The organism is Fibrobacter succinogenes (genome assembly GCF_902779965.1).
GTDB lineage: Bacteria > Fibrobacterota > Fibrobacteria > Fibrobacterales > Fibrobacteraceae > Fibrobacter > Fibrobacter succinogenes_F.
The window spans coordinates 1-57671 of record NZ_CACZDK010000003.1 but is presented as its reverse complement, the minus strand read 5'-3'; the positions used below and the strand labels follow the sequence as shown (position 1 = coordinate 57671).

General features: G+C 47.5%; 34 protein-coding genes (1 of these 34 running past the window's edge). 23 read left to right on the top strand and 11 right to left on the bottom strand.

Features of this window, described 5'->3' with window-relative positions; genetic code table 11:
- The 4 genes from HUF13_RS01880 to HUF13_RS01865 form a co-directional block, all read left to right on the top strand.
- A protein-coding gene (locus tag HUF13_RS01880) for a glycoside hydrolase family 5 protein (protein WP_173473558.1) crosses the window boundary here: on the top strand, nucleotides 1-518 show its 3' portion. The gene continues 1036 nt to the left of window position 1, outside the view; 518 of the gene's 1554 nt are visible here — the last part of the coding sequence; its start codon lies beyond the left edge, outside the window; it ends in the stop codon at nucleotides 516-518.
- A 253-nt stretch (nucleotides 519-771) separates the two neighbouring features.
- Nucleotides 772-1605, top strand: a complete 834-nt coding sequence (locus HUF13_RS01875) for a TIGR02147 family protein (protein ID WP_173473557.1) — start codon at nucleotides 772-774, stop codon at nucleotides 1603-1605.
- Complete coding sequence (locus tag HUF13_RS01870; RefSeq protein WP_173473556.1) at nucleotides 1598-2254, top strand: hypothetical protein; 657 nt, start codon at nucleotides 1598-1600, stop codon at nucleotides 2252-2254. The genes HUF13_RS01875 and HUF13_RS01870 overlap by 8 nt, the downstream gene beginning before the upstream one ends.
- 107 nt (nucleotides 2255-2361) lie before the next feature.
- A complete protein-coding gene (locus HUF13_RS01865) occupies nucleotides 2362-5055 on the top strand; it encodes a beta-L-arabinofuranosidase domain-containing protein (RefSeq protein ID WP_173473555.1) in 2694 nt (897 codons plus the stop codon).
- A gap of 128 nt (nucleotides 5056-5183) precedes the next feature.
- On the opposite strand, the gene HUF13_RS17540 is transcribed toward HUF13_RS01865, so the two are convergent.
- Both HUF13_RS17540 and HUF13_RS17535 read right to left on the bottom strand, forming a co-directional pair.
- Nucleotides 5184-5522, bottom strand: a complete 339-nt coding sequence (locus tag HUF13_RS17540; RefSeq protein ID WP_173473554.1) for an FISUMP domain-containing protein — start codon at nucleotides 5520-5522, stop codon at nucleotides 5184-5186.
- Between the two features lie 3 nt (nucleotides 5523-5525).
- Nucleotides 5526-6059 (bottom strand): FISUMP domain-containing protein, encoded by a 534-nt coding sequence (locus HUF13_RS17535; protein ID WP_173473553.1) that lies wholly within the window; start codon nucleotides 6057-6059, stop codon nucleotides 5526-5528.
- A gap of 564 nt (nucleotides 6060-6623) precedes the next feature.
- Between HUF13_RS17535 and HUF13_RS01850 the strand changes: the two genes are divergently transcribed.
- From HUF13_RS01850 to HUF13_RS01800, 11 genes are all read left to right on the top strand, one after another.
- Complete coding sequence (locus HUF13_RS01850; protein ID WP_173473552.1) at nucleotides 6624-7307, top strand: DUF4956 domain-containing protein; 684 nt, start codon at nucleotides 6624-6626, stop codon at nucleotides 7305-7307.
- Between the two features lie 13 nt (nucleotides 7308-7320).
- The gene (locus tag HUF13_RS01845) at nucleotides 7321-8430 is read left to right on the top strand and encodes an HlyD family secretion protein (RefSeq protein ID WP_173473551.1); all 1110 of its coding nucleotides are present in this window, start codon (nucleotides 7321-7323) and stop codon (nucleotides 8428-8430) included.
- Nucleotides 8430-9848, top strand: a complete 1419-nt coding sequence (locus HUF13_RS01840; RefSeq protein WP_173473550.1) for a TolC family protein — start codon at nucleotides 8430-8432, stop codon at nucleotides 9846-9848. The genes HUF13_RS01845 and HUF13_RS01840 overlap by 1 nt, the downstream gene beginning before the upstream one ends.
- 3 nt (nucleotides 9849-9851) lie before the next feature.
- Nucleotides 9852-10670: a polyphosphate polymerase domain-containing protein gene (locus HUF13_RS01835; RefSeq protein WP_173473549.1), complete on the top strand. Its 819-nt coding sequence runs from the start codon at nucleotides 9852-9854 to the stop codon at nucleotides 10668-10670.
- A gap of 34 nt (nucleotides 10671-10704) precedes the next feature.
- Nucleotides 10705-12402 (top strand): lamin tail domain-containing protein, encoded by a 1698-nt coding sequence (locus HUF13_RS01830; protein WP_173473548.1) that lies wholly within the window; start codon nucleotides 10705-10707, stop codon nucleotides 12400-12402.
- A gap of 192 nt (nucleotides 12403-12594) precedes the next feature.
- The gene (locus HUF13_RS01825; protein WP_304038708.1) at nucleotides 12595-14211 is read left to right on the top strand and encodes a TolC family protein; all 1617 of its coding nucleotides are present in this window, start codon (nucleotides 12595-12597) and stop codon (nucleotides 14209-14211) included.
- Nucleotides 14211-15209 (top strand): HlyD family secretion protein, encoded by a 999-nt coding sequence (locus HUF13_RS01820; protein WP_173473547.1) that lies wholly within the window; start codon nucleotides 14211-14213, stop codon nucleotides 15207-15209. The genes HUF13_RS01825 and HUF13_RS01820 overlap by 1 nt, the downstream gene beginning before the upstream one ends.
- 82 nt (nucleotides 15210-15291) lie before the next feature.
- Nucleotides 15292-16446 carry an ABC transporter permease gene (locus tag HUF13_RS01815; protein WP_304038706.1) on the top strand — a complete coding sequence of 385 codons (1155 nt, stop codon included), beginning with the start codon at nucleotides 15292-15294 and terminating at the stop codon, nucleotides 16444-16446.
- The gene (locus tag HUF13_RS01810; protein ID WP_173473545.1) at nucleotides 16439-17620 is read left to right on the top strand and encodes an ABC transporter permease; all 1182 of its coding nucleotides are present in this window, start codon (nucleotides 16439-16441) and stop codon (nucleotides 17618-17620) included. The genes HUF13_RS01815 and HUF13_RS01810 overlap by 8 nt, the downstream gene beginning before the upstream one ends.
- A gap of 185 nt (nucleotides 17621-17805) precedes the next feature.
- Nucleotides 17806-18522, top strand: a complete 717-nt coding sequence (locus tag HUF13_RS01805; RefSeq protein ID WP_173473544.1) for a zinc metallopeptidase — start codon at nucleotides 17806-17808, stop codon at nucleotides 18520-18522.
- A gap of 40 nt (nucleotides 18523-18562) precedes the next feature.
- A complete protein-coding gene (locus HUF13_RS01800; protein ID WP_173473543.1) occupies nucleotides 18563-19195 on the top strand; it encodes an N-acetyltransferase in 633 nt (210 codons plus the stop codon).
- Between the two features lie 16 nt (nucleotides 19196-19211).
- Here HUF13_RS01800 and HUF13_RS01795 read toward each other — a convergent pair whose 3' ends face one another.
- From HUF13_RS01795 to glmS, 4 genes are all read right to left on the bottom strand, one after another.
- A complete protein-coding gene (locus tag HUF13_RS01795) occupies nucleotides 19212-21362 on the bottom strand; it encodes a segregation/condensation protein A (RefSeq protein ID WP_173473542.1) in 2151 nt (716 codons plus the stop codon).
- A gap of 310 nt (nucleotides 21363-21672) precedes the next feature.
- Nucleotides 21673-22662 carry an ORF6N domain-containing protein gene (locus HUF13_RS01790; RefSeq protein WP_173473541.1) on the bottom strand — a complete coding sequence of 330 codons (990 nt, stop codon included), beginning with the start codon at nucleotides 22660-22662 and terminating at the stop codon, nucleotides 21673-21675.
- A gap of 138 nt (nucleotides 22663-22800) precedes the next feature.
- On the bottom strand, nucleotides 22801-27765 hold the full coding sequence (locus HUF13_RS01785) for a RecQ family ATP-dependent DNA helicase (protein WP_173473540.1): 4965 nt from the start codon (nucleotides 27763-27765) through the stop codon (nucleotides 22801-22803).
- A gap of 432 nt (nucleotides 27766-28197) precedes the next feature.
- Entirely contained in the window at nucleotides 28198-30027 is a 1830-nt protein-coding gene (gene glmS / locus HUF13_RS01780; protein ID WP_173473539.1) for a glutamine--fructose-6-phosphate transaminase (isomerizing), read from the bottom strand.
- A 130-nt stretch (nucleotides 30028-30157) separates the two neighbouring features.
- Between glmS and HUF13_RS01775 the strand changes: the two genes are divergently transcribed.
- Both HUF13_RS01775 and HUF13_RS01770 read left to right on the top strand, forming a co-directional pair.
- Nucleotides 30158-30955, top strand: coding sequence for an FKBP-type peptidyl-prolyl cis-trans isomerase (locus HUF13_RS01775; protein WP_173473538.1), 798 nt, complete (start codon nucleotides 30158-30160; stop codon nucleotides 30953-30955).
- 296 nt (nucleotides 30956-31251) lie between these two features.
- Nucleotides 31252-32562 (top strand): M23 family metallopeptidase, encoded by a 1311-nt coding sequence (locus tag HUF13_RS01770; RefSeq protein WP_173473537.1) that lies wholly within the window; start codon nucleotides 31252-31254, stop codon nucleotides 32560-32562.
- A gap of 8 nt (nucleotides 32563-32570) precedes the next feature.
- Here the strand turns inward: HUF13_RS01770 and HUF13_RS01765 are convergent, their stop codons facing one another.
- From HUF13_RS01765 to HUF13_RS01755, 3 genes are all read right to left on the bottom strand, one after another.
- On the bottom strand, nucleotides 32571-33998 hold the full coding sequence (locus HUF13_RS01765) for a S41 family peptidase (protein WP_173473536.1): 1428 nt from the start codon (nucleotides 33996-33998) through the stop codon (nucleotides 32571-32573).
- Nucleotides 33947-35272 carry a S41 family peptidase gene (locus HUF13_RS01760; RefSeq protein ID WP_173473535.1) on the bottom strand — a complete coding sequence of 442 codons (1326 nt, stop codon included), beginning with the start codon at nucleotides 35270-35272 and terminating at the stop codon, nucleotides 33947-33949. The genes HUF13_RS01765 and HUF13_RS01760 overlap by 52 nt, the downstream gene beginning before the upstream one ends.
- Before the next feature lie 120 nt (nucleotides 35273-35392).
- The gene (locus HUF13_RS01755; RefSeq protein ID WP_173473534.1) at nucleotides 35393-36145 is read right to left on the bottom strand and encodes a leucine-rich repeat domain-containing protein; all 753 of its coding nucleotides are present in this window, start codon (nucleotides 36143-36145) and stop codon (nucleotides 35393-35395) included.
- 257 nt (nucleotides 36146-36402) lie between these two features.
- On the opposite strand from HUF13_RS01755, the gene HUF13_RS01750 reads away from it, so the two are divergent.
- The 3 genes from HUF13_RS01750 (at nucleotide 36403) to mnmA (ending at nucleotide 46948) form a co-directional block, all read left to right on the top strand.
- Nucleotides 36403-38295 carry an AIPR family protein gene (locus HUF13_RS01750; protein ID WP_173473533.1) on the top strand — a complete coding sequence of 631 codons (1893 nt, stop codon included), beginning with the start codon at nucleotides 36403-36405 and terminating at the stop codon, nucleotides 38293-38295.
- Between the two features lie 178 nt (nucleotides 38296-38473).
- Entirely contained in the window at nucleotides 38474-45667 is a 7194-nt protein-coding gene (gene sprA / locus HUF13_RS01745; protein ID WP_304038703.1) for a cell surface protein SprA, read from the top strand.
- A 213-nt stretch (nucleotides 45668-45880) separates the two neighbouring features.
- Entirely contained in the window at nucleotides 45881-46948 is a 1068-nt protein-coding gene (gene mnmA, locus HUF13_RS01740; protein ID WP_173473532.1) for a tRNA 2-thiouridine(34) synthase MnmA, read from the top strand.
- 57 nt (nucleotides 46949-47005) lie between these two features.
- Here the strand turns inward: mnmA and HUF13_RS01735 are convergent, their stop codons facing one another.
- A complete protein-coding gene (locus HUF13_RS01735) occupies nucleotides 47006-47776 on the bottom strand; it encodes a tetratricopeptide repeat protein (RefSeq protein ID WP_173473531.1) in 771 nt (256 codons plus the stop codon).
- 63 nt (nucleotides 47777-47839) lie between these two features.
- Nucleotides 47840-49657, bottom strand: coding sequence for a BatD family protein (locus HUF13_RS01730; RefSeq protein WP_173473530.1), 1818 nt, complete (start codon nucleotides 49655-49657; stop codon nucleotides 47840-47842).
- A 1118-nt stretch (nucleotides 49658-50775) separates the two neighbouring features.
- On the opposite strand from HUF13_RS01730, the gene HUF13_RS01725 reads away from it, so the two are divergent.
- From HUF13_RS01725 to secD, 3 genes are all read left to right on the top strand, one after another.
- Nucleotides 50776-52749, top strand: coding sequence for a 4-alpha-glucanotransferase (locus HUF13_RS01725; RefSeq protein WP_173473529.1), 1974 nt, complete (start codon nucleotides 50776-50778; stop codon nucleotides 52747-52749).
- Nucleotides 52750-53076: 327 nt separating this feature from the next.
- Nucleotides 53077-54336: a glycoside hydrolase family 13 protein gene (locus tag HUF13_RS01720; RefSeq protein WP_173473528.1), complete on the top strand. Its 1260-nt coding sequence runs from the start codon at nucleotides 53077-53079 to the stop codon at nucleotides 54334-54336.
- 514 nt (nucleotides 54337-54850) lie between these two features.
- Nucleotides 54851-57475, top strand: coding sequence for a protein translocase subunit SecD (gene secD / locus HUF13_RS01715; RefSeq protein ID WP_173473527.1), 2625 nt, complete (start codon nucleotides 54851-54853; stop codon nucleotides 57473-57475).
- The last annotated feature ends 196 nt before the right edge of the window (nucleotides 57476-57671 follow it).

Sequence of the window (57671 nt, the reverse complement as noted above, 5' to 3'; positions counted from 1 at the left end):
AATGGCACAAGGATGTTGTTTCTGCCGCCAAGCAGTATGGCCTCACCCCGATTCTTTGGGATATGGGCAACGAAAGCAATTCCGGCTATGACAACATGGCTTACATCCGTCGTCAATCTTCGCCGGTGGGCAAGGTTCTTGAAACTGACGTTATCAACGCTATGCGCGGTGTGTATGGTCTCGGCAATTACGTGAACAACGGCGTGACCCACGTCGAAGACTTTATCAATGGCGGCAACGACGCTCCCGCCTCCAGTTCTAGCGAAATTGCGCAGTCTAGCAGTTCGGCTACAATTGCTTTGCCGATCGTCCTTGCTGCAACTCAGGTGAATCTCCGTCGTGCAGGCAATATGCTTTACGGCTCCGGCAACATTATGCTGTTCGATATGAACGGAAATCTTGTTCGCAGTGTCGGAATGGCAACTTCGTCCAAGACCGAAATGCATTTGAACGGTCTTCGCCAAGGCAACTACATCGCAAAGTGCCAGGGCAAGGTGCTGCAAGTGCAAATCCGCTAGTTTGCGGCAGTCTCGTCTTGCGTTTGCAATGGATTCGTCATTCTCTGTTTGATTGGGAATCTCTCAGTTTCGTTTTAAAAAACAGTCTCCGTCACTCTGCTGGCGGGGCTGTTTCTCTATTATACAAGGTGTATTATATAGCTCTAAAAACGCTCGAATTTTTATAAAAATCCCCCTTTTATAGCTTAAAAATATACTTACGCGTATAATACAGATGTTGCATTTCCATTTGTAAAAATTTATTTTATGTATTATGAAGTCAATTTTTGAGTACCGCGATTACCACCTCTATTTGCAGGAATACTACGACGAACGCAAACGTCTTGGGTCGTTCTCGTGGCGCGAGTTTTGCCGAAATGCCGGATTTTCTTCGCCGAATTTCTTGAAGCTCGTTTGCATGGGGCAGAGCAAGCTCAGCAAAATTAAGGCTTGCCAAGTGGCTAAATCCATGGGACTCGTTGATTACGAAGAACAGTACTTCTATCAGCTCGTCGCTTATGGGAATGCCGAGAATAATGAATCTCAGCGTGCGGCGCTTCTTGAAATGCAGCGTATTGCATTGGAGCACGAAGTTCGCGTTGTCGATAAAGAGGCGTTCCAGTATTACGAATCTTGGAAATATCCGGTTATTCGAGAACTTGCTCCGCTCATGCCGGGGGCTTCCCCTCGCGACATTGCCGAAGAATGCAAGGAATACGTTTCTGCAGAAGAAGTGCGCGATGTGCTCAGTTTTCTCGTGAAGGCTGGCTTCTTGAAAAAAGAAGACGAAAAAGTCTACTCGCAGACCGCGCAAACTGTTATCGGTTCCAAGGAAGCACTCCCTATTGCGATCCGGGCTATGCACAAAGAGATGGCGATTATGGCTGCCCGAGCCGTGGACCGCTATTCTGTAAGCGAGCGCTTCTTTAACGGCATTACGCTTGGCGTAAATCAGGACGCTTATAAGAGAATTGTCGAAGAAATTAAGGCTTGTTGCAAAAAAGTAGTTGCAATTGCGAACGATTGTGGTAATTTTGATCAAGTGTGTAGAATTAATTTTCAATTTTTTCCCGTCACCAATAAAATAGTTGGGAAGAAACATGCTTAAAAAGAGTTTTTATTTAATTGGATTCGTATCGTGGCTTGCATTGGTTGCATGCTCTAGTGGAACTGTTGACCCAAACGCAAATCCGTTTGCAGGGGGGGGGGATAGTAGTTCTTTGGAAAGCAGCAGTTCTTCAGGTGATATTTGGGTTGGTCCGCCAGAGATTAGTGTAGATCCGGAAAGCAGTTCGTCGGCTGGCGAGGAAGGATTGTCAAAATCTGTTAAAATAGCATTCGATACGAAGGTTACTGAAGTTGTAGCTATTGAAATTAAGAGTGGCGCAGCTTCTAAATCAGATGGTCGAATTTATGTTTATGGTAACGAAAAAGGAGCGGCTGCTTCTTGTGCAAGCGATGCAAAAACGTATTCTACAAAGTTCAAGCTTGGACCGGGCAATCGTGTAGAACGGAGTATTGTGTTGAATAATTTCGGTGCTGAATGTGAAACTGTCTTTGAAAATTTCAAAAGTTTGTGTTTGATTAAAACCGCAGAGGACCTGTTTGTTGGATCATGCGATGATAAAGGAAATCTAGATGCTTATTGCGCATACACGGAAGGAAACGCCGCTTTTGATTCTGTCTTAGACGAATTTACCTTGGAATCGAAATCTGATTGCAGTGAGAGTGTTTCTATAAATTCCTTTGGTTTGTAAAACCCTTTTGTAGAATTGTCAAAACTATTTAAAGAGGCGCCTTAAGGGGCGCCTTTTTTTCTGTTTATTTTCTGGGTAAGGGTTAATAATCAAAAAAGGTGGAAACAATGAATTTCGGATGGTTTGGTAAACGTTTACGCACGACACTAGCGCTGATGGGAGTCGCTTGCAGTCTCGGATTTTCGCAGGATGTGCTCTACCCTGACATGTTCGCATTGTCGGATGTGCAACTTTTGGATGGCGTCTTGAAGGAACGTCAGGATTTGAACGTCGAAACGCTCCTTAGCTACGATGTGGACCGTTTGCTTGCTCCGTTCTACGAAGAAGCGGGAATGAGGCCCAAGGCTTCTAAGTTCCCGAACTGGGCAGGGCTTGACGGCCACGTGCTTGGGCATTACTTGAGTGCTTTGGCCATGCATTATGCCGATAACGATGACGTCCAAGTCAAGGAACGCCTCGAATACATCTTGAAAGAACTCAAGACAATCCAGGACCAGAATTCCAAGGACAACAATTTCAAGGGCTATATCAGTGGCGTTCCCAACGGCAAAAAGATGTGGCTCAGCATGAAGAGCGGCAATGCGGGCGCCCAGAACGGCTATTGGGTGCCGTGGTACAATATCCACAAGCTCTATGCGGGCCTCCGCGATGCTTACGTTTATGCGGGCTACGAGCAAGCAAAGACGATGTTCTTGGCGCTTTGCGACTGGGGCATTACGATTACGGACGGTCTCAACGATTCCAAAATGCAGCAGATGCTCGGCACGGAACATGGCGGTATGCCTGAAGTCTATGCGGACGCTTACTACCTCACGAAAAACGAGAAGTACCTGAACGCGGCAAAGAAGTGGTCGCACAAGTGGCTTTTGGACCCGATGTCGCAAGGGAACGACAACTTGACGAACGTGCATGCCAATACGCAGGTGCCTAAAGTTGTTGGTTTCGCACGCATCGCTGAACTTTCCGGCGATCAGAATTTCAAGAAGGGCTCCGATTTCTTCTGGCAGACAGTTGTGAATAAACGCAGTATCGCCATTGGCGGCAACAGCATTTCGGAACATTTCCCGGCGCTCAACAACCATAAAAAGTTCGTGGAAGAACGTGAAGGTCCTGAATCCTGCAATACGTACAACATGCTCAAGCTGACGGAGCGCCTTTTCAACATCAAGCATGATGCGCATTACACTGATTTCTATGAACGTGCGCTTTTCAACCATATCCTTTCGACAATCCACCCGACGCATGGCGGCTACGTTTACTTCACCCCGGCTCGTCCGCGCCATTACCGCGTGTATTCCAAGGTCAATGCGGGCATGTGGTGCTGCGTGGGTTCCGGCATGGAAAACCCGGCAAAGTACAACCAGTTTATTTATACGAAAGACAAGGATGCTCTCTACGTAAACCTCTTTGCGGCTTCCGTCTTGAACTGGAAAGACAAAAGCGTAAAAATCAAGCAAGAGACCGCCTTCCCGAAGGGTGAATCTTCCAAGTTTACGATTACGGGTAGCGGTGAATTTGACATGCAAATTCGCCATCCGTACTGGGTCAAGGAAGGTGAATTCAAGGTCATTGTCAATGGCGATACCGTTGTGAAAAAATCTACGCCGTCGAGCTATGTTTCAGCAGGGAAGGCCTGGAAGTCTGGTGATGTCGTCGAAGTGCTTTACCCGATGTACACGCATGTCGAGGATTTGCCGGGCGTGACCGATTACGTAGCGCTTTTGCATGGCCCGATTGTGCTTTCTGCAAAGACGGGTACTGCGAACTTGAACGGTCTTGTTGCTGATGATGGCCGCTGGAGCCATATCGCATCCGGAGCGTTGGAATCGTTGGATCAGGCGCCGATGCTTGCAAGCAAAAAAGAAGATATCCCGTCGAAGGTGGAACCCGTGAAGGGCGAGCCGATGCACTTCAAGGCGCCTTACCTCTTCGCAAAGCAAAAAGACGCAAACCTGCTTTTGCAGCCCTTCTACGAAGTTCACGATGCTCGTTACATGATGTACTGGATGGTGCTGACAGATCCCTCGATTCTTGACCGCTTGGAAAAAGAACAAAAAGAGGCCTTGGCGCTTGATGAAAAGACCGTTGACAAAGTCGCTCCCGGCGAGCAACAGCCAGAAGTTGATCACAAGATGAAAATCGAAAATTCCACTTCGGGCACGCACCAAGGCGAATTCTACCGCGACGCTGGCAAGTGCTCGGGCGGCGATGGCGGCCTCATCAGCTACGAATTCGAGACGAACAGCGAAGATTCCTTAAGCCTCATGGTGCGCTACTGGGGCAACGAAGGCTGCACTCGTGAATTCGACATCTCCATTGACGGAGAAAAGCTCGTGACCGAGAATATTTCGGGCAAGTGGAAAAAGGATGAATTTGTGAACGTGACGTACCCGATTCCGGACAAAATGGTGAAGAATAAAAAAATCGTGCGCATCTCGTTCTCGGCAAGCTCTGGAATGGTGGGCGGTATCTTTGGCGTGCGCCTCCTTCGCAACAAGCCAAAGCCGGTCGTTGTTGACCCGCCGACGGACATTGCGCCGGTCGCCAAAGTGAACCTGGGATTCCGCGTGCGAGCCACTTCGCAGACTCTCCAAATTGCATCGGACCTTCCGCTTGCAAAAACGACAAGCGTGAAAATCTATTCGATGGACGGGCGCCTAAAACTCTCGCAGATGCTTACCGCCGGCGCAAACAACTTCACGGTTGATATTGCGGGCCTCAAGAACGGTAACTACATTGTTCGTTTTTTCCAAGACGGTCTCGTGCGTGGCTACACGCTATTCAATAAAAACGGCTTGTAAATTAAACACTCCTCAACACCCCAAAAAGTCCTCACAATTGTGAGGACTTCTTTTGCTAAGTCATCCACGCGTGTCCCGTCATCCTCGCGAATCGAGGATCCATACATTCCATGTCGCAAGTACGGTGCTTAATTATCCTTCACGCAGCGGACGGAAAGAGCATAATCAAATTTATCGATTACTTCGTTAGAAATATCCTTGCTGTTTGCTGTAAGACAGAAAATGCTTGCCCAGAAATAATCGTTCCAAGTTTCTGGGGTAATATCATGTATGGTGCGGTCTATTTGTCTGGTTGTCCAAAAGCATGTTTTTTCTCTTATTCTAGTACATTCTCCTCCAGAATAAGCTTTGCATTCACCTGCAGGGAGGACGCTGAATCCCAGGATGTCACTACCGTTTCCGTCATCGCGCCAATCAACAGTCGATTTTAAATCCGTTGCAAAGTTGTTTGCTGTACTTTTCAGCAAAGGCTATTCGTCATGCGATGGAATATGCCAATTTTCAGGACAGGTTCCGCGATAGAAATTAAAAGATTCTTCTGTTTTGTAAACCTGTTCGGTGCAAAAAGAATCGTAATCATAGTAATTATCCGTGTATTCAAATGCGTTGCAGTCCATTGTTGCTTCCCACATGTATAGCCTGCCGTATTTTGCACAATTGTCGGGCTCGTTGTTGTAGCACCAGCTTGCCGAATCCAAATCGCGAATTTTATGTGGATAGGCATAATTCAAATTTTCTGCCATCCACGTCTGATCGCCAATTTTGATGGTCCTGTAAACTTGACCATCTCGCTTGTCAATTAATTCTCCGTAAGAGTATTGGGGCCAACTTGAAGAACTTATTTCGGAACTGCTGGAGAACATGTCGAATGAAGACGATGATAATCTAAATTCTTCTGAAGATGACGATTCTACAAAGATTGAACTAGATGATTCATCGTTTGATGAATTTGCGAAAATAGTAAAAGGATTCTCCTCGCTACAGCCAAAAAAATAAAATTCCACAAAGTAGACAAAATAACGTATTCCGCATAAACTTCTCCAACTATTACAAATAAATATATGAAATTAAAGGTTTGAGTGTATGTTTGAATGTGAACGTATTTGTTTTGGAAAATTTCGGAAGGCTCTTCGACATCCGAACTCTAAACTTCGAATTTTAAACTCCGAATCCCCCAATTGCTCCATTCGGTTCGCCGTTACTCCGCGGAGACTTCTTTGTAACTTTCTATTAACCAGACTTTGTAAACTGCTGGTATCAATCGTCTGCAAATCGTTGGTTTGTTTCCAAAAATAAACAGTTGTTGCGGTTTCCTCAATGCGTTGTTAGAGTAACCAACGTGTAATTATTTTTTTCAAGAACGAAAAATGTACTTTTATTATTTTTAGCGTGGGTTCTACAGCCTGGAATAAAAAAATTGGGTGAGATTCGCCCAAATCCGGAATAAAAAAGCGGATTGTAATTTTTTTGTTAGTCCATTATTTACAAAATTGCGAGTGTGAATTGCTTGTTTTTAAGTAGATTTTGGGGGAACAGGCTAAAAAAAAGAATTAATTAACGGAGTTACTATGCTTGACCTTCTTGCTGTCCAGTCCAGCACAACAAATGCAACGATCATTACGCTTGCTTACACCTTGATCCTTGCTTTCATCCTGTCTTCTACGATTGCATGGACGTACGAGAAGACTTTCCTTGGTCTTTCTTACTCGCGAAATTTTGTGCAGGGCATTGTGCTCAGTGCAGTGGTTGCCGCAATGGTGATGCAGGCCATCGGCGATAACGTTGGTCGTGGTCTTGGCATGATGGGTGCCCTCTCGGTGGTCCGCTTCCGTACGAGCTTCAAGGATCCTCGTGATATCATGTTCATCTTTGCCGCACTTGGCGCCGGTATCGGTTGCGGTGTTTACGCCTGGGGTGCCGCGGTCGGCGGTACGATTGCCTTTAGCTGTGTGGCGTTCCTCCTTTCTCGCACGGGTCTTGGTACCAAGCACTTCTTTGACGGTATGCTCCGCTTTGCTCTCCCGAACGAACCGAAGGTCCGTGGCCAGGTTGAAGATATCATGAAGGGTAATTTAAAGACTTTTATTTTGATTACGATGCGTGAAGTCGATGGCGGAGCCCGCTTGGACGTCGCTTACCAGATCCGCCTCCGTGCAACAAAGCCTGCTGCCGAAATCCTCACGCTTCTCTCGAAGGTCGAAGGTATTTCGGATGTCCAGTTCATGATGCAAGACGCAACGACGGAAATGTAAGGAGGTTTGAAAAATGAATAAACTTGAAGATCTTCTCGACAATTTCTGGAATACTCACAAGAACAATGCGGGTGTCGCTTACGTCTATACCCACAAGCTTTCTATTGCTTGGATTCTCTGTGTGCTCTTTGCCGTGATGCTTGGCTTTATCTACCAGGGCAAGGCGGCTATGTTCCGTGGCATTGCTGAATCTAGCGAAACGATTATCAGCCTCCCGTCTCCCACCGAAATCGTCAAGATTTACGTGGTTCCAGGTCAAGAGGTCAAGCCCGGCGATACGATTGTTGTCATCAACCGTCCGGACCTCACGCTCCGCGTTGCTGAACTCACCCGTGAACTTGATGCTCTCGAAGGCCGCAGCAACTTGAGTTCTGCCGAAATCGACCAGAAGGTGGCCGAAGTCAAGGCGAACCTCGAAACCCGCCGTCTCGCGCTCTCTGCCGAAATTCGCACGCTCGAATCGGAATACGAAAGCAACAAGGCTATTTCTGCCAAGCTTGCAAGTCTCAAGGGTTCGAAGTCCAAGGCCGATGGCAACGACGCCATGGCAATGCGCATCAAGAGTCTCAAGAACGAACTTGCTCTTGCAACCAAGAGCGCTAATGAACAGATTGCTCTCCTCCGTGGCAGCAACAAGCTCCAGAAGTCTAGCGGCAAGACCGAAGCGGCAAACATCCGCAAGGAACTGGCCGAACTTCGCAAGCAACAGAAGGAACTCACCCAGATTGCCAAGGAAAACTGGGTTGTCGGTGATGTGAACGTGCGCGATGGCGAAAAGGTCTCTAGCTTTGCTCCTATTGTGACGCTTGCTCACAAGTCCCCGACGCTTATCCGCGGCTATATCAACGAACAGATTTACGAAAACACGAACCTCGGCGAAGCCGTGAAGGTGACTTCCCTTACTGGTAAGGGCAAGGCTGTGATTGGCGAAGTGGTTGGCCTTTCGAGCCGCATCGTGCCGTTCCCGACCCGCATGTGGAAAATGCCCGAAATTCCAGTCTATGGTCGTGAAGTGACCATCAAGATCCCGGAAGAAAATCAGTTCTTGCTTGGCGAAATGGTGACCATCACCGAAACGAGCAAGCGCAACCTGGAAAAACAGCAACAGAAGGCTAAGAAGTAATGAAAAAAGTAACGTTAATAACACTGGCTCTTTCCGCAGCTGTTTTTGCACGCCCCCTCAATTGGGAGATGCTTATCGAATCCGCAAAAACGGACCCGAGATACCAGGCCGCGGAAAAACGCGCCGAGGCAACCTCTGCCGCTCGGAATCTCAAGCTTTGGGACAAGGTTGAGCTCCGCTACCAGATGGATGGTTTTAGCTTTGCCAAGCACGACTTTGAACTCCGCGTGACTCCGCAGGCTTTTGGCGAACGCGCTGCTGACAAGGCTCACTATGAGGCGGTTAAGAATTACCAGCAGGCCTCTTTTGCCGTTGAACGCTCGATCCTCCTTTACGACCGTTACGAACGCGGCGTGCGCTATGTGTTGCGCCAGAAAATTAACGAAATCAACAAGCAACTCTTGCAGGTTATTCAGGACCGTATCGAGGTGCTCCACCTTAAGTCGGGGTCCGCTTCGTTCAATGCCGAAGATTTGATGGCATCGCTCGAGAAGAACGCTTCGCTCAAGGCAAACTTGCTTTCGGACAGCACGGCGCTCCGCGATGCCGAACTTAAAATGCTGGCTTGGGCTCCTGAATATGACAATGTTAAATTGGATTCGGCCTTCCTCCCGACGATGGAAGAACTTGCCGAGTTTCTGAAGAATGGTGTGACTGTTGACGAAAGCTTCCCGCTTGTGGCTCTTGCCAAGGGCAAGCGCGATTCCGATATTTCCAAGGCAATGCAGGACGCCAGCAAGGACCGCAACTACATTTCTCATGTCGGTATCGGTTACTCGCTCCAGGTTGAATCCTTGATGGAAAAGTACAAGGACTTGGACTATAGTGATGTGAGTAAAGATAAATATGGCAAGTATTGGAATGAGTTTATGACAAAATCTGGAGCTTGTCCTGGCGAAATAATTGATGGTGATTGCAACGGCAAATGGGATAACGACAAGGCCTTGGGATATACCTTGAGAGCTATTGTCCCTGAAACGGATGACCGCAAGACTTCGGACAAGTTCTTCTTGAACCTCGCATTCCGCTTGCCGTTCTTCGACAGCAACAAGGATGCTTCTCTCCGTGAACAGATCGAAAAGCTCGATGCCGAAAGCAAGTACTTGGACGAAGTTCGCGAAGTGAACCAGAAGGTCGCTCGCCTCACTGAAGAAGTTCTCGCGCTTATCGATCAGTGGAAGGTCTTGAAGGATTATGCCGAACAGGTGAACGCCAGCGGCTTCATGGAACAGTTTGCTCACAAGGCCGGTTCCGATCCGCTCTTGCTCCTCCGCGCTCGTGAAAGCGCTCTCGAAAGCGATTTGAAGGCTGCAAAGCTTGAATACGATATTTTTGCACGTTACTTGGCTCTGCTTGATTACGCTGGTGGCCTTGCTCGTCAGGATGTTGCAAACCATCTTCGTGAAGGAATCAGGTAGTTTATGGCAGAAGCCCGCGGATTTAGTCTTCTCGAACGCTTCGAACTGAAGTACCATATCCCCGTCGAATGGGCGGACCGGATTGGTGCGTTCTTGGCGCCGTATTGCGAAGAAGACTACTATTCCAAGATTACTCCGGGTGGATTCTACTGGATTACGAACCTCTACCTGGACACACCGACGTGGACGTTCCTCGGCTGGAAAAAGAAACAGCTCCTGGACCGTTTCAACATGCGTATCCGCACGTACGGTGAACACCCCGCTCAGGATGGTACGTTCCATTTCGAAGTCAAGCGTAAGATTCGCAACATCTGCTACAAGAGCCGTGCAACGATCAAGGGTATCAACCCCGGTGAAGTCTGGCACATGAAGCCCGAGGAATGGCCGTGCAAGAGCGATAAAGACCGCATGTATCTCAAGGATTTCTTGTACAAGACTGAACTCCATGGCGCACACCCGCGTCTTTTGACGCAGTATAAGCGTCGTGCATGGTTCGGGCTCCGCGAAGAGTATTCACGTGTGACCATTGACACCGGCATGCGCTTCCGCGAAGAAAACGGCTTTGACTACACTGTGGACCCGCACTACATGCACTCCACGGGGCTCCCGCGATTCTTCCAGCCGGGGGCCGATGCCGTTCTTGAACTCAAGTGCCCGGCGGCCCAGATGCCGTACTGGATGTTCGACCTGATTCGTGCATTGAATTTAAAACACGGTGCATTCTCCAAGTTCGGAAATGCGGCTGCGGAATGGAAACGTGTTTACGAAAATCCGCGACGTTTCAAGAGCCCGTACTGGACTCGACTCGCGGGAAATTTCTAAAATGGATTTAATCTATAAAACAAGGAAGGCGCTCATGAATACAAAAAAATTGCTTGCCCTTGGCACCTGTGTCTCTGTAATCGGCATGTTCTCTGCATGCTCTGATGACAGCCCCTCTTCTCCGGTGGTGGATCCTGCTTCGAGCAGCTCAACAATTGTGCCGAATAGTAGCGGAGATGTCGGTCCGACTTCATCTGCAATAGAGGTTTCATCGTCTTCTGTTGATGGGCCGATGCTGTCGTCGAGCTCAAATTTTGAAGATGATACGGATTCCACGATTACGAACATGGGCGTTTCCGAAATTATGTACAACGCTCCGGGTGGTTCTGCGCTGGAATGGGTCGAAGTCTATATCAAGAAAGGCCCTGATATTAAAGATATGCTGGCGAATAACCTTCGCTTGGATGGCGCTGTTTCATTCTCGTTCCCTCCGGGTTCTTTGAAGAACAATGAGTACGTTATTGTAACGAACGATGTGGATTTGTTCAAGAAGACATATAGCAACTTGCCTGCTGGGTGCCGCGTCTTTGGTCCGTGGGATAATGATCCCAAGACGAACGCTGTTGCAAAGCTTGTCAATGAAGGCGATGTTGTCGAAGTCAAGCTCAAGGGCGAGGGCGACGTGAGTGCAGCATTTAGCAATCTGCCGCCATGGCCGAGCCTTGCCAATGGCAAGGGCCGTACGCTTGTGTATAGAGGCTCTGGTAACGAAGCCGACCCGTCTTCATGGGGACCAAGCGCTGTCGAAAATGGCAGCCCGTGTGCAGGTGGCGACAAAGTTCTCGATGCATCGACTGTCCGCGTGAACGAAATCAAACCGTTTGTGCTTAACGGGACTGAAGGATGGGTCGAACTTTACAACTATGGCGATGCCCCGGTTGATGTTAAAGGTTGGGAACTCGAATCTAAGCGTAAGGGCAAAAAGTGGACTGTGGGCGGAACTAATACGGTTGTTCCTGCCAAGGGATACTTGCTGCTTGAAGCGACTGCCGATGTGTTTGGCGAAGGCCTTTTCTTAAGCGACAATGGTGATGAAATTTATCTGTACGAAGTCGTTGCTGGTGCTCGCACTGGTAAGGAATCGAGCTTGATGATTTTTGCCGGTAAGCAGTCGAGCGGCATTGTCGAAGTGGCTGGTGGAACGGTTGCCCAGGGCGCCATGGCTACAGAAACTCCGGGCGCCGCAAACTCTGCTCTCAAGGCAGGCCCGATTTTCATCAGTGAAATCCATTATCATGAAAATGAAAATGATTTGAATGACGTGGAATTTCTTGAACTTGTGAATAAGGGAACGGAAGCTGTTAATTTGGTCGAAAGTGTGAACAATACACCGCATGGCTGGAAAATTGAAGGCGTGAATATGGAATTTGCTGCTGGCGATGTGATTCCTGCAGGTGGAAAAATGGTGCTGTTTAACGACTCCCTTAAGCCCAAGGAATCTCTGATTCGTACTCGCTTCTCGATCCCTGATGCTATTCCTGTGCGTTTCTATGCAGGTAAGCTCTCGAACCGTGGTGAAACTGTTGCCGTCAAGAAGCCGTATTCGTTTGTGGAAAATGGTGGTGATAAGCAGTGGTATTATGAAATTTCTGACGCGACGCTCTATAGTGACCGCTGGCCGGGCATGACCGATTCCGATGGCAAGGGCAAAAGCCTCAATCGTAAGGACTTTACCACGATGGGTTATGGCTATGCCAATTGGACTCTAGCGGATCCGACTCCGGGCAAGTAAAGTTACTCGTACAGTCATCCTCGACCAAGTGAAACGCGGGAGGGGATCCTGTCATTTCACAGCTACAATTATTCTTTTTGAGTTTTACGCCAAAAGTTCCGACATTTTGTCGGAACTTTTTTTATTACATGAGTGGATTGCGCCTTTTTGGAATTGCTACTGTTGACATCTTTTTGTATTATTAATGTAGCTATGAAACGGTACTTTGCTTTTATTCTCAGTAGTTGCGTGGCCTGTAATGCTGCAGCGCTTTCTTTGCAAGATGCGCTGGATATGGCCATGGCCAACAATTCCAAAATCAAGGCTGAAAAGGCGAAAGTGGACATTGCCGAAAGTGGCAAGGATGAAGCTTTTGCCCGTTTCCTCCCGACGGTAAGCCTCTCGGCGGGCATTACTAAAATCAATGACCCGATTTCGATAGATCTTGGCCGCATCCAGCAACCGCTTGGCGATATTGCTGGCGCTGCCGCTTATTCCAAGGCTTATATCGATGCCTATAACAAGGCTTCGGATGGCTACAAGCAGGCTTACGAGGGTGCTCTTGCTCAAAAATTGCCTGAAGCCCAGGCAAAGGCTTTTGCAGAAAAAACGCTTAAAGAAAAAATCGGCACAAGTTCTCCGGAAGCGTTTGCCCAGCAGACTGCAGAACAGTATGGTGCTGCAGCGACAAAGAATATCAACGATGCCGATTTCAACATGAAGGTGCAAGACGATTGGTTCTTTAACGCTCGCCTTACCGTTGTGTGGCCGATTTTTACAGGCCTCAAGATTTATTCCGCTTACGATGCCGCCAAGGAAAATGTGAACGCCCGCAAGGCTGAATTCGAAATGGCGCAGAACACGGTCCTCATGGATGTGGCGACAAAGTATTTTACGCTTCGCCTGTGCGAAGAGCTCGTAGGAATGCGCGAAACGACCAAGAAGGACCTTGCCGAACATCTGGAACGCTCCAAGAAACTTGAAGAAGGCGGCCAGATTAGCAAGACCGAACGCCTCCGTGCCGAAGTAGCCTTGGCCGAAGCTGAAAACGCATACGAAGATGCACTCCGTGACCAGTCCTTGGCCCGTATGGCGCTTGCAAGCCTCTTGCACACGGACACAAGCCTTACCGCAACGACGCCGGTGGAATCTCCGGAAGGTATCCGCACGATGGATGAATTCAAGGCGCTTGCCATTGACAAACATCCGGGGCTCCGTCAGTTGCGCATAGAACGCAAACGCAATCAGAATGCGATTAGAGCTGCTCGTGCCGACTATTTCCCGACTGTTGCGTTGTTTGGCTACAAGGAACTTTACACGAAGGATTTGACGCTTTTGGAACCGGAATGGGCGCTTGGCGCTAAGTTGCAGTGGGACATTTTCAAGGGTGGCGATACCCGCGCCAAGGTCAGTTCTGCAAAGGCCATGGACCGTTCCTTGGGTAGCCTCGAAGAAGAAACGATTGACAATTTGAAACTCCTGGTCGAAAAGCGTTGGCGCGAACTAGAACATGCAAAGGGTAGGCTTGCAAGCCTCGCCAAGACGCGCGAGCTTGCCGACGAAGCATTGCGCAGCCAGAACAAGGCCTACGAAGCTGGGCTTGCAACAGGCCTTGATGTGGTGGATGCGGAACTTGCGCTTTCCCGCTTGCAGGTGGCCGACCTCAAGGCTCATTACGATGCCGTTATTGCTTGGCTTGGGCTTCTCGAAGCAGCGGGCGAGGTCTCGACGGCAGGGACGGTTCTTGTTTCCAAGCAGCTTGTTGTAGAAAAACCGGTTGATGCTTCGACGAACGCTGCAACCGAAAATTTAGAAACGGAGAATAAATAATGAACGCGTTAAAGATGATTGGAAAAGTTATAGTTGTACTTGCTTTGATTGTGTTGGTTATTATGGGAATTTCCCAGCTCCAACAGTTTGCAACGCAACCGCGCGAACAGTTCTTGCAAGGCCAGATGGAAGCCCGCCGCGTGCTTGTGGCTGGCAAGGTTCCGGGCCGCATTGAAAAATTGCTAGTTCACGAAGGCGACATGGTTCGCAAGGATTCTTTGGTCGCTGTGATTAGCAGCCCGGAAATCGAAGCGAAAAAGATTCAGGCTCAGGGTGCTCTCGGTGCCGCCAAGGCTCAGGCTAGCAAGGCTCGCAATGGTGCCCGTAGCGAAGATATTACTGCACTCAAGGCAATGGCGGACCGCGCTCAAGAAGCTGCAACACTTGCAAAGAACACTTACAACCGTGTTCAAAAACTCTACAACGAAGGTGTGCTCCCGCTCCAGAAACGTGACGAAGCTGAAACGCAGATGAAGGCTTCTCAGTCTGCTGCCGATGCCGCCCGTGCCCAATACAATCAGGCTCTTGCCGGTGCCCGTAGCGAAGACAAGGCTGCCGCAAACGCTCTTGTGTTGCAGGCAAAAGGTGCCAATGCCGAAGTTGATGCCTACCTCGAAGAAACCAGGATCCGCACACCGATTTCTGGTGAAGTCTCGCTGAAACTTGCCGAAGAAGGCGAAGTCGTTGGCTCCGGCATGCCGATTATTGCGGTTACAGATTTGAACGATTCTTGGGCGGTTTTCCACCTCCGCGAAGATTACCTCAAGAATGTGTTCAAGGGCAAAAAGTTCTATCTCCAGGTTCCGGCTCTCGACAAGACGGTTGAAATGGTCGTAAGCTACATTGCTTCTGTCGGCGATTATGCCACATGGCGTAGCTCCAAGGAAAGCTCGGGCTTTGACCTCAAGACGTTCGAAGTCCGTATGCGTCCGACCCACAAGGTCCCGAACCTCCGCCCGGGCATGAGCGTTCTGTTCCCTGTTGACGACATTCAGTAAGCTTGGATAGAAGGTTATTGTGCTGAAAGGCCTTTTAAAGACAATTGGGAAGATTTATTTCGGCCACAAACTTGTTTTGTGGATGATTCTTGCTGTACTTCCCGTGGGCGTCTCCGTGTTCATGCTGGAGATGTTCTCTTCTCAAATTGTACAGCACATCCCGATTGGTATTGTCAAGCAAGATAATAGCCAGCTCGCTGATAGGCTGGAAATGGCTCTCCAGTCTAGCCCGGTGCTCGATGTGAAATTGTTGTGCCATGACATGAGCGAATGCGAACATGCGGTCATTCGCGGTGATTTGCAAACGTTTATCGTGTTCCCGAATGAATTGGAACGCCGTGCACTCCGCCTTGAAGCGCCTGTGATTCCCGTTTATTCCAGCGGTCAAAATTACCTCACGAACATGTTTGCAACAAAGGAAATTCGTGCAGTTCTTACCGATGTGGGTTCGGAACTTTTCACCGCTTCGTTTGAAGATCCTATAAAAACAGAAATCCATTCAGTCGGTAATATCGAAGGCAATTATCAGGGATTCTTGGCGCTTGGGCTTGTGTCTGCCATGTTCCACTTGGCGGCCATGCTTGTAGCGGTATATATCGCTTCGTTCCCGTTGCGTGACAAGCGCGTTCGTGAATTTTACCAGTATGCAGAACGTTCTTGGGTGACGCTTGGCGTTGCTTCATTTGTTCCTGCCGTTATCATTCTTTGGCTTGAATACATGGGCTGTTATGCGTACACGCACCGCATGCTCATGCCGATGGGCTTTGAAGAATTTGTGATGGTCTCCGTGGCGCAACTCTTGATGGTGATTTGCTGTGTGGGGGCGGGAATGGTATTTGTAGGTGTGACTGGCGTGATGCGTATTGCTACAGGCGTTTCGGGCGTGATTGGCGGCCCTGCGTTTGCATTTGCCGGTCAGACGTTCCCCGTGATGGCAATGCCATTTGCAGTGCGTTGCTTTGCGTTTGTGCTCCCGCTAACGCATGTGCTGCGTGTGCAGTCCATGATGCTCCTTGGCGATGTCGGTATGGCTGCATCTTGGGAGGTCATCAAGTTGATGGCTGGCATGGCGCTCTTCTGGACTCTATTTGGCTGTCTTACGATGGTGCTCCGCTGGCAGTACCGCTTGAAACACGATTCGCAAATGCCGGTCGTTGTCGAAGAAAATGGCGAGATTACCGTAGATGCGCTGTTTAAAAGTGTGCTAGAGAAAATCAGGAGGCGAAAAAATGATTAGTCGTCTTTTGAAAGTGACATTGACGGAATGGAAGTTGTTCTTCACTGATCCTGCGGCAGTGCTTTTGCTTGTTGTCGCTGGGGTCCTCTATGCGTTCTATTATCCGACGGCGTATATGAATCAGACTGTGACTCGTGTGCCGGTGGCGGTCGTAGATTTGGACCATTCCGCAAAGTCTAGGGAACTTACGCGAATGGCATCTGCAACGCAACAGGTCGAAGTCAAGGCTGTTTACAATGACATGCTCGAAGCGGAAACCGCTATGGCGAGCGAAGACATTTTTGGTTTCATGGTCATTCCAGAGAACATGGAAAAGGACTTGCTGAACAAGAAGCCGACAAAGATAAACATCTTTACGCATGGCGCCTACGTGATGCTCCATGGTACAATCGGTACCGCGTTCTCGACGTGTGCGTTGACGGTCGGTGCGGTCAGTAAAGTCAAGGCCATTGCGCTTGGCAAAAAAGTGCCCTCGGCAAAAGCGATGGCGATGCGCGACCCGATGCCGCTATCAATACAAACAATGTTCAACAATACAGGTAGCTACTCGAATTATGTTGTTCCTAGCGTACTCGTGGTGATATTGCAACAATCGTTGATTATCGGCATCTGCGTTATGGGCGGCGCTCGCGGTCATCGTCGTTTCCGCAGGAACCAGCGTTATTCCGAAGTCGAGAACGAAAGTTTGCCTTATCGTTACTTGGGGCGTTCGCTGGCGTATTTCTTGCATTATTGCGGGTTCATCCTCTTCTACCATTGCTTTATCTACAACCTCTTTGATTTTCCGCGTCGCGGTGAACTCTTGCCGATGATGGTATTTGCAATTGTGTTCCTTTCGTCGGTCATTAACTTCGGGATGTGTCTTTCACAGGTCTTTTTGCACCGTGAATCGAGCATGCAGCTTTTCTTGAACTTATCCATTCCGATACTGTTCCTCGCGAATTTCAGTTGGCCTGCTTATTTGATGCCGAACTGGATGGTGGCAATCTCGTACATCTTGCCGAGTACCTTTGCAGTGCCCGCCTGGCTTTCGATTGAGCAAATGGGCGGAGACATTTACGATGTGGCGCCAAAATTGTATTTGCTTGCTATTCAGTCAGTTATCTACTTGATTTTGGGAATGTTCCTCACACATTTGCGCGATAAAAGCCATTTTACCACCGGTGATATGTAAAAACGGATACTGTAAGCAAAAAAGAGTGACGTAGTCACAGACGCTTTTGCCATTCTTTTTGTAAATTACATTTGTGTAAACGTAATGATGAAAAGCTAGTTACTAGCCCGAAGGGCGGAGTAACTATTAACTAGTAACTAGAAACTAGTAACTAAAACCTATAACCTAAAACCTATTACCTAACTATGATGTTCGATCCTTTATACATGTTGATTCTTGTGGTAACGCTCGTTCTTTCGGGCGCCGTATCTTTGCTTGTCAAGACACGCTTTGCTGCAGGCCAAAAAGTCAATATTTCTAGCGGACTTTCGGGTGCAGATGTCGCCAAGGCAATCCTTATGGAAGCGGGCATTACCGATGTAAAAGTGCTCAAGCACCAGGGGTTCCTTTCGGACCATTACAATCCGTTGAACAAGACTCTCAACTTGTCACCCGAAGTTTATTCTGGTCGCAACGCAAGTGCCGCAGGTGTTGCCGCACACGAAGTCGGACATGCGATTCAACATGCTCAGGGATACTTCCCGCTGTGGCTCCGCTCGGCGATTGTTCCGGCTGCAAATATCGGTTCGAATCTTGGGCCGTGGCTTGTGATTATTGGCATTATGCTCATGGGCATGGGTAAGGCGCTTGGTCAATCTCTTGCTATCGTGGGCGTTGTGCTTTTTGGGCTTGCAACGCTTTTCTCGCTGGTGACGGTGCCTGTTGAATTTGATGCATCTGCTCGCGCTAAAAAAGCTCTTGCTCGCATGGAAGTCGTTGCTCCGGGGCGCGAATACAATACCGTTTCGGGCGTCCTCTTTGCTGCTGGTCTTACGTACGTCGCCGCTGCAATTTCTTCTATCTTGCAGTTGCTTTACTGGGCATATCGTGCGGGGCTTATTGGCGGCCGACGAGACGATTAAATAAAGTCTCTATTTTGTGTGAATGGAACGGAGCGATGTTATGGAAATCGAGTTTGGTATATTGAAACGTGAAGAACTGATGGAATCAGTAGAGCTCGCGACAAGAGCTTATATGACTTATGAGTACTTTACGAATTTTTTTCCTGATCCGGAAGAGCGTCGCAAAGCGCTTTTGTCCATGCAGTATAGGGCGGGGCTGACGAATTTTGGAAAGACTCATTTTTTGACTGCAAAAGTCGATGGAAAGATGGTGGCTTTTGCTCAAATCGACGATCCGAATTACAAGAGACCGTCTGTCCTACAGTTTTTGCTCCACGGTTGGCTACTGGTGTATTGGGGCGTGAAAATTAAGCGTGTGAATGCTTGGCTTGCTATGGATACATTGGCAAATAAGCCTTGTCACGATTACCAGCACGCCGGTTCGGACATTTGGTACACGAGCTCTGTCACGGTGGATCCGGAGTACCAGAGGATGGGAGTTGGTTCAAAGTTTATAGCTTTCTGGGAAGACTATATTCGCGAACATGGCGGCAAAGAATTGACTTTGTTTACAAACTCCGAGAAAAACCTTGCATTTTATAGGAAGAACGGTCTCGAAGTATTTGATGAACGAGACATTTTACTCCCTGATGGAAATAAAATGAGAAGTTGGAGCGTGAAAAAATTGCTCTAACGCTTTTAAAAAAAGATTATTCTTTTCCGGCTCCGTAAACAACGGGGCCTTCTTCGTCTTCATCATCGTCACCGTGTTCGGCGAGGTAGGCTTGGTATTCTTCGTCGGTCATGCCGCCTTCGTCATCTTCGGGCATAAATGATTTGCGTTCGGACTTTTTCGCGGGCTTGCTTTCGGCCGGCTTCTCGAGTGCTGCGCTTGATGTGGATGTCGCGGACTTTGGTTCTTCTTTGCGGCTTGCGCGGGCACTGCGATTCAAGTAGGCGATGTATTCCTCGTCTGTCATTTCGTTGCCGAAACTGTAAGAAGAATACTTGTCTTCTTCGGGCTCATCTTTTTGTACGGATTGAACTGCCGCGGACTTTGTATATGAGCTATAGGAATTGTGCGGCTTTTCGTCGGCAAAGTCGTAACTTGTAGACTTTGTAATCGTCGGCGTGTGAGAATCGTTATCGCTTGAAAAATGCGCGGATGTCGATTCCGGAGTTGATGAGTGCTGTGCAGAGTGAGTTGCTGATTGCGCGGAAGTTGTGCACTGTGCATCGCTAGACTGCGCGGTAGTTGCGGCGGTTGCAGAACTAGAGTTGTCGTAGAAAGCTTGGGCCTTTTGCATAAAGGCGGCAAACTCTTCGTCGCTCATCTGCTTGACAGCATCTTCGTTCAAGCCTTGTAAATCGTTTATGTTGCCTGCTACGATTGTGGGTTCGCTGATAGAATCGTCTGCGCTTTCGAAATCCGCGACTTCTTCGGGTTCGTCCACCGGTTCGAACGTGTGGGCGCGTTCCTCAAAATCAGTTTCTTTGTTTGTCCCGAATTCTGGAATCGAACCCTGCGTAAGCACGGGAGCTTCATCTTCGATGCTTGACGATTCGAAAGCTGGAATTGATTCTTCTTCGCTTGCGGTGTTCGTTGCTGATTGCGCGAAGTCTTGAACCGGAATTGCTGCGTTTTCGCTAGCGGATGCCTCTGCGGACTGCGCGAAATCTTGAACCGGACTTGTGTCGCTTGCATCTTGACTCGGTGCAGTTTCTGTGCTTTCTGCGGTCGCGAGTTGCGCGGGAACTTGATTCGTTGACTGCGCGGCATCTTGGCCAGGAACACTTGTGTCTCCAGCGAGGGCGCTTGCTGCCTGCATTGCACCTTCGGCGGCATCCGCTTCCGCAATCATGTCGGCAAACGGATTGTCCTGCACTTCGGAAATATCTTCGCGACCTTCCAACATTGCATTGAGGTCTTCGTCCGTAACGTTCCTGCCACGCTCCGTCCAAAGGACGGCCTCGCGCATCGTCGCGGCAAGGTCGCCCACGCTCTTTTCCTTGGAACGTGCAATTGCCTGGCTGCGGATGGTATCGACAAGGCCCGACTTGACTTCGGGATCCTTGCTGAAGAACACAGTCTCGTGCGCCATTTCGTCGGCATACTCGGGATTGTTCTTCTTGCGGTAAATCCAAATCGGTCCGAAAAGTTCGCTCTGACGGAAAACGATATCGTCCGTCTTGATCATTTCGAGCATAGCCATGAACGTCACCGCCGCGACAATCGGGTGTGAATCGTTGTCGAGCAAGTCTTCAAAAAGCGCACGTCCATGCACGTTCAAGAAGTTGTTGATCGCCTGCTGACGGTCCTGAATCGTCACATAGTCCAATTCAATATGGTGGATCGTCTCGGAAATCTTTGTCTTTAAGCTCTTTTGGTAAGCGCGGAAAAGCTGCCAAATGTTTGCATCGGCGAGCGTGTCATCATCGCTCTGCGTCTTTTCGAGGCGCCCACGGGAATACGTTCCGAAGTTCTTCGCTTCCATTTCCTGGAGACCGCTTGCGACCTGCTTGAAACGCTGGTATTCCAACATTTCCTTCATGAGCTTTTCGCGGTCTTCGTTGTATTCCTCTTCCATCTCCGGATCGCGTTCTTCGGCTGGGAGCAACTCCTGCACCTTGAGCGCCATCAAGCGGCTTGCCATAAACAAGAAGTCGCCCGCCTTGGAAAGGTCTGTTTCGGAATACTCGTTCACCCACTTGAGAAAGTCATCTGCGATTTCTGCAATGGGAATCTGGTCTAGCGTCATTTCCTTTTTCTGAACGAGATAGACAAGCAAATCCATCGGCCCATTAAACGAACCGATTTTAACCTCGTAGTCTTCTTGCTCAAGAACTTCGGAATCAACCATTGGGCGATAATATAGAAATTAGACGGGGGGAGTTTGGGGGAATTGTTGCCTGCTATTACGGAAATGAACCACAAATAGAAAGTTCATAGGAATGTTCACAGAAATGTCCAATAAAATTTCAATTCCTAAAAAATACATAATTCCCCAAATCTTGTTAAAAATATGAGATTTGGGGAATTATCCCTAGTTTTTAGCATATATTTTCCCAAAATCCTGTAAAAAAAATCACTTTTGGGGAAATATCCGGTTGTAATTTGAAAAGGTAATATGCAAAAATTGCATATTACGTTCTTGTATAATATCTGAACTGTCAAGTATTCTTTGACTGTTCGGTTGCTAAGTACTCTAGTAGTTGTCGTTTTTCTTCTGATTTTTTCAGCACTTCGTCTAGTGTGAAATCTTCTTTGCTAAAGAAAAATGTGTTTGTGCCTAAGTCTTTCAGGGATGCGCCAAAATGGTAAGCGGAGTCGTCAATAAATAAGAATCGGTCGTGCATGCCGTAACTCGGTAGTATTTTTATAGGACAATCGATGTACTGAGCATTATATGTTGCCAAATCAACTTCGAATACCTTGCTTTTGTTGTAGGTGTATATTGTTACCGACACTCCTTTGTTTCGCTTGAGCATCATAGCGAGCACTTTTTCGTCTACATAGCGGTCTACAAGGACAATTCGCTTTTTTGCTTGTCGGATCAATCCGCAAATGAATACATAGGCGTCGAACATTTGATTGTTGTAATATAACCCTTTTGTTTGGTGTTCTCCTCGGTCCATTGCTTCGAAAAGTTCGTCTAATTTACGGTCGTGGTCGCCAATTTTGGTGCCTTGGCTTAAAACCGTAGTCTCGAGATTGGAAAGGCGGTGGACCAAACCTCCATTTTGCATCAGAGTGTGTCGCATTTCGACAAATGCGTCCATAATTTGGAGGGATACACGAATGGCAGTATCGCTACGCAAAACAGATGCAAGCATTGCAACTCCCTGTTCTGTAAAGGCGTAGGGCATTTTCTTGATGTGTAAGCCTCGTTTGTTGCCGCTCTCGTTTAAAGTCACAAATTGTGACTTTAAAGATTCGGGAACTTCTTCTTTTTTTAACATAAAGCAGTTTCTTTCAGGAAAACGTTCTTGATTTCGCTTAACCGCTTGGTTTAGCGCTTTCGTTTCTACTCCGTAAAGCATCGCTAAATCGCGGTCTAGCAAAACTTGCTTGTCGCGAATGACTAGAATCATCTTTTCGACGGATGAATTGACGAGTGGTTTTTGTACGATGACATCTGTATTTTCGGTCTTTTTGTTCATTTTTTTCCTTATAACAAAAAAAAGCCGTATTCCTTAGATATAAGAAATACGGCTTGTCGCAGGCTTATCCTGCCACTATAGCTTGACTATTGGAGAATATATAAAATGCGATATGGAAAAACAAGTGGGGTGATTTAGCTATTTAATGATAGAATTTTTAGAAAATTCAACCCTAAATAGTGGCACCCAAGTTTCTTGCCCTTCATCGGATACCCAACGGACAACTTGAGAAAGAGTTGCTGTAGTAGGCTTGTATCCGTATCTTTGTAGGTATGCGATACATTTTTTTGAAAAGTCATTAGAAAATGCGGCAATCAGTCTTCCGTTCAGATTTGTGTTGTAACTGTGAAATTCTTGACTAAAATTCACGCTGACATCGCTTTGCAGGGGGGATGTTTCAAGTTTACTTTGAATATATCGAACTCGATTTCTGTTTTTTTCATTTTCAAGAAGATGCCCAAGATTTACATCACTGAGTCCTGTTTCAATATGCAAAACATTCGGAATTTTTACACTATTGACTTTACCTTGTTTTGCAAAGTGGCTAATCCATTCACGTGGTAGCATTTTATCATCGCCGATAATAGTTAGGCTTTTCTTTGCACGGGTGGCTGCAACATATAGCAGACGATAATTCTCCTGAGCTTTCTTTTCATCGGCATCTTTCAGTACCCAAGAGCCTAACGCGAGAATAACATTGTCCCATTCAAGTCCTTTTGCACTATGCATTGTTCCAATAGAAACTGTTCCCATATTTTTTGATGTAAAGTCGCTGTAAGAAACTTCGCTTAAATACTGATTGAAATCGCCTAGAGTAATGGAGTCTTCGCCACAAGCAGTTTCTGTTTCGATGAAATCATCTACTAACGCATCTAAAAACTCAAAAGAACTTTCTGCATGGTGACTTGCTTTATAGTCCTCGGCTATGTGCTTAAATTCTTTTGAGCTCCATGGAAAATTCCCTACTCTCGGATCTTCTTGAAGAATTGCGTAGAATCCTAAAATTTCTCGAGTTTTCTCAATGGGACATTTGTCTTTATCTCGGCCTTTTAGCTTTCGGTATGGAACTTGTTTTTCTTCAAGCTTTGCGGCTGCCAAGAACGCTTCTGCATTTTCTCGGGTTAAAATGCAGTAAGAGTCAGTTGGATTTGATTTGAATTTTTGTGCAAGAATTTCAGCTGCGCCGAATGCTGCAGTTGCCTTGTCGCCTTCTTCGTAAAATGCAAGTTCAGCTTGGCTTTGCTTTAAAGCGAGTTGTTGAGAACCTTCTTTTACGCGTTCTGTCATCAATTCGAGTAATTTTGCATTTGCTCGGACGAGACCCGCAACGGAACGGTAATTAGTTGTTAGATAGAATTTTTCTGTGTTAGGAAATTCGTCGGCAAATTTTTGGAAGTATTCAGATGAACTTCCTCGGAATGCGAAAATACTTTGATCGTCATCGCCGACTACGATAACGCGAGGATCTTTTTCTCCTAAATCGTATAGGGCTCGTAATAAGCGATATTCTCCTGCGGACAGGTCTTGAAATTCGTCGACCAAGATAACTGTGGGTGCTCCTACACCGGCTTCTTCTCCTGATTCTAAAAGCTCTGCTGCTTTGGATACAACGTCATCTGCATTTTCAAGAGCTTTCTTGTTTCCTTGCACTCCTAGAATTGAAAATGCTAGTGAATGGAATGTGGTGATATTTACTTTTGCGGCTAATGGACCTGCTAAATCGAATAAGCGCTTTTTCAGTTCACGACATGCTGCGCGAGTATATGTTAGGCACAAAATTGAATCTGGCTTTGCTTCTTCAATCCATAAAAGAGAGGCTACTTTATGGACGAGTAAGTGCGTTTTTCCCGAGCCTGGACCTGCACCTACGAGAATGTGCTTTTTACGGCTTTTGATAATCTTGCGCTGTTCGTCATTGACGCTTTCTATTTTCCGTTTTAATTCATCGGATACGGATTCCATCTGTTCTATGCCTTGCATATATTTTAGACGGAAATCGACAATATCCATGACGAAGTAATCGTCTAGCAATTGTTGTGCCGCTTTTTCATCAATAAGCATCATCTTAGCGTATTCGCCAACAATGTGAATAGCTTCAGCTTTGTGCTTATAATGGGTGTTGAGCATTTCAAAATCTTTTGCTGTGAAATTCCGTTGCTTTGCCTCTGGATTTAATTCCATGACAAGTCCGGTATAGAAAACAACAAGACCATGATCTAGCGTGATAGAACCAACAAGATGTAAGAAAAGAAGTGCATATTCAAGCTGCTTTTGCTTCTCAATGCGAGCGATAGCTATTTCACCTTTTTCCTTGTACATTCTTTTCATTAAGCCATTCAAAGAGAACCAGACAATATTTCCATTTTGGCGAGTCTGTTCCTTTTGCATTTCTATCAAGGTGTCAATGACTTTGTCAAATAATTTCCATTGTCTTCTAAGATTTTCTTTGACGGATTCTGGCGGAACAAGAAATTCGATTTGATAAACTTGATGGCCTGCTTCAACAAGATGAATTTCGGCGACACTTTCATGTGCCCAATAGCGTAAAATACCACGGAATATAAAAAGATTGCGACGTGATGTTGATGCACCAACTGCATCGCCTCTTTGGTTCAACAGGGAATTGAGTTTGGTCATGTCTAACACAAACCGATCGTTAATTCCCTTGCCTTCACAAGCTTTTAATAGTTCCTCTTGTAGTTCGTATGCCGCTTTTAAGAGTGAACGAGGTGTGTCGTTCCCTTTTCTTTGTAATCTTGCGCTCCAGTCATCGTCTTCATTAAGAAGGTGTAATGAACGCAGCAAACGTAAGCCGTCGTTGGCTTGCTCTCTTGTTAAGCCTAGATTGACAGTGAGCTCGTCAAGAGCGCATTCAGGAGATCGTGTCCAACGTTTGCTGATGATGTGGTGAATGATTCGGTATGCGATGTTTTCCGAAGAATTTGGAACTTCTATTTTTTCAGACCCAATGGCTTCTCGAGCCTGCTCTGCGGACTCTACTGTAATAGAAGATCCGTACATTTGAGTTCTATTACGTTTACGCTTCAAGAATCCTTGTTCTTCCAAAACGAGAATGGCAAGCTTGACTTTTGTGGTATTGACGCTAACATCTGTTTCTTTTTCTGTCCATCCGCATTGATCAGCAATTTCAAGTGCTGACATAATCAAGCGATTCTGATTGCCTGCGGCTTTTTTAAGAACTCGCCAAACTGCAGAAATTTCTTGAGCAGAAAGTTTTGATTGCTGAAGAATTTGAAAATTTGTGTCGAGATCTTTGGGATTGAATAGTGCAATACAGCTTGCTTGTAATTTAGGATCGCGACCTGCACGACCTGCTTCTTGAACGTAATTTTCTAGCGTACTTGAAATTTCGTAATGAGCGACCAACTCTACATTATCTTTGTCAACGCCCATTCCAAATGCGGTTGTTGCAACCATTGTATCGACTTCGCCATTTTGGAATTGGTCTTGAATGGTCATCTTCTTTTCGGATTCCATTTTGCCATTATAACAGGCGCTTGCAAAACCGCGATTGTGCAATTCTTCGGCTAGAGATTCTGTTGTCTTGACTTTGGAAGCGTAAATGATTTTAGGTCCGTCATAATCACGAAGAACGTTTACCAACTGTTTTCGACGTTCGTTAGGCGATTCCGAAGATTCGATAACTTTGTATGTCAGGTTTGTACGTTTGGCAGGGCTAATGAACTTGATCAAATCAAGATTTAGACGTTCCTTGAAATAGTTGCAAATGTCATCTACCACAGACTGCTTTGCAGTTGCCGTAAAACAACTTACAGGAATTGGAGTTTCAAGATTCTTTTCTTTTTGTAAATCTTTTAGAAAATCTGCTAAGTAGAGATAGTCTACTCTAAAATCGTGTCCCCAACCGCTAAAGCAGTGAGCCTCGTCAACAACTATTCGTTCTACGCGTCTATGCTTCAATAAATTGAATGTCGTGTTGGAACGCAGTGATTCTGGTGAAATGTAAAGAATATTCTTTTCGCCATTGTTGACTTTCTCAATGACATCTTTTCTTTCGGCTGGTGATAGCATTGAGTTTATGTAGGCCGCGTCTCCAATCTGTCTTCGTTTTTCGAGTACGTCAACTTGGTCTTTCATTAGTGCAACGATTGGAGATATTACAACTGTTAGCGCTCCTATTTGTGTTCCTGCTATTAATGCGGGTAACTGGAATGTCATAGACTTTCCGCCACCTGTCGGGAAGACCGCCAACAAAGATTCTCCTCGCATTGCCGATTCTACGACTTGTTGCTGTAGGGGAATTTGTTCTCCGTTAAAAGAACGGAAATTGTCAAAACCAAACCATTTCTTTAACTGTTTTGTGGAACTTAGTTGTTCGGAACAATAAGGACATTGTGGATTACCACAGGGAACAAGGCGCCTGCGATGCAATATGTTTTCAAGATGCGGATATTGATATCGCACCCAATGAGGAACGTAATCACTGGGGCCTTCTTCATGGAAAAGAGTTAAAAGAAAACACCACTCTGCTCGGTGAGTGACCCATTCGTTTTGAAAATTCTGATGCAAACAGATTATTTTCTCGTAATTTTCAGTAAACCATCTTTGAATTTCAGATGATTTTAAACGTAATTTTATTGGGTTTGGTGTTTCGACTAGTTCAAAAAAGGGTGCAAAGCCAGGCTCATTTTTTAGAAATTGAAATAGTAGATATTGAAGTTGCCATGGATAATTTTCCCATTTTTCAATACAGTCTCCTAATAGTTTTTTGCAGAGCTTAGCGTCTTCTAATGGGTTTGATGGATCATCTTCATTGTGCAGATATTCCTTGCGTAGTTTATGATATGGCTTGCGAGGAAACAATAACGATGATAACATCAAAGTGTCTAGTGCATGGACGTTTGGAAAGTCAATAGAAAAATATTGCCGGAGTATTGGGGCATCGTGACGAAGTACATTGTGTCCTACGATGAACTTTGCTTTTGATGCGGCTTGTTCTAGTTTTGCAGTATTTTTTTCACGTACTTCTTCTTCGCCTAGAATATAGCCGTATTCCCGAACCTTTTGCGTTTCGGGATTATATTCCAAATCAAAAAACAAGAATTTGCTAAAATCAGCCATTTTTTTGAAATATAAAAGAATTTAAAGATAAAGGAATTTCTTTTTGTAAAAACCTCTTTATAATTCTCTAAAAGTGCACTTTTTTCCCGAAAATACGCCCTCTTGACTACAAATTCGTCCTTATTGTATTTTATGGCATAAAAGGTATGTTATGACTGAGAATTTGATTAAAGACACTTTACACGCCATCGAAACGATGGATCACTCAAGGGAAGCGGCTCTTCGCCGGTTGCAAAAAGCGGGTATCGTTACAAAGACGGGCAGAATGACTGCTTTTTATCGTAGGTGTATCCAGGCTCAAACGCCTAAAGGATAGACCTTTTTATGAATTAAATTTCATGAGTTTGTGTGTAAATAACGAAACCCCTCCACATCGGGAGGGGTTTGCGCTTTGGTAATTCTTAATTCCGAATTCCTAATTCTGAATTAGCCTTATTCCACCGTCACGCTTTTGGCGAGGTTTCTCGGCTGGTCCACGTCGTTTCCGCGCAACACGGCGATGTGGTAGGCGAGCAACTGGAGCGGGATGCAGGTGAGAATTGGCATGAGCATCGGGCGGGTCTTCGGGACCGTGATGATGTGGTCTGCGATTTCGTCGAGCGGGTGGCAGTCTTCTGTCGTGACGGCGATAACTTTTCCGCCGCGAGCCTTGATTTCGCGGATGTTGCTGATAATTTTGTCGAACAGCGCATCCTTCGGGGCGATAACTACGACCGGCATGTTCTCGTCGATAAGGGCAATCGGGCCGTGCTTCATTTCGGCCGCGGGGTAGCCTTCAGCGTGGATGTAACTGATTTCCTTGAGTTTCAAGGCGCCTTCCATGGCGACCGGGTAGCAGAAGTGGCGACCGAGGTATAAGAAGTTGTTTGCCTTGCAAAGCGTCTTTGCAATTTCTGCAATGCTGTCGGAGAGCTTGAGTGTTTCTGAAACAAGATTTGGAAGTTCCAAAAGATCCTTGACGATTTCAGAACCGGCTTCAAAGCTGAGTCTGCGTTGGCGACCGAGCAAAAGCGCAATCATGGCAAGTACGGTAACTTGGCTTGTGAATGCCTTGGTGCTCGCAACACCGATTTCAGGGCCTGCATGCAGGTAAACTCCTCCATCGCTTGTTCGAGCTATTGTCGAACCTACGCCGTTACAAATTGCAAGAGCCGTAGCACCCTTTTGCTGAGCTTCCTTGAGTGCGGCGAGCGTGTCTGCGGTTTCGCCAGATTGCGAAATGGCAAGCACGAGTGTTCCCGGCTTGATAATCGGGTTCCTGTAGCGGAATTCCGAAGCGTATTCGACTTCGACTGGAACTCCGGCCAATTCTTCAATCATGTATTCACCGACCATGCCTGCATAGTAGCTGGTGCCGCAAGCGGTGATGATGATGCGGTTGATGTTGCGGAGTTCCTTGATGTTGGTATCGAGGCCGGCGAGTTTTGCGTTGCCTTCGGCGATGAGCAAACGACCGCGCATGGTGTTGCGGAGTACTTCGGGTTGCTCGAAAATTTCCTTGAGCATAAAGTGCGGGAATCCGCCTTTGGCCACTGCATCTGCATCGAATTCGACGTCCTGGACCTCGCGTTGCACTTCGTGGCTGCTCATGTTGACGATGGAATATCCGTTATCCTTAATTTGAACAACGTCATTGTCGTCCAGATAAACGACTTTTTGTGTGTGGTTGATGATTGCGGAAACGTCACTAGCAAGGTAAAAATCACCTTCGTTACCGATACCGAGAATAAGCGGGCTTCCACGGCGGGCGCCAATTAAAACATTCGGTTCTTCGCTGCAGATAACGCCAAGGCCGAACGTACCTTCAATTTGCTTGAGAGCTTTGAGAACGGCACTCTTTAAATCGCCATTGTAATAGCGGGCGATGAGGTGGGCTACAACTTCGGTATCTGTTTCGGACTTGAATTCTATGCCTTCACTAATGAGTTTGGCCTTGAGGCTTGCATAGTTTTCGATAATGCCATTGTGGACAATTGAAATTTTTCCGTCGAAACTGGTGTGCGGATGAGCGTTTGTTTCGGTAGGGGCGCCATGGGTGGCCCAGCGGGTATGGGCTATACCGACAGATCCTTTGAGCGGATTGTCCTTTAGTTTGTCTTCGAGAGCTTTAATTTTTCCAGATGCACGAACAACGTTTATCTGTTTATTGTCAATAACCGCGACTCCTGAACTATCGTAGCCACGGTATTCCATTTTCTTGAGTCCCTCAACAAGGATCGGGAGCGCTTCGTTTTTTCCGTTGTATCCAATGATTCCGCACATAATAAACCTAATATTACTAGTTGTTAGCGAAAAATATACTAAAAGTAAAGGTAAAAAGAAAATTATTGTAAGCTTTAATAGAAATGTTTTACTATTTTAAGAGGTGTCTATTTTTTCATAGAGGATAAAAATGAAGACTAAACTTATTGTTGCAGCTGGCGCTCTTGCCATGCTTATGACTGGTTGTGAACCGTGCAAAACCGCATCTACCGAAAAGACTTCGCTTGTGACTGAAAAGGACAAGTACAGCTATGCTCTCGGTGCTCATTTCGGTAATCAGGCTCGTTTCCAGCTCGTTACTCGTGATTCCATCGATCTCGATCTCGATCTTTTCATCCAGGCTTTCAAGGAACGCTACAATAGCGATTCCGCTAAGTTCTTGATGAACGATTCTATTATTATGGAAACGCTCAACAAGCTTTCTGCTGACCGCCAGGCCGAAAAGGCTAGAAAGGATAGCATCGCAGCCGCCAAGAACAAGGCTGAAGGTGAAGCTTTCCTCGCTCAGAACAAGACTGCTGAAGGCGTTGTGACTACGCAATCTGGTCTCCAGTACAAGATTGTTACTGAAGGTCAAGGTGCAACTCCGACCGACGAAGACAAGGTCAAGGTTCATTACACTGGTATGCTCCTCAATGGCGAAAAGTTCGATAGCTCTGTCGATCGTGGCCAGCCGCTCGAATTCCCGGTTACCGCTGTGATTCCGGGTTGGACGGAAATGCTCAAGCTCATGAAGGTCGGCGAAAAGGTTATCGCATGGATCCCGAGCGACCTCGCTTACGGTCCGCACGGCAATCGTGCTATTCCGGGTAACTCCGTCCTCAAGTTCGAAATGGAACTCTTGGACGTGATTGCTCCTGAAAAGACGGCTGATGAACCGAAGAAGCCGGATCAGAAGAAGCCGACTAAGAAACCTGCTAAGCAGTAATCTTAAGCCGTTCGCTTGAAATTGAATGCCTCGCGCCTACCCGCGCGGGGTATTTTTTTTGCACTGTCATTTTCGGTGCGTCGCGGTTCCTCCATGCAGTCGTTGATGCTGTCATTCTCGACCGAAGGGAGGGAATTCATTATTTCTCGTATAACCATTGCGTAGGGGATTCATACCGTTCTAATTGCACTTGCTACATCCATACTTTTCATTAGATGCGTTTGGTGGGGATTGCCTTCTCGTTGATGACGTAAAAATTTTATCTTTGCGTTTGAAATCTTTAGAGCGGGTTGTTTATGTCTAGAATTTTCTTTTTATTGTGTGTTGCAATTATTGCGTTTACCGGATGTAATGAACAGAAAAAAATCGATGCGTTGACTCAAGAAAAAGCAAAGCTTGAAGCTACGGCCGATTCTTTAAAGTCCTTGATTGCAAAGGCCCAAGAGTCTTCTTCGAAATGGCTTGTGAAAAACGATACGGTCCGTGCTGGTGATGGGCTTTTCCAGGTGCTTTACCGCATGAATATTAACGAAAACGAACGTGGTAAAATCGTGATTGCTTTGCAGGACTCTGTTGAACTTTCTGCACTTCGCGTAGGTCAGGTGTTCTATGCCGCGCTTGATTCTTCAGGAAATGTCCAGCGTTTCCGTTTTGCGCCGAACCCGGCTACGGTCCACATGTTGAGCAAGACCAGTTCAGGATTTTCTTATAGCCGTATCGACAAGCCGGTCACTATCCGCCAGTCTGTTTTCGAAGGGGCTCTTGAAACGGGTAGCACCTTGAATGGCATTCTCTACAAGGTCGGTATTCCCGGTCGCATGGTGGGCACCGTGAGCGGAATTTTGCAGTGCAAGGTTTCGTTCCAACTGGCTCGTCCGGGCGACAAATTCCGCATTTTGCTCGAAGAAAAGTTCTATCAAGATTCTATCTGGATTAGCGGCAAGGTTCTTTATGCTGAATTTAATGGTCACACGGTTGGCCATCATGAAGCTTTCCGTTACGAAGACCCGGATCCGAAGAGCTCCTTTAACGCTCACTATACCGAAAAAGGCGAAGCGCTTGTGTTTGAAGGACTTCGTTACCCGCTAGATCGTTTGCACATCACAAGTCAGTATGGTGCTCGCATCCACCCGATTACGGGCCGCCGCACGGTACATCACGGTATCGACTATGGTAGCCCCACGGGTTCTCCGGTTTATGCCGTTGCTGCTGGTGTCGTGACGGTTTCTGGCTACGATGACTTGAGCGGTAACAAGATTGCTGTGCGCCATAGGGACAACTCCGAAAGCTGGTACATGCACTTGTCTGTTCGTGGCGTAAAAGTGGGCGCTAAGGTCGCTCCGCGTCAGGTTATTGGTCGTGTTGGTTCTACAGGTCGCAGCACGGGCCCGCATTTGCACTTGGGCTTCAAGGATGCTCGCGGCAACTGGATGAACCCCGCCAAGAAGACGATGATTGCAACACCGAAGCTCGAAGGCAACCGTCTTGCTCGCCTGAAAAAGCAGGTCGCCAATATCCGCAAGGAAATTGAGCTCACACTTGCAGCACCTGCCGTCAAGGCAAACGACTCTACGGACGTTATGGTCCGTATGCGCGTGTTGAAATAATTAAACTTTTAGAATTTCTTTCTGTATTCTTCTGGCAAAAGATAGCTGCTCGGCATCGTATCGGGCAGGCTGGATCCGATTTTTGCAAAGTGCCCTGTGTTTTGGGTACCGTAACTAGCGATTCTTGTGAAGTTCTTTGCTTTTGCAAGTTCTACAGCTTTTTCGAGAGCTAAAGACCTGTCGTTAATAGGAAAGTCTGGTTCAATCCCGTACCTGTGGTAAACGTCACCATTTTTATCGTAAAACTTGTAGCTTGTAATTGAATTTAGGGCAAGGGATGGGGTTAGCTGAAGGTGTTGACCGATGCCTTTCCCATAGGTGGTGGAGCCAACGACTGGGGATTTTTTGTTCGAAGTAATTGATGCAATCATGGTTTCGGAACAGCTTGCTGTATTGCCGTTTGCTAGAAATACGAAATACCGGTCTTTGCCAATTCCGTTCACTGTGCTTATGGGGTATGTCGTTTCTATGATTTGTTTTTTGTGAATTGAATCGGCCTTGGTCGTGTCCATTCTTATGACGGTGTCACCCTTGGCGAGTAATGCTTTGGACATGGCTATACATTGATCGATATCGCCACCTCCGTTATCGCGTAAGTCGATGATGGTGGACTTGTATTTTTCTGTTTCGCGGAGAAACCCGATGAATTCTCCGAATGTGCCGGAATCGCTTGATGTTTGGCTTTGGAATTCGTGGATGGTAATGATGGGAATGGAATCTTTGAACGTTAAATTTACTGTTGATGCATTGTATGCGCTGATGGCGTAAGAAATGTTTCGGGAAATAGAGTCTCTCTTAATAGTGAAGTTGATTATATCACCTTCGTTTGCTGTCGTTAGCCTGTTAAATGCGATGTCGTTTGTTGGAGAAACGCCTTCGATGGCGATGATTTCGTCACCGCTTTTTAATCCAGCTTTTTCGGCGGGAGAATTTTTGGCAACGCTTTCGATAACGTATTTCCCTGCCGGAAGGTAAGATGAATCAAGGGTAAAACCGTTATCGATCGACTCGGTAGCATTCATTAATTGATTCAGCCATGTTAAGGAACGCGATGGATCCAGATAGTACGTGTACGGATCTTTCATTTGCTCGTACATGTAATAAATATTGAAATAGTCCCACGGAATGTGGTTATCCAGCATGGCTTGAACATCTACTTTGCCGATATAATTCTCTGGAGCACCGAGATATTTGTTTTGGTCTATGTAGTGGTAACGGAGTAGATAATAGTTATAGATAAATTCGGGCGTGGCTGTATTTGCACTTGTCTCAATGAGTTCCTGTATGTTGTCGCTGTATGGCGTAATCCCGCTGTCGCTATCTGTGGAACATGCCGTCGTGCCAAAAAAGAATCCGCAAAAAACAAACGATGCGATTGTTTTTGTTATCGATGTAAGTCGTTGAATACCTTTAAATAGGTGTCTATGTTGGTCCATTCTATAGCTCCTCCTTCAAAATTTTTGGTTTCATCTGTATTTTTGCGGTATTGTTTTGCAAGAACACTGTCATCTTGGTATGAACTTTTCACACCATAAAGTTTATTAGCAATCTTGGCTGCGCAAACTTCTCCAATAGTATTATCGCATTCATATTTGGGGGGGATTCCAACTTTGTGGTAGGAATTGCCTTTGGGCGTCAAAAATTGATAGTTGGTTATCGTAGCAACTCCGCCGGCATATGTGAAAAAGGTCGTTTGTCCGATGCCTTTGCCAAAAGTTCGAGAGCCGATTAGCGGGATATCAGTTAGTTCAGTGACGGCTGCAATGAAGATCTCGGCGGCGCTTGCTGTTGCCTGGTTTGCAAGGATTATGAAATTTCCGGTTTCTCCAGGATCTCCTGCTTTGGCTTTTGTGGTGGAAGACGTGTGAATGGATTCTCCGTCGGGATTCAGTGAACGCGATAGTGTTGTAGAAAGAATACCTGTGCTGACAAAAAGATCGGCCATGAGTGTACTTTGTTTTACATGCCCGCCGAGATTGCCTCGCAAGTCCAAAACGCGGACGCGCTTGTCTGAAATTGTAGATTTCAGGTAGGTCTTGAGTTCGCCGTAAGATCCGCTATCTTGGTCGACCGTTTTGGGCTTGAATCCTTCGATTGTGATGAAAATAATTCCCGGATAGCCTTTAGAAGAATCTTCGAAAAGAGTATCGACAAAAATGGTTGGAGCAAAGATGGTTTCCTTTTGGAGTTCGTAAAGCTTGGTTTCACCTTTGTAGGCAACGAGGAGCCTAATAGTTTTGCTGTAGTTTAAAATAGAATCGTAAGTGACTTTGGCTTTGTCGCCTGTAAGTTCTATATCGTTTACGCTGATGATGCTTCCGAATCTGGGCACGCCCGCTTTTCCAGCGGGGCTTTGAGGATAAACTCGATCGATGATGATAGGATGTTCTAAGTTGGGATAATTGAAGTAGCGTATCCCGACATCGCCTGCAATCATGCTTGTGTTAAGATGGGTGATTTTATCTTCGCTTTGCGATGGAGGTGTGTAAGTGGTATAAGGGTCTTTTAGTGTATTGTAGAGCAACTGGATGGAGTCACCATCTTCTTGCAGGTTTGGGAGCTCATCTTCGTATAGATAGATGTTATTCAAGAGCCAGTAGTTGAACGCGTACTCGGATTCCGGCCCTGGCGTGCTCTTGACCGGAGAAATAAAGTCGGAACATCCCAACAAGCTCAGGAGCAAGATTGCGAACATTATTCGGGTTTTCATGACTTTATCCTTTAAACGTTTGACTTTTGTGTTGCTCTAAAAAGGAGATTCCCGGACTATGCCGGGAATGACAATTTTCTAGTAACTAATAACTAGAGACTAGTAACTGCGGCTAAGACGCTACTGATCGATGCTTAGTCCCTTCTTGTCGAGGAGGACGCGTGGAACGCCTTCTTCCATCGGGTTTTCGATAACGGATATTGTCTGGAGATTGTCGCATTCGGCAAGGCTATCCGGGAGGGTCGCAAGCTGGTTTGCGTCAAGCACAAGTTCGCGGAGGTTCTTCAAGTTGCCGAATTCAGACGGAATGGAGCCCAAGCGGTTGCCGGAAACCATGAGAATTTCGAGGTTTTCGAGGTGCGAGAGCGTTGCCGGAATAGTCGTAAGTTCGTTGTTGTCGAGGTAGAGCTTTACGAGGCTTTTCATCTTGCCGATGGTCGGCGGAATTTCAGAGAGCATGTTGTCGTGGAGCGAGAGCTTGAACACCTTCTGCCAGTTGCCGATTTCAAGCGGCAAGTCCAGAAGCTGGTTTTTAGCGATGTTCACGGTCTGGAGGTTCACGAGCTTGCCTACAGATTCCGGCAGGTCCGAAAGGCTGTTATAGCCCAAGTAGAGATTTTCGAGGTTTGTCAGTTCACCAATAGATTCCGGCAATTCCATGAGGTCGTTTTCGCTCACGGAAAGGCTCTTCAAGTTCTTCAAAAGACCAATATCGTCGGGAATTTCGACGAGCATGTTGCGGTCGAGGTTCAATTCTTCAAGGGACTCAATTTCAAAAAGTTCAGGTGGCAAAAGGCGCAGGCCCTTCTGAGACAAGTCCAACTTCTTTGCTTTTTCTTGTTTTGCTTTCGCTATAACATCTAGTAAATTCATAAAAAGACTCCTAATATTTAAATCATAGCTTTTTTGTAAAAAAAAACGTGAACCGGTACGAAAAAAACATAAAAAATGATGATTTTATCCATTTGTTCACTAAAAAATGGGCGTTTACACCAAAAAAATGAATGTTTTATCTTTTTTTGCACGCAAATGTCATAATTTGAAGCTATTTTTAGGGTGCGAATTACGAGAATACTCCAATATATAATATTATTGTATATTGGTCTTGCAGTGTAATTATTGAGGAAAAAATGGAACTAACAAAATCGCAGGAACGCCGCTTAGCATTTGTCGCTAGCCTCTTGAGCTTGAACCCTAACGACCCTAACGATCGAATTAAGGCACTCCGGCATCTAAACCTGGATGAAAATGGATGCTTCCACGGCTTCCAATATTCACAGGGCTTCATGGAATTCTTTATCTTCTTGGATGAAGATACTCCGCTCGAAAAGGTTGTCGCACACTTGAATGCCGATCTGAAACAGCTTCAGATTGCCGTGTTCCGTACCAGCGACCCGACCAATCCGTTCTTCCTCTCGCTTCGCGAAGAAGCAGACCCGTGGGCCGTCAACAAGATTACGGACGAAGAGACTGAAGAGGATGAAAATGCTCCTGCCAGCCGTCCGTACATGGAAACGCTCGAAATCACGGTGCTCCGCACTCGCGCAAGCCGCGATATCACGGACTCCGAACTTGAACGTACCCTCAAGGACATGCGCCGCAAGCTCACTCTCTGGAAAGCCGACGTCAAGGCAAAGCTCGAAATCATTGCCGAACACGACGACCTTACTCGTGATTTCCGCAGCGCAGATGACAAACTTGAAATCGAGATGGACTCCGAACCGCTCCACCTCACTTCCGATCACGGCGAACTCTTCCTCGGTTTCTGCCCGATCCGCACGATTTTTGACTACCACGTTGCCCTTGGTAAGCGCCTCAAGACCAAGCACAACATGGCTATCGTAAGCTCTAACATTCGTACTTATCTTGGTAACCTCACTCATACGAATGCCGCTCTTATCGATGCCTTCCAGACGATGGAAAGGAATGACGACAAGAACGTGAACGTCGATGACTTCCCGTTCCTCCACAACGGTATGACCCTCACGGGCGACGACCTGCGCCTCAAGGAACGCGATGGCAAGAAGGTGCTTTTCATTGAACGTCCGAAGATCATCAACGGTGCACAGTCCCTCTTCACGTACGAACAGTACGCCAAGAAGAGCAAGCATCCGGTGAATCCGCAGGTGCTCGTTAAGGTTGTGGTGCCGTACCAGGGCGCCGACAACTTCTTGAACCAGGTGACCATGGCTAACAACCGCCAGAACCCGGTGTTCAGCTACCATCTGCGTGCTGCCGACGATTTGCAGTTCTTCATTTGGCAGCGTTACCAGGAAGAAGGCTTTACCTACGTTTATAAGGACGGTGTCCGCCTCAAGGCCCGTACCCGTAAGCTCGAAGTCCGCATGCGCCCGGAACTTGCTAAGACATTGTTCATGATGGATGGTAAGCTCAGCGAATGCCGCTCCAGCGACTGCATCTTCGACAAGGAAACGCTCTACCAGCGCTGCTTCGGTGCGTTTGTGCGCGTTGCCCCTGAAAAGGAAAAGGACTTCGTCCGCAAGACGATTGCCTTCACGAAGGCGTGGCAGCTCCTTAGCCGTCTCCCGATCAAGATCCGCAAGGTCACTCCGGGCAAGGGCGTGTCTATCGAAGCCAACGACGATAACCCGCTGACCCGCATCACGTGGAACGGTCGTCTTGAAGATAAATTCATCTTCCGCAGTGCCGTGAAGGACCTCGTGGTCGCTCTCGCACTCCGTCACTGGCTCATCTACGGCAACCCGATCCAGGACTTCGAATGGCTCGTCGAAAACGAACTCAACTTTAACGATTCCATCCTCAAGTATGCATCTCGCATCTACACGGATGACTTGAAGAACATCTTGATTTCTGAATTCAAGGATAACACGAACTACTACGACACCATCACTACGATCGACAAGGATTCCGGTGAATCTGTAGAACGTCGCTTGTGGAAGGGTTTCTCCAACACGGCTACTTACGACAAGATGATTGAACTCTTGTGCAAGAAGAATCCGGCTTGGGAAAAGTGCCGCGGTGGCATCGAAGTATTCCTCTAGTTTATCCTGTAAATAGGGTCTAGAATCCGATTTTGAAGCGTCCTCATAAAATGGGGACGTTTCTTTTTTTCTATGTTATCGGTGCTAATTTTTTGTGTCCCGTTTTTGTATTTTGTGACCGTTGCGTTTTAGAAAGTTTTTTAAATCCGCCCTTTGTGGCTTTGCTGCGTGCAGCTTTGTGGCTGTGGGTTCCGTCTGGTCTCAAGACGGGACGCTTAGCTCGTATGAATCTTTATTTGACGATGAACTTTTCCAGGATGTGCCTGCACCGAAGTCTTCGGCTTCTGTAGCGTCTTCAAGTGCTGCGTTGCCTGCTTCTAGCGTCGTTCAACCTAGATCTTCGTCTCAACCGTCTGTGGCGGTTTCGTCTGCGGCTTCACCGAAGTCGTCGGCTGCTCCGGTTTCATCTGCTGCGCTTCCTGCGTCCTCTGCTGTAGTTCCGGCTTCATCCGCGGTGCCGGCTTCATCTTCTGCGCAGATTGTGGCTCAATCATCTGCTGCGCCTATATCATCGGCGACGCCTGTTTCGAGCTCTGCAGAACCGGCATCTAGTGAAGCGCAATCCTCATCTTCGACTGCTCCCGCATCGTCTTCGGCGAGTGCTGCAAATTCTCCTGTTGTCGCTCAGGTCGAACCGCCAACGGACAACGCTTCCGAAGTTAGCGCGGAAGAAGTTTGGACGCCAGCCATAAAATATTTGCCGGTGCCAAAGTCTACGTCTCCGCTCGACGGCCTGCTGCCGTTTGGTGGTGTGGGTGCACGCCCGGGACTCATGAATACTTCGAAGGGCCAAATTTTCTCGCACGATATTGATGTGGCCACTCGTGAAATTGATGTGTCGGAAAAACGCGTGAACACGCTTTCTCGCTCGGATACGACGGTCCTTTGGACATCGCATTATCCGGAACTTGCAGATTACGTTTCGGACATGTACGATATCGGGCGCAAGCGTCTTTGGCTTAATGGGCTCGTCGGGCAGAACGATGGCTACGAGGCGCCTGAAACAGGTTCCGTATTTGATATTACGATTCCGGTGAACATGCCTGCCTGGATGAAGGACTTTGGTTTCAACAAGCCGAAGCTCATGCTCAAGGGTTCCATGGATGTTCGCTTCAAGGGCTATGGCGAAAAGGACGATGCCGAAGGTAGCACCAAGAATAGTCTTTGGCCGTCACCGTCGTTGGACTACAACCCTAGCTTCATGGTCGAAGGTAAAATTGGTCCGTACATTACCGTTGAAATCAAGAACGTTGATGAAGGTCTTGGCTCGCAGAACGAAGTCCGCATTGTGTACGAAGAATCGTTCAAGGGCGAATTCGAAGATTACATCTTGCAGCGTGTCGAAGCGGGTACTACGAACTTGTCGCTTGCCGGTACGGAATTTACCGGTTATTCCGAAAACCACCAGGGTCTCTTCGGTATCAAGGCTGAATGGAAGTTGGGTGACTGGAAACTCACGACAATTGCCTCGCAGGACGGAGGTCAGCAAGAAGAATATTCTATCAAGGCTAATGAATCGACGACTGAATTCCAAGTGACGGATAAGCAGTTTATCGCATACCGCTATTACTTCTTGGACCAGGATACGAGGACAGAATATATCAAGGCTGCGATTAAGGGAAACACCATCAACAAGCCGCTGCCGGACTTGAAGCTGTATAAAAGAAGTTCGTTGAACGAAACGAGTGACGTCTTTAAGGATATTAGGGTTGTTTATAAAACTCAGCAGGGTGAATCTATTACAAAGATTGTCAACCGTATGGAGGAAATCAAGGACTTTACTTATGATTCCAAAATGGGTGTCATAAAGGTTAATGGTGTGAACCGCAATACGCTCATTGCAGCCAAGTGGGGTTCGACATTGCACCATAACGACACTGCCGTCCTTATCCAGTGGGATGCTGCGCTGAGTGAACTTAAGGACATCGACAAGTTGATGTTGCGCAACGTTTATTCTATCGGTATTTCTGATGCCAGCGCCAACAGCTTTGTCTTGCGCATGAAGAACAAGTCGGGTATTTCTGGGAACTATTTGAAAACGCTCGGTCTTGCTGATGAAAAATCTGGAACGCCATTGGTGAGCGAATCGAAAATTTTTACGAAGGATGCTTCGGGCAGTTACACAGGTGAAATGTGGTTGCCCTGCCGCATGTGGACGGATTCCATTTATAAAAATTATGGTTCGAAGGCTCAAGAAGTTGCTTCGCAAAACTGCTTGGAACCGTTGCGTAACTTGGATACGACATCGGCGGTTGCTCAACTTTATACGTTACCTGTTTATAATTTGAACCGTTACACGAGTCAGTTCTATTTTGAATCTGTGGGCAAGCGCCGTAATTCCATGCTCAGCGTGCGCGATCCGAACTCCAGCTATTCTGTGAACAGTGGAAGCTGCATGGATATTTCTCCGGGTTCTGAAAAGGTTACGGCCGGTTCTACAACGCTTATTCGTGGTACGGACTACGAAGTCAACTATGAACTGGGCCAGATTGAACTTTTGAGCGACCGTGCTCTTGACCCGAACCAAGAAATCAAGGTCAAGTTCGAATGCGAACCGATGTTCGAAGTTGATAACAAACTTCTTTTGGGTGCACGCGCCGAATTGCCTTTGGACTTGTACGGCTTTGGTGCTGGTTCTGTTTTTGGTATCACAGCCCTTTACAAGAGCCAGAGCACAACGGCTGAAGTCCCGACCTTGGGCAACGAACCGTATTCGAGTTTCCTTTGGGGCTTCAACATCCGTTTGCAGGATTCCGTGAAGGCGCTTACAGACTTGGTGAATGCCATTCCGGGTATCCAGACTACGGCAACTTCGAACTGGCGTGTCGAAGCGGAATTTGCCGGTAGCCACCATAACGCAAACACGAGCAAGACACAGACTGCTCTTGTCGAAGACTTTGAATCGACATCGACGGGCCTTGTGTATCCGCTGTCTAGGCAGTCTTGGACGCAGGCTTCTCCTCCGGGTGGCGTTGATTCGCTTCCGTTTATATCAACGTATATTGAAAGTCAGGACTACCGCCATCAAGGTGAATTTATTTGGCACAGCAACACGACGGAACTCTACAAGTACATTTACGATAACGTAGGCAACTCCGATGTTGACAACCAGCATTTGACCGTGCTCAAGATGACGTTGCGCCCGAATGATAACCTTATGGGTAATTCTTGGGGTGGTATCATGCGCGCGAACAGCTCTTACTATCAAGACTTGAGCGAAATGAAGTACCTTGAAGTTGTCGCTCGCGGTAATTCCGGTTCCATTTTCATTGACTTGGGTCTTATCAGTGAAGATATTTCGATCAATGGCATGAAGCAGAATGGCATGTATAATGGTGAAAATGATCTTGGCATGACAACGGCAAAACATGACCGTGGTCTTGATGATGTTACGGGTGAAAATGAAGTTAGAGTTGTTTGGGATTGCCGCATTGAACCTTGTAGGGCTGATACGTTGAAAATGGGATCTCCTTTGGTTGACGCTTCGACAAGAGATATTGCCGGTGATAACTTCAAGGATTTGGATGATGAAAGTGATCCGCCTAAGAGTATTAACGGAACTGAAGGCAACTTGGGTGAACGTGCTTACGATACCGAAGATATTAACAGGAATGGTTCTTTTGATACCGACATTAGCTTTGTTCGATATCGCATTGACCTTTCTAGCACGAATGCGGCTGAGTTTGAAGTTTTGAAAAACGGCTGGCGTAGGTGGCGTATTCCGCTGAACCAGTACGATACGATTGTGTCTCCGACGGGTAGCGGTTATAAGGAAATTTTGGCGGAATCCCAGTACACTCGTATGTGGTTGGGTCGCCTTGGTCCGGGTGTTTCCGAAGCGAAGGTTCAAGTGGTAAGCCTTGGCGTTTTGGGTAACGCATGGGAAGAAACGACTGTTGCCGACCTTTACCGCACATCGACTAAAGAAAATTCTCAGATTGTCGAAGTGAACGGTGTTGAAAGTCGTGTAACGGAATCGCTTGCAACGCACGATACCACGTACATCAAGGTTTCTACCATCAACAACCGCGAAAATGCAAAGACGTATTTCAAGTCTCCGAATACGGTGACGGAACGCGATGCCGATTCGAATGCCCCGCTCAAGGAAACAGCGCTTGTATTGGAATATCATAACATGAGCCCTGGTCAGGAAGTGGGCGTAACGCGACTTTTCGAAACGGATACAAAGAATTTCTCGGCGTACAAGTCTTTGAAGATGGAAATCCATTATGAGAATGGTGCTGAATCGAATGCGGATGCTGTTCCGATACGCTTTGCTTTGCAATTCGGTGAAGGCTCGATCGACGGTTCCAAGGATTATTACGAATGGAGTTTCCGTCCGAAGGACTTGGATTTGTCAATTTGCGCTCCGGACCGAGTGCAGGATTGCCATGAACAGAACTGGCTTGACAACGCTTTCGCGATGAATCTGTCCGATTTCTCGGACCTTAAGCGTGGACGCCATCCGCCGTATGTCGAACCGGTTGTGAAAAAGCTGTCGGGTGATCGTGAAGAACAGCTCCGTTTGGTCGGTAATCCGTCTATCACCAAGGTTGACTGGATTCGCTTTGTGATTATTGCGGATTCATCTGCTTCGCCGGCAGACCTTAAAGGTAAATTCTGGATAAATGATTTGCGCCTTTCCGATATGGATACGGAATGGGGTTATGCCGCACGCGTGAATGGCCAGGTGAATTTTGCTGACTTTATTTCGCTTTCGGGGGCGGTACGCTATCAGGATGGCGACTTTGCAACGCTTTCGAATTCGGGACGTTCTCCGAAACCGGACTTGGCATCGGCTGCCTCTCAGCTCGATGTATCGGCTGACATTTCTATTGCGCTCAACAAATTCTTGAACGATTCTCTCGGATTCCACATCCCGATGTCGTTCAGTTACCATAGCTCAACAAAACGCCCGTACATGAAGCCTACGGACGACATGATTCTTAAGAAGAGTAGCTTTGTGGACCTTACGGGAGACATGTTCCAAGGTGACCTTGCTGTTGAATCGGAAAATGAAGAAAACAGGTTGAGAGATGACGCTGAATCGAAGGGCTATGAATCATATGTGCAAGACTTGGGCTTTAGCGTGAGCTACCACAAGGATTACAAGGCTAGCGAAACAAAGCTCGGTGAATTCTTGTCGCAGGCATTCTTGGAACGCCCGGCACTCAGCTATTCTTACCACCAGTCCGAAGGCCGTTCGACAACTTCTGCAGATTCCACTTACTCTTACCATACATTGTTCGAGTACAAGTTGGGTACGTTTAGCATGTTCAAGTTTAAGCCGTTCGAAGGCTTGGGCAAATATTCTTGGCTTAAGGATTTCTCGAAGACTGAATTTGAACCTTGGCCGCAAACCTTCGATTTGACACTCTTCGATTTTAACTATGTTCGCTATGTGAACCAGACTCGCGACCCTGATTTTGTGGAACCGCAAGTGGACAAGGTCGTGACCTACACGGCAGAACTCAATCACAAGTTGAATTTGCGTTGGAACATCCTTTCGTTCCTTACGACCAGCTATTCTATCAATATCCGTCGTGATATGTTTGGCGGTGGCGATCGCGAAGGCTTTGTTAAGGAAAACTTCTTTACCACAGCCGAAGGCGGCCTCTTTGCTAGCGGTTACATCTTTGACCACGATCATTCCGATAGAAAGGTTTATGTGTCCCGCGATAGTCTCGTGATTATTCCGGTGGATACAATTGCAAAGACCGATGCAAACGGCAAGCAACTCACGATTGATATGCAGAACCCGGATTCCTACGAAATCAGGTACGATACGACGGCGTTCTACAAGGTCGATAGCGTTGGGCATCGTGAATATGGCCGTGCTTACGGTATTCTCCGCAACGAACGTTCTAGAAATCAGCAGTTCAGGATTAATTTCAATCCCAAGCTGATTCCGTTTATCCCGTTCAATATGCAGTTCTCTTCTGACTTTAACCAGCAGAAGAGCATCCCGGATGATTTCAGCTTTACGGATCCGTCGAACATCGAAAAGAACTACTGGACGATTTCGCAGACGAACCGATTTGAATTTACGCCGTCTCTGAAAATTATTGATCTTGCCAACTTGTTTGGAAAGGACAATGCCGTTTCGGGATTCTTTAACAAACTCAAGTGGCGCGAAGTCAAGTTCAATTGGAATGCAAGTACAAACACCATCGGTGAAAACTTTACGCTTGCTCAGTTGTACGAAGAACAGGGCGTGACTCCGTTCCAATATTACCTTTACGGCTTGGGCCTAGGCGATGGCCATGGCGGTCGTGGGCTTTGGAATATCATGACGGGTGACATGGGCCTTACGAGTCGTGATGACTTTACCGGTTTTGCACAGTACAGAAACAAGAATGTGGATACGCTTGTGTATCAGGGTAGCTTCCGCAATTCTGTGTCTCGTTCTTTGCAGATTTCTACGGGCCTTACATTGCCGTTCTGGGATATTTCCTTGACGACCGATTTCCAGTGGAAGGAAGACTTCTCACAGTCTCGTGAATATCCGCTGTACATCGACACGACTACGACATTCCCGAAGTTTGGCATCGGCATTGCAATCCCGAACATCGCCCAGAAAGTTTCGTTCTTGAACAGCTTCCGTAGCGTTAGCTTGAACAGCCGCTTTGATTATAACCGCACGGTGACTAGCCGCCCGTTCCAGAGCGCCGAAGATTCTTGGGCTCGCGTTTGGAACTTTAACCCGCTTATTCGAGTTACGTTCCTTACGCAGAACAACATGCGCATCGAAAATAACTTACGCATGAAGATTGAAACGACGGATCGCCGCCCGAAGGAAGAAGTGATTTCGAATCCGTGCTGGCCGAAGGAAGAGGAAAATTGCACCGATACTACGCGCTATTTCCTTGAAACTCCGTGGATTCCGACGTGGCTCTACAATGACTTTGCAATCAACATTGGTGATGATTTCTCGATTTCGTATCCGCTCAAGCTCGACAAGGGATTCCAGCTTTGGAAATGGTACTTTAAATTCAAGAACAATATCGACTTGAAGTTGACCGCCGGTTACGATTACAAGAAGACGATCCGTAAGGAATACAAGCCTGTTGATGGCTATGACATGAAAAACAAGGAATCCGGTACGGATGGAGTCTTTGTACGTTGGAATTATGATTCTGGCGTGGAACCGTTTGTGGCCTACAAGCCGAAGCTTGAATTGAGTTATCGTACGGTACCGTCGAGAACGCATGAATGGTTCATTCGCCCGAGTGCATCTTATACGTTTAACAAGATGGCTTCGCTGAGCTCTTACATCGAGTACAGACAGATTCACGAAAAGCTGGATGACGAAACCGCTCATGTCCGTCAGATTCTCCAGTTTGAACTTGCTTTGATGCTGAGATTTGATTAGTAGGAAGTAGGCGGTAGACAGTAGGAAGTAAATCAATGTGTCTTCCTGAGTGGAGCGCTTTGTGCTAAGTCGAAGACTACCCGAATGTCGAGCATCGCAGCTCGTCATTCTCCGAAGGAGAACCTATACATTAATAGAATACTGTATGGATCCTCCCTGTGGGAGGATGACTGCAAAGGGGAGAGGTTATTGCTCTATCCAAGAGGTTGAAAAATGAGTAAGCAGAGAGTTGCAGTAGGCATGAGCGGTGGCGTGGATTCGTCCGTTGCCGCTCTTCTTTTGCAACAGCAGGGCTATGAAGTCGTTGGCGTGACGCTCCGCGTATTGCCAGATGTCGATGGCGCCTTTGATGCCGAGAACGACCCGAGCGTGGTGCGTGCAAAGATGATTGCCGAAAAGCTTGGCATCGAACATCATGTGGCGAACTGTTCCGATGCTTTTACGGGTGAAGTTTTAAAGCGCTGCCATGCGGATTTTTCGCATGCTCGTACGCCAAACCCTTGCTGCTATTGCAATCGCTTTATCAAGTTCGGCTGGATGATGGATTACGCCAAATCGCTCGGCGCCGAATTCTTGGCGACAGGGCATTACGTGCGCATCGAAGAAGTGAATGGCGTGCGTAGGCTTTTGCGCGGTCGAGACCCTGGGAAGGATCAGAGCTACTTTTTGTTCTGGGTTCCCGATGAACGTCGCAACCACGTGCTTACTCCGCTTGGAACGTACGTGAAAAGCGAAGTGCGCGAAATCGCCGAACAGAACGGCTTTGTGAACGCCAAGACGGGCGACAGCCAGGACATTTGCTTCGATATTTACGGCTCGCAATACACTGAATTTTTGAAGGATCGCTTTGGCGAGATGACTCGGCCGGGCCGCTTCGTGGATGAAAAGGGCAAGGTGTGGAACACGCACGATGGGTTCCATAAATACACGGTCGGGCAGCGCAAAGGCCTGGGCGTGGCGATTGGCGTGCCTGCGTTTGTGAAGCGTGTGGACCCGGAAACGGGTGACATTCTGGTGACTGGCGACAAGTCGTTGGTCAGCTTTGATCGTGTGGAAATGGTGAACTGCGAATGGCACGGCGGTGCGCGGGAGATCGGGACGACGTTCCGCGCCGAAGGCATGGTGCGTTACCGCCAGCGGGCCGTAGGTTGCGAAATTACCATTGTCGATATAAATAAGGCGGTCGCCGTTTTTGACGAACCGCTCTTTGCCGTGACTCCGGGCCAATGTGCCGTGTTTTACGATGGTGACATGGTCCTCGGCGGCGGCCAGATTGTGTAAATCAAATTGACTGAATCCTTCGACCTTTAAGTCTTCTGGATGACACATCGCTCATCGTTACTTCACGATCCCGACTTCGCTGAGTTTTACGAATCCGCGGATTTTTTCACCGAGGCGGATTTCCGCAAAGTTACCTTGTTCGCCAATGACTTCGAAACTTGTGCCTTCGCTGAGCGTGTTGAGCGTTTGCGATCTGTCGCTTGGGGCGCTTGTCACGTCGGCGCTTGATGCGGTCACGACGCCTGTGATGTCTGTTTCAAGAACAATCATCTTGTAGATGGCGCTTGCGCCAATGGTGCAAAGAATAACGCTCATTGCAAATACGACACCTGTGCAGATGTTCTTACCGCGGCTGCCGTTCACGAATCGGCGGGCGAGAATCACAAGTGCGATTGCCCAAAAGAGAACGAGCGAAATATTCATCTGGCTCTTGAGCGAAAGGGCGTGGTGCAAATTCATGAGGCCCTGCAAAATCGGGTTCTCTTCTTCATCGCCTTCCTTGTCCTTTGTCTTTGTCTGTGCAAAGTTTAAGTTGTGCTGGATGTCATCGTCGCTCGGGTGCAAACGGAGGGCTGACTTGTAGTAGAAAATCGCAAAGCCGAGTTTGCCACTGCGGTAATAGGCGTTGCCCAAATTGTAATAGAGATCTGCATTGACGATGCCTTCGTCAACGCATGTGCGCCATTCGTCAATAGCGCGTTCAAAATCGTTCTCGTTATATGCCTTAGTGCCGGCTTCGATGCCGTTGCATTTTTCGGCAGCAACACTAGCTGTTGTCATAAGCAAAAGTGCTGCTGCGATTGTCAAAAAAATTCTATTCAGTTTCATAAAATCTTCCTTAAAGTGTCATGCCCCTCAGGTCCCTGAGCTTGCCGAAGGGTCGCGCATTCTTTACAGCTTCAGTGCCTCGCAAAGTTTTTCGACATCCGCGAGCATTTGGGACTGTTCTTCGGTCGTGGCAGTGACCGGAGCAAAACGCACGAACGAGCATTTTTCAAGCCAGCTGTTGATGGCTTCAATCGTTTCGTTATTCACACCGCGTTTGGTGAGTTCCTGTTTCATTTGCGGGCGGGTCATGCCCTTGAATTCGACGTTCGTCAAGTTGCTGAGGTAGTCGATAAGGCCATTTTCGAGTGCGGCAAAGAATGCCTTACCGTCGCCGTTCTTGAGGGCTGTGCGTGCGTTTGCGAACTTTTCCTTGAGCAGCTTGTTTGCCTTGCCCTTGCGGACGAGTGCTGTGTTGCTATTGCGCTTGCGCTTTCTTGTGATGGCGAAGTTTGCAATCAAGTAGAATGGAATGGCTGCGAGGAAAAGAATCCAGAACAGTGCGCTCCTATGCGGTGCGGCTGTTTCGGACTTGTCCGTGATCGCATGGATAAAGCGGATATCGCTGCCGAGGAATTCAATTTCTTGCTTTTGGACAACTGGGGTAGAAGAGCCAGGTGTTGTCGCGACGGGAGCCTGATAAACAGGTTCTGCCGGAGCATCGCCCTTTTCAACTTCGATGGTCCATGGGCCTGCCGATGCGGTTTCGTATTTCTTTTTGGCGGGGTTGAACCAGGAATATGTAATGGCCGGAATTTCAAAGGTGCCTTTCTTTTTGGGGTAGAGGAACACCTTGATATCCTTGGATGTGATTACCTTGTTGCCTTTGACCTTCTTGTTAATGCTGTTTTCGGGCGGCACGGAGCGGAAATCGTTAAAGTCGGGGAGCTTTGGTTCGGTAATTGTACCCGGAGTGCCGTCGCCCTTGATGCTAATCGCGAGTGTTAAAGCTTCGCCAACCTTGAGGTTTGTGCGGTCGAAGTTGGCGCTAAAGCTGTAGTTGCCGACCATTCCCGAGAAATCGGCGGGCTTGCCTTCGGTCGGGAGCGGGAGAACGGTGATGGAAAGCGGTGCGGTTGCAGTTTCCGTTTCAATGGACTCCTGCTTTACGCTGCGGCTAGAGAAAGACATGCCGCCCATTTGCTTCTTTTCTTCGATAACTTTGGGTTCGCCAAGTTTGGTATACTTGAACTTGAAAGATGGAATTTCGAGCGAACCGCTCTTGGTCGGGCTGAGCCATGCGAACCGCGTGGTCGCCTTCATTTCACGGCGTGTGCCTTCGACATGCTTGAATTCCATGTTCGAAAGGTCGTTGCGGTGGACGATAAAGTCGTTGCCCGTGCTCATGTCGGTCGCTTGAAGGCCGCCTTGAAAATGTTCGAAGGTGTGGAGGCTAAGGGTGACGCTGATTTGTTCACCTTCATAAATAGATTTTTTGCTTGGGGTAAGGCTTACAGCAAGCGCGTCATCGTTGTAGGAACGTTGCACTTCAACCGAAATCTTGCTGCTGACGACATTTGGTTCGCCGCCAATATTCCATGTCAGTTTTCCAAGATCGAGGACGCCTGTTTTTCTGGGGGCTTTCACCTTGAACGAGTAGACTCGCGCTTTATAGGATCTTCCGCCACCGCCGAAAAACGAATTGAAAATATCGTCCATGTCTGGGCGCATGACTTGATCAGCGCTATCAAGCCCAAGGAACTTGAAGTTGTCGTGGGTTTCTAGATGGAGAGCGCCTCTGTCTTGGGGAAGTTCCTGCAAAGGAACGATAAATTGCAAATTGAAAGTTTGACCGGCTTCGATGCGGTCTTTATCGAATTGGAGCGATGGCCTTGCGCCTGCAAATGCTGTTAAACCGAGACATAAAAGCAAAATACGTTTCATGCCACATAATTTACCAAATTTCCACTCCGGAGATTGCAATATAATGGGTGAAATCGTGGATTTGTTCGCGTGAATGGCGATGCCGTCCCCATACGCGGATCATGACAACGGTAAGAGCGGGATATTGTTATAAAAAGAGAAAGCAGAAAAACGTTGAGAGAATAAAGCGTTGGCCACAACCTTAAAAGGCGAACGCAGCGGGGCTGCTTGCTGCCCCATTGCTGAGCCGTAAGGTTGGCGCTTGCGCCAGGATGGGATTAAGTATGGGGCCCCGCCCGCATGCTTTTGCATTTGTAAAATGCACGTTTCAAAAAATTTGGCCAAATTTATATTTTTCCCCCTTGAAACGTTAGTAAAAATTTGTTATCATTGGCGCCGTTAAAAACTAGGAGTAAAAAGGAGTAAAATAATGTACTGCATTCTCGCCGCCCTCTTGATCAAGAGCTTTAGAAAAAATTCTAAGCGCGCTTAACGGATAAAGTTTCTCTCTCTAACTGAATGCGATGCCACGGATTTCCCGTGGCTTTGCTTGTTTTAGGAAAAAGTTTTTCTTTGTATGTGGTAATGCGAGGCGATATGCTTAATTAAAGGGCTTGTATGATTGTCGTTGTGAAAATGGGAGCGTCGGCCAAGGCAATTCCTTCGCAGTAGCGTGCAAAACGAGTGTAGCATCAAAGGCGAATGCTGCGGTTGCACTTGTGCAAACATAGCTGAGCCGTAATTGCTGATGCTGAAAGCATCCACTCTGAGCTGGGGCCCCGCCCGCGTGCAGTGCGATGCCATGTTTTGTTCGAAACTTTGCAAGTTTCATTTTTGAAGGGAGTCTTGTAAAAGTTTCGTGGACAAATTGTCAAAAAAGTTGCCGAAATATATACAAAAATACCTTGACGTGTTAGTAAAACTTTGTTAATATTGGCGCCGTCAAAAACAAGGAGTCTAAATAATGTACTGCATTCTCGCCGCCCTCTTGATTAAAAGCTTTAAGAAATATTCCAAGCGTGCATAATTTTTTTTGAAGATTGATTAGGAGTAGGAAATGGTCTCGGTTTTTCCGGGCCTTTTTTTATTTGCTTGTATTTTAAAAACTTCTTTTGCAAAATTAGAGTTATATTTTAACCATGCGATATGGTGATTTAACTTCTTTTCAAACCGGCGTTGCCGTTCCTCTCTTTAGTCTTCACAGCAAGCACAGCATTGGCATAGGCGAATTTCTGGATTTGATTCCTTTTGCCCAATGGTCCAAGTTCTGCGGATTTAACATTATTCAGCTCTTGCCTGTTAACGATACAGGTTCTGAACCGAGCCCTTATAGTGCCCGCAGCGCATTTGCGTTGAACCCCGTATTTATCAATGTGCAATCTGTTGAGGGGGCTTCTTCGTTCGAAGCTGAAATTGAAAAGGCCCGCGCGCAGTTTGCCGATATTGAACGTGTGGATTACTACCGCATCACCACATGGAAGCGGGCCATCCTTCGCAAGATTTTTGATAATCAGTACGATGTCTTGAAGGCCTCAAAGAAGCTCCTTGCCTGGATTGACAAGAACTCTTGGGTCAAGTCCTATTGCGTTTATTGCACGCTCAAGGCGCAGAACAACGAAGCTAGCTGGAAGGATTGGAAAAAGTTCCAGAATCCATCCGCTGCTGATATCGATAAACTTTGGATGAAAAATTACAGGGATGTGCTGTTCCAGGCTTGGATGCAGTACACCGCCGAAGGGCAGTTTACTGCCGCCGTGAACGAAGTCTCGAAGCTTGGACTGCGTCTCAAGGGCGATGTGCCTATCCTCATCAACGAAGACAGTGCCGATGTCTGGTTTGACCGCAAGTATTTCTCGCTTGCTGACCGCGCTGGCGCACCTCCTGACATGTTCAGCTACGGTGGCCAGAACTGGGGCTTCCCGACTTACCGTTGGGATGTTCTCGAAGCCGATGACTTTGGCTGGTGGCGCCGTCGTTTGGCACAAGCTAGCAAGTTCTACCATGCATACCGCATTGACCATGTGCTCGGGTTCTTCCGCATTTGGGCTATCCCCGAACAGGAATCGACCGGCATCTTGGGCCGTTTCCAGCCGTCTATCCCGCTGACGTGGGATGTGCTCCGCAATGCGGGGTTCTGCCGCGAATCGTTGGAATATCTGCGTCGTCCGAATTTCTCTGTGGAACAGTTGCGTGAATTTATCGGTGACGAAACGGATAGACTTCTTTCGCTGTATTTTGAAAATTTGCAGGGAACGACCGACCGATTTGTTATTAAATCGGATCTGTTGTCCGAAAAAGCGATTCTTGCTTTGGATGAACCGCAAGAAGTCAAGGATTCCTTGCTTCGTGTTTATTGGAACCGCGTGTTTATCCCGACGGGTGATGAAAATACGTATTATCCGTATTGGTATTGGTACAACCAGCCGGTGCTCTTTACGCTCCCGCAGAATGAACAAGACAAACTACATGACTTGATTGGCCAAAACGAGCAGGCACAGAATGCACTTTGGGAACAAAATGCAATGAAACTTTTGTCTGTGCTTGCGAACGAAACGGATATGCTTGTTTGCGCCGAAGACCTTGGTGCCGTGCCTCCGTGCGTACCGACCGTGCTCAAGAAACTCGACATCATGTCGTTGCGTATTGAACGCTGGGCGCGCAATTGGAATGTGCCGTATTCTCCGTATTACAGCATGGACGAATACCCGCGTCTTTCCGTTTGCACGACGAGCTGCCATGATACCTCGACTTTGCGTGGTCTTTGGGAAGAGTCAGATTTTGACAAGGCTTTCTATTGGTCTCATGCAGGTTTGTCGGGTGTTGCGCCCGAAAAGCTTACTCCGCCGGTGGTTCGTGATATTCTCTCGCATGTGTTTACTGCAAATAGTTTGTTCTGCATTCCGCCGATTCAGGATTACTTTGCGCTATCTGCTTCGCTTTCGAATTGCGATCCGAAGGAAGAACGTGTTAATATTCCGGGAACGGTTGGTGGCAAGAACTGGACTTATCGCACTCCGTGCAGTGTCGAGGACATGCTTGCGAATTCAGGCCTAATCGCAGAAATCAGCAAGCTTGTTGAAGAACGCAAAGCCCGCGCCCTTTGGAAAATTTAGGAGTTGGGCTCGCTTCGCTTTGGGCTATGAGGTCACTTGTAAACTCGCTTTGAGGGCGCCTTGCTTTGCAGGGCTTTTGACGCTTTCGGTGTTCGCGGCTGCACTTGGTCATAAAAATATGCAAGCATATTTTTGCGACGCTCGTTTTGCACGCTATTGAGCTTTCTTATTACAATAGCTCATACCTCATACCCCAAAGCACCGTAGGTGCGAGCCCATACCTCATACCTTCACTGGATCCCCTATGCTTCGCATCGAGGATGACAAAACCCTAACCATTAACCACTGTTTACTGCAAACTTCTAACTTCCTACTTCCTACTAAATCATGACATTCCCTACCTGGATCAAAGACGCAATTTTCTACCAAATCTTTCCGGACCGCTTTTGCCGTAGTGCGAAGTACAAGGCGGTCGGGAAGTTCGTGGATTGGACGACACTCCCAACCCGTGAAAACATGTTTGGCGGGAACCTTGCGGGCATTTGCGAAAAGCTTGAATATATTGCGTCGCTGGGTGTGAATGCGATTTACCTTTGCCCGATTTTCAAGAGCAATTCGAACCACCGTTACCATACGGTCGATTATTTTGAAATTGACCCGGTGCTGGGGACGCTCAAGGATTTCGATAAGCTCGTTAAAAAAGCGCACAAGCTTGGGCTTCGCGTGATTCTGGATGGCGTGTTCAATCATTGCTCTCGCGGATTTTTTCAGTTTAACAGCTTGATGGAACTGGGCAAGAATTCTCCGTATGTGGATTGGTTCCATGTGCATGGCTGGCCGCTGCATGCGTATTCCGGCAAGCCCAATTACGATTGCTGGTGGGGATACCCTGCGCTCCCGAAATTCAATACGGATAATCCGGACGTTCGTGATTACCTTTTCTCGGTGGGCGAATACTGGATGAGGCGCGGCATTGACGGCTGGCGCCTTGATGTTCCGAACGAGATAGACGACGATAGCTTCTGGCAGGAATTCCGCCGCCGCATCAAGGCGATTAATCCGGATGCGTATATTGTCGGTGAAATTTGGGACGAGCCTTCGCGCTGGTTGCAGGGCGACCAGTTTGACGGCGTGATGAATTATCCCTTGCGCAAGGCGGTGCTCGCTTATCTCTTTGATGAAAAGCCGATTGATCTTGCCGAGTTTGCAAAGCGTTTGCGTGAGGCGTTCCCGAAGGGGCGTTTCGGCGTGCCGATGAACTTGCTCGGGAGCCACGATACGATTCGCTTGGCGTCACTCCCGTGTTCTAATTTACAGCGCGTGAAGCTGGCGCTTGCGATTCTGTTCTTTTTGCCGGGCGCACCGTGTGTTTACTATGGTGACGAAATCGGCATGTTGGGCGGTAAGGATCCGGACAATCGTAGGGCGTTCCCGTGGGATAAATTTGCGGAAATGCAGAAAGCGCCTGTCTTTGAGTATTTGAAGGGCTTGATTGCACTTCGTAACAGGGAAAGTGTGCTGCGTGACGGTGTGTTTGAAATTTCGTACAACGTCGGACGGTTGGAGCTTGTTCGAACTCTGGGCAAGAAGAAAATGACGCTTGCGATTTCGGATGCAAAGCCAGATCCGTTGTTTGAAATGAGTTAAGAGTTCTGAGTTTCTAGTTACTGAGACCGCTTCGCTGCAGGATGGGAGATGCCTTCTCGGTGGCGGGCATGACAGAAACGCTTTTTTCTTCCTACTTCCTACTTCCTACCGTCTACTTCCGACTGCTATAAGCCGGGCGTTGCGGGCTGGCGTCTGAAGCCCGCTCGAAGGGGTGATGGAATATTAGACGAAAGAACGGGCCTTGGCCCTACAGACGAAAGACTATAGATGTTTATTTAGTAATTTCTTTCCTCTTTCGTCTGTAGCGAAGCGTTCTGTCGTCTAAGATGCAATCAGGGGAAGGCTTTCCCCTCTCTATATTATTTATACTATTCGAACGTATAGATTGCTTCGCTTCGCTCGCTATGACGTTTTTCGGGGTTTCTCAATATTTTTTTTTCGCAAAGGTCTATAAATGAGCTTGTTTCTAAGTTCTAAGTTCTAAGTTCTAAGTTCTTTTTTTCTAAATTTGACCCCGCAACTAGTATGTTTAATGCCTTTTAAGGGATTACAAATGAATAAACATAAATTCGGCCTTCGAGAAATTGTCATTCTCGCAGTCATTATTATTTCAGCCATTTCTGTATGGCCTTCTATTCAGGTTCACACCAAGAAGGGTGAAGAACAAAAGACTTTCCTCAAGGAAAATCCGAAGATGGGTGCAAAGTCCATCAACTTCGGTTTGGATCTTGCTGGTGGTACGAGTATCACTCTCCAGATTGATCAGTCTGGCCTCAAGGAAGGCGAAGATATCAAGGATATTCAGGCTCAGTCTCTCGAAATCATCCGTAACCGTGTTGACCAGTACGGTCTTTCTGAACCGCAGATTTCTCCGACCGGCGACGACCGTATTGTCGTTGAACTGGCTGGTGTGGATGACTCTACGGCTAAATCGCTCGTGGGTTCTACGGCAAAGCTTGAATTCAAGATTCTCGCTGAATCTGAAAAGTTTACGCAGGTTGTTGGCCTCATCGATGGTTACCTCACTCGTCAGACGACCGATATCATTGCTGATTCTACGGTGAGCGATTCCGCAAAGGTTGATTCTGCCAAGAAGGCTCCGGAAGCTAAGGAAAAGGCTTTGTCTGACGAAGAACTTCTTGCTGGTGGCGTTGCTAAGGCTGAAGAAAAGAAGGACACCGCTGCTGCAGAAGCCGCTCCGGCAGACGTGGTCGGACAGTCCCTTTCTTCTTTCTTCATTTCTTTCGGCAACGGTGGTTTCATTGCTGAAGAAAATATCGAAAAGGTCAAGAAGCTCCTTGCTACGGAAGGTGTCCAGAAGCTCATCCCGCGCGATGTCGCTTTCGCTTTCGGTAGCGGTCTCGAAAAGCTCCGCCGCGATTCCAACATCAAGGCCAAGCGTCTTTACCTCCTCAAGCGCCGTGCAGAAATGGGCGGTGACGATATCACGGATGCTCGTCCGTACCGCGTTAGCGATGGTATGAGCGCTGGTGAAGTTGCCGTGAACCTCAAGTTCGGTGGCATTGGTCCTAAGAAGTTCTCTGCTGTGACTGCCGCTAACGTTGGCAAGCAGATGGCTATCGTGCTCGACAATCAGGTTATTTCTGCTCCGGTCATCCGTGACCGTATCCCGAATGGTGAAGCTCAGATTACGGGTCTCGAAGACATGGCCGAAGCTAACCGCCTCGCTGTCGTGTTGAAGGCTGGTGCTCTCAAGGCTCCGATGCAGATTATCGAAAGCCGCAGCGTTGGTGCTACCCTCGGTGAAGAAAACATTGTCCAGGGCTTCGGTTCCGGCGCTATCGGCCTCTTGCTCTGCTTGGTGTTCATGGTTGCTTACTACCGCCTCGGTGGTTTCATCGCAAGTATCGGCGTGGTTGTTAACGCTCTCGTGACTGCCGCTGTGATGTCTGTGTTCAACGCAACGCTTACTCTTCCGGGTATTGCTGGTTTCATCCTCGTTGTCGGTATGTCTCTCGACGCGAATGTGATTATTTTCGAACGTATCCGTGAAGAACTCAAGAACGGTCTCACTGCTCGTGCTGCTGTGGCCAAGGGTTACGAACGTGCATTCAGCGCCATCTTGGACTCCAACTTGACGACTGTTTTGACGGGTCTTATTTTGTACAAAATCGGTACGGGTTCTGTTAAGGGTTTCGGTCTTACGCTTACGATCGGTATCCTCACTTCTCTCTTCTGCGCTATCACGATTTCCCGTGCAATTCTCGACTGGAGACTTGCTAAGCGCGACAGAACAACGCTCTCTATCGGTTCTGGCTTCAAGGCTTTGAACAACGCCAACCTCCCGCTCATGAAGAACCGCGGCAAGTTCAAGGTTTTCTCTTGGATTCTCATTATTGCAAGTATCGCATGTGTTGCTGTGAAGGGTTTTGACTTTAGCATCGACTTCACGGGTGGTCAGGTCTATACAATCCAGTATCAGGATGACGCCAAGCACGAAACCGACTTGAACAAGGCTTTGAGCAAGGCTGGCATCCAGGGTGCTCGCGTTCGTTCTCTCGGTGGTACTTCTGCTAACTCTTACCAGATCAGCGTTCGCGGCGATGACGCTTCCTTTGAACTTGCTATGGCTAAGGCTTTCGAAGCCGCTAACCAGAAGTGCGAAATCGTGGCTAAGGACACTGTGGGTCCGACTATCGGTAAGGAACTCCGCTTCAACGCAATCTTGTCTGTGATTCTCGCATGGCTCGGCATCGCTCTCTACGTGTGGTTCCGATTCGGTAAGCTCGGCCTTGGCTTCGGTGTTGCTGCAGTGCTCGGCCTTATCCACGATACAATCATTACGCTTGGCTTTATCTCGGCATTTAGCCTTTCTTTCGACGGTGCCTTGATCGCTTCGCTCCTCACGATGATTGGTTACTCTGTCAACGACACTATCGTGAACTTCGACCGTATCCGTGAAAATACCGCTCTCTTCGGTTCTGCTAAGTATGAACAGACCGTCAATAGCTCTTTGAACCAGTGCTTCAGCCGTACGGTGATTACCTCTCTCACGACTCTCTTCGTTTGCGTGGTGCTCGCTGTTAAGGGTGGTTCCTCCATTCGCGACTTCGGTCTCGTTCAGTGCTTCGGTATCCTTATCGGTACTTACTCTTCTGTGTGCGTCTGCTCTCCGATCGTTCTCTGGTGGAGCAAAAAGTTCAAGAAGGGTGTGTAATTAGACTATAGAACGCCGCTTAGGTTGGTGAGCCTGCCGAACCACGCGGCTACAGATTTAAGACTAGAGAGCCTCGGCGTTTGCCGGGGCTTCTTCATTTAAGTCCTTTAGGTAAGAAGCCGATGCGTAGCATCGGCTTTAACAACCACCCGCTATGCGGGTGAGATTAGAGCTTAAGCCATTACGAATAGAAGAG

Coding starts and splice junctions, on each gene's coding strand:
- HUF13_RS01875 (WP_173473557.1), top strand. CDS start 772: ATGAAGTCAATTTTTGAGTACCGCGATTACCACCTCTATTTGCAGGAA.
- HUF13_RS01870 (WP_173473556.1), top strand. CDS start 1,598: ATGCTTAAAAAGAGTTTTTATTTAATTGGATTCGTATCGTGGCTTGCA.
- HUF13_RS01865 (WP_173473555.1), top strand. CDS start 2,362: ATGAATTTCGGATGGTTTGGTAAACGTTTACGCACGACACTAGCGCTG.
- HUF13_RS01850 (WP_173473552.1), top strand. CDS start 6,624: ATGCTTGACCTTCTTGCTGTCCAGTCCAGCACAACAAATGCAACGATC.
- HUF13_RS01845 (WP_173473551.1), top strand. CDS start 7,321: ATGAATAAACTTGAAGATCTTCTCGACAATTTCTGGAATACTCACAAG.
- HUF13_RS01840 (WP_173473550.1), top strand. CDS start 8,430: ATGAAAAAAGTAACGTTAATAACACTGGCTCTTTCCGCAGCTGTTTTT.
- HUF13_RS01835 (WP_173473549.1), top strand. CDS start 9,852: ATGGCAGAAGCCCGCGGATTTAGTCTTCTCGAACGCTTCGAACTGAAG.
- HUF13_RS01830 (WP_173473548.1), top strand. CDS start 10,705: ATGAATACAAAAAAATTGCTTGCCCTTGGCACCTGTGTCTCTGTAATC.
- HUF13_RS01825 (WP_304038708.1), top strand. CDS start 12,595: ATGAAACGGTACTTTGCTTTTATTCTCAGTAGTTGCGTGGCCTGTAAT.
- HUF13_RS01820 (WP_173473547.1), top strand. CDS start 14,211: ATGAACGCGTTAAAGATGATTGGAAAAGTTATAGTTGTACTTGCTTTG.
- HUF13_RS01815 (WP_304038706.1), top strand. CDS start 15,292: ATGATTCTTGCTGTACTTCCCGTGGGCGTCTCCGTGTTCATGCTGGAG.
- HUF13_RS01810 (WP_173473545.1), top strand. CDS start 16,439: ATGATTAGTCGTCTTTTGAAAGTGACATTGACGGAATGGAAGTTGTTC.
- HUF13_RS01805 (WP_173473544.1), top strand. CDS start 17,806: ATGATGTTCGATCCTTTATACATGTTGATTCTTGTGGTAACGCTCGTT.
- HUF13_RS01800 (WP_173473543.1), top strand. CDS start 18,563: ATGGAAATCGAGTTTGGTATATTGAAACGTGAAGAACTGATGGAATCA.
- HUF13_RS01795 (WP_173473542.1), bottom strand. CDS start 21,362: ATGGTTGATTCCGAAGTTCTTGAGCAAGAAGACTACGAGGTTAAAATC.
- HUF13_RS01790 (WP_173473541.1), bottom strand. CDS start 22,662: ATGAACAAAAAGACCGAAAATACAGATGTCATCGTACAAAAACCACTC.
- HUF13_RS01785 (WP_173473540.1), bottom strand. CDS start 27,765: ATGGCTGATTTTAGCAAATTCTTGTTTTTTGATTTGGAATATAATCCC.
- glmS (WP_173473539.1), bottom strand. CDS start 30,027: ATGTGCGGAATCATTGGATACAACGGAAAAAACGAAGCGCTCCCGATC.
- HUF13_RS01775 (WP_173473538.1), top strand. CDS start 30,158: ATGAAGACTAAACTTATTGTTGCAGCTGGCGCTCTTGCCATGCTTATG.
- HUF13_RS01770 (WP_173473537.1), top strand. CDS start 31,252: ATGTCTAGAATTTTCTTTTTATTGTGTGTTGCAATTATTGCGTTTACC.
- HUF13_RS01765 (WP_173473536.1), bottom strand. CDS start 33,998: ATGGACCAACATAGACACCTATTTAAAGGTATTCAACGACTTACATCG.
- HUF13_RS01760 (WP_173473535.1), bottom strand. CDS start 35,272: ATGAAAACCCGAATAATGTTCGCAATCTTGCTCCTGAGCTTGTTGGGA.
- HUF13_RS01755 (WP_173473534.1), bottom strand. CDS start 36,145: ATGAATTTACTAGATGTTATAGCGAAAGCAAAACAAGAAAAAGCAAAG.
- HUF13_RS01750 (WP_173473533.1), top strand. CDS start 36,403: ATGGAACTAACAAAATCGCAGGAACGCCGCTTAGCATTTGTCGCTAGC.
- mnmA (WP_173473532.1), top strand. CDS start 45,881: ATGAGTAAGCAGAGAGTTGCAGTAGGCATGAGCGGTGGCGTGGATTCG.
- HUF13_RS01735 (WP_173473531.1), bottom strand. CDS start 47,776: ATGAAACTGAATAGAATTTTTTTGACAATCGCAGCAGCACTTTTGCTT.
- HUF13_RS01730 (WP_173473530.1), bottom strand. CDS start 49,657: ATGAAACGTATTTTGCTTTTATGTCTCGGTTTAACAGCATTTGCAGGC.
- HUF13_RS01725 (WP_173473529.1), top strand. CDS start 50,776: ATGCGATATGGTGATTTAACTTCTTTTCAAACCGGCGTTGCCGTTCCT.
- HUF13_RS01720 (WP_173473528.1), top strand. CDS start 53,077: ATGACATTCCCTACCTGGATCAAAGACGCAATTTTCTACCAAATCTTT.
- secD (WP_173473527.1), top strand. CDS start 54,851: ATGAATAAACATAAATTCGGCCTTCGAGAAATTGTCATTCTCGCAGTC.